Genomic DNA, 55,964 nt, shown 5'->3' with positions numbered 1-55,964 from the left:
CCGGCGCCAGCGGATCGTGAAGCGGAGCCGACGACGATGCAGCGCAAGACAGATGGTGGCCTGACCGCACTTTTCGTTCGCCGCCCCGTGCTGGCGTTCGTGATGAACATGCTGATCGTGGTTGCCGGCCTCGCGGCCGCCTTCGGCGTCGAGATCCGCGAGCTGCCCGACGTCGACCGCCCGGTCATCACGGTAAGCACCGATTACACGGGTGCGGCGGCCGAGACCATCGACCGCGAGCTGACCGGTGTCATCGAGGGGGCGGTGTCGCGTGTCTCCGGCGTCAAGTCGATCTCCTCGACCTCGTCCTTCGGCCGCAGCCGCGTGACCGTCGAATTCTCCGATGATGTCGACATCGACACCGCGGCCTCGGACATGCGTGACGCGCTGGGGAGGATTACCAACGACCTTCCCGAGGACGCGGACCCCTCGCGCATCATCAAGGCGGACGCCAACTCGCAGCCCGTGGTGCGTCTCGCGGTCACCTCGGACACCATGTCGGTCGAGGACATGACCGTGCTTGTCGAGGACGAGATCGCCGACCAGCTCGCCGCCGTTCCGGGCGTCGCGGACGTGCAGGTCTACGGCGACCGGGAGAAGATCTTCCGCATCGACATCGACCAGGCCAAAATGGCCAGCCTCAACCTGACGGTCGGCGACGTCGCCACCGCCCTGTCGTCGATGGCCTTCGACACGCCGGCCGGGTCGCTCACCAGTCGCGACCAGGACCTGATCGTGCGCGCGATCGCCTCGCTCGACACGCCCGAGGCCTTCGAGAACATCATCTTCGACCGGCGCGTCCGGCTGCGGGACTTCGCCACCGTGACGCTGGGTCCGGATATCGGCCAGTCGCAGTTGCGCGCCAACGGTGAATCCGGCATCGGCCTGGGCATCGTGCGCTCGGCCCAGTCGAACACGCTGGAGATTTCCGAGGGCGTGCGGGCGGCTGCCGCCCGCATCCAGGAAACCCTGCCCGAGGGCATGAAGATCGAGGTCACCAGCGACGACGCGACCTTCATCAACGGCGCCATCCACGAGGTGGAGATCGCGCTCGTCATCTCGGTGAGCGTCGTCCTGCTCATCATCTACATCTTCCTGTGGGACTGGCGCGCCACCATCATTCCGGGCGTCTCCATGCCCGTGGCGCTGATCGGAACGCTGGCGGCGATTTACCTGGCCGGCTTCTCGATCAACATTCTCACGCTGCTTGCACTGGTGCTTGCGACCGGTCTCGTGGTCGACGACGCCATCGTGGTGCTGGAAAACATCGTGCGCCGCCGCAACGAGGGCATCGGCCCGCGCGCGGCCGCCGTCCTGGCGACGGAGGAGGTGTTCTTCGCCGTCGTCGCCACCACGGCGACGCTGGCGGCGGTCTTCGTGCCCCTGTCGTTCCTGCCCGGTCAGACGGGCGGGCTGTTCCGCGAGTTCGGCTTCGTGCTGGCGATCGCGGTGCTGCTGTCGTCGGTCGTCGCCCTGTCGCTGTGCCCGATGCTCGCCTCGCGCATCCTCAAGGGCGGTGCGGACCATGATGGCCACGGCGGCGGCGCGACCGGCCGGCTCGGAAACGCCCTGTCCGGCCTCTACCGTCGCAGCCTGCGCGCCTGTCTCGACGCGCCGCTGGTGGTCGTGGTGGTGTCGATCCTTTTCGCCGCCACCGCCGGCGTTCTGTTTCCCTCCGTCAAGTCCGAGCTCACCCCGTCGGAAGACCGCTCCATCGCCTTCATGCGCATTTCCGCGCCGCAGGGCGTGAGCCTCGACTACCTCTCGGACCAGATGCAGCGCATCGAACGGCTGCTGCAGCCGTTCCGCGATGCCGGCGAGGTCACCAGCACCTTCTCGGTCGTCGGTTCGGGCGGCTCGTCCAACAGCGGCTTCATGGTGATGCGGCTTGCCCCCTGGGATGACCGCGAGCGCCCGCAGCAGGCGATCATGGCCGACATCTCGCGGGTCGTGCGCGAGGTTCCCGGCGTGCGGGCCTTCGCCTTCCAGCCCAACAGCCTGGGCATTCGCGGCGCCGGGTCCGGTCTCCAGTTCGCCGTTGCCGGCAGCGCCGACTACGCGGTCCTGGGCGAGGCGGCCGACAAGATCGTCGCTGCCCTGCAGCAAGACCCCAGGTTCCGGCAGGCGCGCCTGTCCAGCGAGGCGACGCAGCCGCAGCTTTCCATCTCGATCGACCGCGAGCGGGCCTCGGATCTGGGCATCGACATCAACGGGCTGGGCGCGGCCATGCAGGCCATGCTCGACGGCCGCAAGATCGGCCAGGTGTTCGTCGCCGACCGTGCCTTCGACGTGAAGTTCGTGTCCACGACCAACCCGGTCAACGATCCGACCGACCTGGAAAACATCTTCCTGAGGACCGGGGACGGGCGCTTCGTGCCGGTCTCGACCATCGCGAGCCTGACGGAGAAGGCCGTGCCGCCGTCGCTTGCCCGCGAGCAGCAGTTGCGCTCGGTCGCCATCACCTCCGCGCTTGCACCGGACTTCGCGCTGGGAGAGGCCTACGAGGTGGCGCAGCAACTGGCCGAGCCCCTTCTGCCGCCGGGCGCGCGGATCATTCCGCTGGCGGAAACGGCGACGCTCGGGGAGCAGTCGTCCGGCATGGTGCGGACCTTCGGCTTCGCCCTCGTCATCATCCTTCTGGTGCTGGCGGCGCAGTTCGAGAGCTTCATCAGCGCGCTCATCATCATGGCGACGGTGCCGCTTGGCCTTGCCTGCGCGATCTTCGCCATGTTGATGACCGGCACGACGCTCAACGTCTACAGCCAGATCGGGCTCGTGATGCTCGTGGGCATCATGGCCAAGAACGGCATCCTGATCGTGGAGTTCGCCAACCAGTTGCGGGACCGGGGCGAGAGCGTGCGCGAGGCGGCCGAGAACGCCGCCAACATCCGCCTGCGTCCGGTCATGATGACGATGATCTGCACCATCGTCGGCGGTCTTCCGCTCATTCTGGCGAGCGGGGCGGGCGCCGAGGCGCGCATCGCGCTCGGCTGGGTCATCGTCGGCGGCCTCGGCCTCTCCACGCTCTCGACCCTGTATCTGACCCCCGTCGCCTATCTCCTGCTCGGACGCTTCATCAAGCCGAAGGCGGAGGAGGAGGCGCGCCTTGCCCGCGAGATCGACGCCGCCCACTCGCCCCGGCCTGAGGCCGGCGAATAGGTGCGCGGAACGGGTTCAAAACCCGCTGCGTTTGGGGTAGCACCACGCGACGCCACGCCAATCACGCAGCGGGACCGCTCCACATGACATCGCCCGAGACGCCAAAGACCCTCGAGGACAGGGTCATCGACCTGGAAAGCCATCTCGCCCACCAGGCGCGGGTGGTGGAGGATCTCAACGCCGTGGTCACGGCCCAGGCGAAGCTGATCGACCGGCTGACGTCCCGCATGGAGGCGCTGGCCGGGGAGATCGAGGATCTGGGCGAGGCCATCGAGCAGCACCCGGTGGCAAGGCCGCCGCATTATTGAACCCTGCGCCCCGTCCTGGCGCGGCGCATGTCGGCACTGGCCGGACGGGATTGATCTGATAGGCTGACCGTCGTCCTTGTCCGGGACCCGGAAGGGGACCGGGTGCAGCCCTGGATCATCGAGCGAGTATCCGTTCCCGTCATGACGCATATTCTTCCTATCGCCGCCCTGCTTGCCGGATCGGCGCTGCTCCTCATGGCGGGCGGCCTGCACGGCCTCTTGCTGCCGTTGCGGGGCTCCATCGAGGGGTTCAGCGACGCGAGCCTCGGCCTGTTGGGAACGGGCTGGGCGATCGGCTACATCGCCGGCTGCCTGCTGATTCCGCCGATCGTGTCGCGGGTCGGGCACATCCGCACCTTCGGCGTGCTGTGTTCGCTCGCGGGCATCGTCGTGCTGCTCAACCTGATTCTCATGCACCCCGCGTTCTGGGTGCCCTTGCGCGCCTTGTCGGGCTTCTGTTTCGCCGGCGGCGCGATGGTGGTGGAGAGCTGGCTGAGCGAGCGGGCCTCGCCGGAAAACCGGGGCCGCATCTTCGGCATCTACACGATGATCAACCTCGGTGCGACGACCATCGGTCAGATGCTTCTGACCCTGGGGGATCCGGCCGGCTACCTGTTCTTCGTCATCGGGTCGATCATCTATTCGCTGGCGTTGCTGCCCACGGCCCTTTCGACAGCCGCCCAGCCCGTGCCGCTCGCCCGCGTGCGCCTCGATGTCCGCGCGCTGTGGCGCCAGTCGCCGGTCGCGGTGATCGGCGTCATGCTGATCGGCATTTCGAACAGTGCGTTCGGCACGCTCGGCGCGGTCTACGGACGCAAGATCGGCCTCAGCGTCACCGATATCGCCACCATGATGTCGGTGGCGCTTCTCGCCGGATCGCTGATCCAGGTTCCGGTCGGCCTTCTGTCAGACCGCATGGACCGCCGCGTGGTGCTGATCGGCCTCGCCGGGGCCGGATCTGCGATCGGTATTGCGCTCGGGTTCGGTGCGGGCTTCGCCCCCCTGGTGGTGATCGCGCTGATCGGTGCCTTCGGCGGCACGATCTATTCCATGTATCCGGTGATCGTTGCCCATGCCAACGATCACGCGCCCGCCGGCGAGTTCCTCAAGACGAGCGGCGGCCTGCTTCTGCTGTTCGGCGTGGGGTCGGTGGTGGGGCCCCTGCTGGCCGCCGGCATGATGACCCTGACCACCCCCGCCGGCCTGTTCCAGGTGACGACGCTGGCCCACGCCAGCATCATCGGTTTTGCCCTGTGGCGCATCTCCAGGCGCAAGGCCATGCCCACCGCCGACAAGGAGGATTTCGTGGCCATGTCGTCCGGCGTGCGCTTCTCCACGCCCGAGACGCTGACCATGGATCCGCGCGCCGAGGAGGAGGAGATCGAGGAGGTTCGCGAGGAACCGGAGACGCCGGACGAAAACGCGGAAACCGTTCCCGACGACCTGCCGGGCGGGGAGGGCGACCAGGGAGGGCCGGAGCGCGTTTCCTGACCTCTCCCCTTGCGTCCGGCCGTGGTGCGTGGCATAGAGATCCCATCATCAAGAGAAGGGCTGGCGCCCTCGCCAACCTGCCCGACCGGGCAAGGTGGTTTCCCTGATCCGGGTCCCGTAGGGGCCCGACCTTGGGGATGGGGCCGCGAAAGCGGCAACCAAGCGGTCGAAGATTTCCGTCTCGCACCTGCGCCAGTCCTCCTCGGGAAACCGATGGAGGATTTTTTAATGTCGCACGCGTCCCGTACCGCCCGCCTGCCGGTCGACCCCCTCCGTCCCGGGCATGGGGCTCCGGTTGCCGGCCGTAGCCCGGCCGAAGCCGCCCCCCTGCAGGAGGCCGGTCGCACGCATCGTATCACGCTGGTCGAACTGAGGGTTCTCGCCGCCGGTGCCGGTCTTGCCGCGCCGGGCGCGACGCGCGGGGCGGCCGGTCGCGCGCTTCTTGACGAGAATGAACGCCAGACCCGCCTCGAACAGCTCGTTCTGCTGTGGCAGGGCGGGTGCCGGCGCCTCGTCGACGAGACGCTGTATCTGGATATTGCCGCGCGCCACCCGGACCTTGCGCGCAGGGTACGTCGTCGCCTGCGCCGAAGCCGGGCTGGCTGAGCCGCATCACCGTCGCTGCAGGGCTGGTCTCAAGATGATCGGTTATCGACGATATGCGGATCATTCGGGCAGCGCGGGCTGTTCCGGCGGAACCGGCACAGGCCGGCCCTCGTCATCGACGGCCACGAAGGTGAAGGTCGCCTCCGTCACCTTGACCCGGCCGCCGACCCGCTGGCGACGGGCCCAGGCCTCGATCCACACCTTCATGGACGTGCGGCCCACCCCGAGCAGCTTGCAGTAGACGCACAGTACGTCGCCGACCCGCACCGGCCGGATGAAGGTCATGCGGTCGACCGAGATGGTCACCACCCGCCCGCCGGAGCGTTCTCCGCAGGCGATGCCGCCGGCGAGATCCATCTGGGAAAGAACCCAGCCGCCGAAGATGTCGCCCGAGGCATTCGTGTCGCCCGGCATGGCCATGGTGCGCAGCGTCAGTTCGCCTTCCGGGGTCTCGTTGTCGACGTGCTCGCTCACTCGATCTTCTCCATCGTGATCCGTGTTCGTGCCGAGCGTACAGGCGGGAAGTGGACTTGCACAGATGCAGCGACGCGTGAAACGGGCGGCTCCCACAGATGACGCTTTCTCTTGGCAATCAGACAACCGCATGAAACACTTGGCATCCTTCCCTTATTCGGTCGCCGCCGCGCGCCCGTTCCATCCCGCAGGTTCCACGAGCCGGCCCCGCAGCTTGCACGAGTAGGTGTCATGACCCGGTCTTCCCACGCCTCGCTTGAGGGCCCCTTGCACGAACAGTCGGCCCTGGCCCTGTCCCGCGCCATTCATTCCCGCGAGATTTCCGCCCGCGAGCTGATGGAGGCCACGCTGGCCCGCATCGAGGCGGTCAATCCTTCCGTCAACGCGGTGATCTCGCTGCGCGACACGCAGGAGCTGCTCGGCGAGGCGGAGGCCGCCGACGCCGATCTGGCCAAGGGACGCTCGCGCGGGGTGCTGCATGGCTTTCCGCATGCGGTGAAGGATCTGGCGATGACGGCCGGCATTCCCACCACGATGGGCTCGCCGGTCTTCGCAAGGCAGGTGCCCGCCGAGGACGGCATCGCCGTCGCGCGCCTTCGCGAGGCGGGCGCGATCTTCATCGGCAAGACCAACACGCCGGAGTTCGGCCTGGGATCGCATACCTACAACCCGGTCTTCGGCGCGACGCGCAACCCCTACAACCGCTCCCGCTCGGCCGGCGGCTCCAGCGGCGGCTCCGCCGTGGCCCTGGCCGCGCGAATGCTTCCGCTCGCGGACGGATCCGACATGATGGGCTCGCTGCGCAACCCGGCCGGCTTCTGCAACGTCTACGGCTTTCGTCCGAGCTATGGTCGGGTGCCGTCCGGTCCCGGGCCGGAGTGCTTCATGGACAGCATGGCCACCGAAGGCCCCATGGCGCGCACGGTCGCCGACATGGCGCTGCTGCTGTCGCTTCAGGCGGGCTACGATCCGCGCGCGCCGCAGTCCCTTCCAGGTGACGGCTCGGAGTTCGCCGCGCTTGCGGAAGCGCCGCCTCCCGCCGACCTCAAGGGGCTGCGCATCGGCTGGCTCGGAGACTTCGGCGGCCATATGGCGATGGAAGACGGCATTCTCGACCTGAACCGGCAGGCGCTCTCCGTCCTGTCCGATCTCGGGGCCGAGGTCGAGGTGGCCTCGCTCGGCTTCGATGCGGAGCGCATCTGGAAAAGCTGGACCGACCTGCGGAGCTGGCGCATGGCCGCCAAGCTCGGCGCGATTCTCGATGCGCCGGAAACGCGTGACTCGCTCAAGCCCGCCGCCGTGTGGGAGGTGGAGCGCGGCCGCGCGCTGTCGCTTTCCGAGATCGAGGCGGCCAGCCAGACCCGGAGCGCCTGGTACCGGGCGGCGCAGCGGCTGTTCTCGAACTTCGACCTCCTGGCCGCGCCCGTCGCCCAGCTTTTCCCCTTCTACGTCACGCTCGACTGGCCGAAGGAGATCGCGGGCCGGTCCATGGACACTTATCACCGCTGGATGGAATGCGTGGTTCCGGCGAGCCTGCTCGGGTTGCCTTCGGTCTCGGTGCCCGCCGGGTTCGGCGAGGGAGGCCTGCCGACGGGGCTGCAGCTCATTGGCCGTCCGCGTGACGATCTCGGCGTCCTGCGCACCGCAAGCGCCTACGAGCAGGCGACCGACTGGGTCTCCCGCATGCCCGATCTCGGCAAGGCCTGACGGGCGGCAAAACGAAATGGAGACCGCTTCCGGGGGAAGAAGCGGTCTCCGATGCGGGGCCGGATCGGGTGGGCCCCGTTGGCGGGGCGCCGGGTTTGACAAACCGCGTCGCCTGAAACGTCTACGCCGGGGACAACCGGGTGGATCACATGCGGAGGCGGTGCAGGCGCCGGTCGCCGTCGCCACCGCGCGAGACGGGCAATCTCGCGCAATTTCGACTCAATTCTTGCAAGTTTTCTTTTCTAGATTGCCGCGACTTGCGCTGTTCGCCCCTCAATCGCGCCGGTCGGCGTAGCGCGATTCCTCTTCGTAGTAGGCATCGAAGCCGACGTGCCGGCGCAACTCGGCGAAGTCGAGGAGCAGGTCGTCGGGATGCTGGCCGGCCCGGATCACGGCCAGTGCGTCGCGCATGGCCCTGGTCATCGCCGAAAGCAGCGTCAGCGGGTAGGCGCCAAGCCGGAACCCGATACGCTCGAGCTCGGCGTGAGGCAGCAGCGGCGTCGCGCCTCCCTCCACCAGATTGGCCATGTGCCAGCCCGGAACCTCGCGGCAGATCGTCTCCATTTCCTCAATGCTTTGAGGCGCTTCCACGAAGAGAATGTCGGCCCCGGCCTGCGCGAACAGGCGCGCGCGTTCCAGCGCCTCGTCCAGTCCGTGACCATGTCGGGCGTCGGTGCGCGCCAGGATGAGAATGTCGTCGCCTTCCTCGCGCGCGTCGACGGCCGCCTTGATGCGGTTGACGGCCTCCACCCTGTCCACCACCAGCTTGCCCTTGGTGTGGCCGCAGCGCTTGGGCGCCACCTGGTCCTCGATCATCACGCAGGCAAGTCCGGCCCGGGCATATCCCTTCACCGTGCGTTTCACGTTGAGCGCGTTTCCGTAGCCGGTGTCGCCGTCGCCGATGACCAGTGCGGAGGTGGCCGCCGCCACGTTGCGGGCCGTGTCGACCATCTCTCCATAGGAGATGAGGCCGGTGTCCGGCTCGCCGATGCGGGTCGCCGAAACGGCGAAACCGGACATGAACGTGACGGGAAAGCCCGCTTCTCCGATCATGCGGGCCGACAGTCCGTCGAAGCAGCAGGGCATGGGCGTGAAGGGCGTTGCCTCGAGATGGGCGCGCAGGCGGGCGGCTGGTGAGGTCATCGTCGCTCTCGTCTCGGGGGTCGGTGCGGGCGCAAGGGGCCCGTCACAGGTGGAAGGGAATATAGAGGACAAGGTCGGTCCAGAAGAAGATCAGCAGCACCGACAGCAGCATGATGAGCAGGAACGGCCACACGCCTGCCGACACCTCGCCCATGGAGGCTTTCCCCACCGCCTGTATCACATAGAGGTTGAGCCCCACCGGCGGCGTGATGAGCGCGCATTCCACCATGATGACGAAGAAGACGCCGAACCAGATCGGGTCGATGCCAAGCCCCATCAGTGCGCCGGACAGCACCGGAACCATGATGAGCATCATCGAAAGGGCTTCCAGGAACAGGCCCATCACCAGCAGGACCAGCCCGACAACGAGAATGAAAAGTCCCGCCGTTTCAATGTGCTGTGACAGGAACATGGAGATGTCCTGCGGGATGCGGTAGAGCGTGATCGCCTTGCCGAACACCTTGGCGCCGGCCACGATCAGCAGGATCGCGACGGTCGTGGTCATGGACTCCACGACCGCGTCGCGGAACTTCGGCCAGTCCAGGGTTCGCAGCACCACGGTGACGATGAAGAGGGCGCCGAGAAAGCCCACGGCGGAGGCTTCCGTCGGCGTCACCGCGCCGGCATATATCCCCGCGATGACGGTTCCCGCCAGCAGGATCGTCGGCAGGGCGCGCAGCGCGGTGGCGCGCCGCTCCGCCCAGCTCGCGCGCGGGCTCGGCTGATAGTCCGAGGCAAGGCTCGCGTAGAGCACCGACCAGCCGATGAACAGCGCCATCAGCAGCAGGCCCGGCCCGATGCCGGCGAGAAACAGCGCGATGATCGATTCCTCGGTGATCGCGCCATAGACGATCATCGGGATCGACGGGGGGATAAGGATGCCGAGCGTGCCGCCGGCGGCGAGCAGGCCGAGCACGAAGCGGCGGGGATAGCCGCGGCTCGTCATCTCCGGAATCGCGACGGTTCCGATCGTCGCGGCCGTCGCGACCGAGGATCCCGAGATCGCGGCGAAGATACCGCAGGAGAGGATTGTCGCGATGCCGAGGCCGCCGGGCCAGTGACCGACCCAGGCCTGAACGGCGGCGAAGAGGTCGCGCCCGACGCCGCCCTTGAGCAGCACGTTCGACATGAGCAGGAACAGCGGCACGGCGATCAGCACGAAGCTGTCGGCGGCCGAAAGCAGGCCCTGCGGCACCATCAGTGGCGAGAAGCCGCCGATCGCAAGCAGACCGAAGCCGAGCCCGGCGAGCGCGAAGGCAACCGGTATCCCCGAAAGCAGCAGTGCGAACAGGGCGGCGAGAATGAGGATCGTCACCATGCGGGATCAGTGCTCCGGACGGGAGGGCGGCGGCGTGGTGCCCGCCGGCGCCAGCGCGACGCGGGCGGCCTCGACGAGGGATTGCAGGCACAGCAGCAGGAAACAGGCGGGCAGCGATGCCTGGGCCCACCACGCCGGCATGTCCAGCATGGAGCCGGTCGTGCGGCCGCGCGAAAAGGAATCATAGGCGATCCCGCTGCCGTCCTTCACCACCAAGGCGGCAAGGGCCGCGACGAACAGCAGCGCGAAGACCTCCTGCCATCGCCGCGCGCGCGGCCCCAGCATGTCGGTCACCAGCGTGATGGTGATGTGCTGTCGGCGATGCACCAGGATCGCGGCACCCCCGAAGGTCGCCCAGACGAGCAGGAGCCTGGACAGCTCTTCCGCCCATATTGTCGGAGCGGTGAACGCGTAGCGCATGAGCACCTCGTAACCGAGCATGAGCGCGATCACGAAATAGGCCCATCCGGCCAGCGTCCCCAGGTACCGGGACAGCCGGTCGATGACGTTGAACATGGCGGGATCCGTCGCGAAGCGGCCGGGCCGGATGCAGGGGCACCCGGCCCGGCTCGTGTGAACTCGTCAGTTCCTGAGCGCGCGGGCGGCGGCAAGCACCTTCTCGCCGAGCGCGCCGGAATCGGCCAGATACTGGTCGTAGACCGGCTGCGCGGCCGCGAGCCATGCCTCCACTTCCGCATCGGAGAGTTCGTAGACGGTCATGCCGTTGGAGCGCGCCGCGTCATAGGCCTCCGTCTCGATGGCCGTCATGCGGTCGCGCACGTCCTTCTCGGCAAAGAGTGCGGCCTCGGTGATCCAGTCGCGGTGCTGCTCGGGAAGGCCGTTCCAGAAGTCCTCGTTGACCACGACGATGAACTCGATGTCGGCGTTGTTGGTGACGGTGATGGTGTCCATCACCTCCCACAGGCGCCGACTCTTGACGCCGGATACACCGGTCATGCCCACGTCGACGGTGCCGCGCTGATAGGCGATATACTGTTCGGAGCCGGAGATCAGCGTCGGCGCGCCGCCGGCCGCCTTGATCCATTCGCCGAGCGTCTTGCCGAAGACGCGCACCTTCTTGCCTTCCAGGTCGGCGGGCGTGCGGATCGGTCCGCCGTTCGACAGCAGCACGGAGCCGCCGTAGGCCTGCCACCACAGCACCTTGGCGCCGGTCTCCGCGATTGCCTCGTCAAGCGGCGCGCGCACCGGGCTGCCCGGCGCCACGGCCTTGCGCACGAGGTCCTCGCTGTTGAGCAGGAAGGGCAGGTAGAACAGGTCCACCGCCGGAACATCGCCCACATAGCGCGTCAGCGAGGCGACGCCCATCTCGATGGAGCCCGAACCGACGGCCTCGGGAACCTCGTTGTCCTTGTAGAGCTGGGCGGAATCGTAGATCTCGACGGCGATGTCGCCCTTGGAGATCTCCTCGACCTTCGACTTGAAGACCGAGAGATTCTCGCCGAGATGGCTTTTCAGCGGCAACTGAAGGGTGATGCGCAGCGTCGTGGTCTCGGCCATGGCCGCCGACACGGTGAGCGCGAGACCGGCGGCAACGCCGGCGGCAAGGCGAAAGAGCTTCATTCCTGTTCCTCCCTGGCACGCCCTTCGCGCGGAATTTGGACCCCACGCACAAGGACGCAATCATGCGGCTCCCCGGATTGCGGGGACCACGATCACGACCCACCGCCGGCGTCGGTGCCCGCTGGCACCGGACTCGCCCGTCCTCCACGGGCAACCGTCGGTCAATCGTGTCTTCCGGCTCACCTTTGCGGATGGCCGGCCTCCTCCCGCGACGCTCGCGTTTTGTCGCGATGCATCGCACCCGCACGCCTGATCCCGGCGACGCGGACCCCTGGACGGTAAACGAAGGCTCGCCGACTATGCAACTCCTTCAACGGGCGTTTTACGCAGGGGAGACACCGCGGCCGGGGCGCTTGAACGCGTCGCGCGCGGCTTCCACCTCCTCGCGCACGCAGCAGCCTTCCAGGTGGTCGTTGACCAGTCCCATGGCCTGCATGAAGGCATAGACCGTGGTCGGACCGACAAAGGACCAGCCGCGTCGCTTGAGGTCCTTGGAAATCATCTTCGAGACGGGCGTCTGGGCAAGCACGGAGAGGCTTGCATGGTCGCAGCGTTCGGGCCGTTCCTGCGGTCCGGGCTCAAAGGACCAGAAATAGGCCGCGAGCGATCCGAACTCCGCGACGAGCTCTCGGGCGCGTTTCGCGTTGTTGATCGTCGAGACGATCTTGCCGCGATGGCGCACGATGCCCGCGTCGGCGAGCAGCCGTTCCACGTCGGCCTCGCCGAAGCCGGCGACCACATCGAAATCGAATCCCGCGAAGGCGGCACGGAAGTTCTCCCGCTTGCGCAGGATGGTCAGCCACGAAAGGCCCGACTGGAAGCCTTCCAGGCAGATCTTTTCGAACAGGCGCCGGTCGCTGTCCACCGGGCGGCCCCACTCGGCATCGTGATATGCGAGGTAGTCCGGTCTGTTGCCGTGCCAGGCGCAGCGGACCCGTCCGTCCTCGCCGCGCAGCAGCCCCCGGGGCAGCGTCTCGTCGCTCGGGTTGACGGAGGTATCGGCGGTCTCGCTCACGCAATGTCCTTTCGTGGCCGCGCGCAATCGCGCGAAACGGCAATTTATGTTCCTGATATGTTCATGGTAGCGTCCAAGCGTTTCGCCCGCAAGCTGTGTGCATCGGTCGAGACATGCGGCCTGCGAAATGCGCTGTGGAGCGTGCGGGTCAGTCCGCCGTCGATTGCGTGACGGAGAAGGGAAGGGAGAGCGTTGCGCTCTTGTCGCCGGCCCGGTCATGCAGGGCGATGGCGAGCGTATACTCCCCGGCGCGCAGCCCCTCGAAGGCGAAGCTGAGCGTCGTGTGGAACTCGTGCACGCGGCTGCGGGCCGTCATGCCGAGATCCGCGAAACCCGTCTGGCTGGCGAGAACCTGCCCGGAGGCGTTGAGGATCTCGAAGTCGGCCACGAGGTCGACCTTGTAGCCGTCCTCGACCCTGTCGTAGCCGAAGCCGACCGGCTCGGCATAGACCACCATGGTTTCTCCGGGAGCGAAGCGGGCATCCTCGCGGGGCGTGTAGCGGCCGAAGCCTTCCACCTTGCCCTTGACGAATGTCGCCGTGGCGAAGGCGAGCGGGGCGGCATCCCAGGCCGTGTCGAGCGCCGACCAGGCATCGGCGAGCGGAGCGGGGAGGGCCGTTGTCGTCTCGGCACGCAGAGCCGTCTGGGCGGTCAGGAACACAAGGCTTGCGCCCGCCAGGGCGGCGGTTGCACGGCCCGTGAACCGCAGGCCGGTGGTGCGTGCTGGTCTCGTCATGTCTGCCCCCGCAGATGGTCGGACCGCGCCGGGGCGCGGCCGCGCGATTTCGCAGCGCACCGTATAGCCCCGACGGGAAACCGCCACAAGATTATCCGGCAAAACCGGTAAAGTCCGCGCTCCCCTCGCCACGTCCGCTCCAGGACTGGCGTTTGCGGTAGATGGTGGACGGGCTGATCTCCAGCGCCGCCGCCGCCTTGGCGATGTTGCCGTCGAAGGCATCGAGCGCGCTTTCGATGATCCGCTTTTCCTGCGCCCACAGCGGTTCGATCTCGACGGCGCGGCGCGGGCCGCGTTCGCGCATCGGCTCGAGCCGGGTGGAAAGTCCCTGGCCGGTCAGGAAGGAGGGCAGCATGTCGGCAAGAAGCCGGGTGCCCTCGTGCATCACAACGGCCTGGCGGATGGCATTCTCGAGCTGGCGAACGTTGCCGGGCCACCCGTGGGTGAGCAGCCGTTCGCCGGCACATGGAGCGATCTCGGAGAAGGCGCGTCCCTCTTCCTCGGCGAAGCGGGCAAGGAAGCTCGTCGCCAGGGGCAGGATGTCCTCCCGCCGGTCACGCAGCGCCGGCATCCGGATCGGCAGCACATGCAGCCGGTAGAAGAGATCCTCGCGGAACCGGCCGCCGGCGATCTCCACATGGGGATCGCGGTTCGTCGCGCAGACGATGCGGACATCCACCGACCGCGTGCGGGTGTCGCCGATGCGCTGCACAAGGCCGGTCTGCACGAACCGCAGAAGCTTGGACTGCAGGGCGAGATCCATCTCGCCGATCTCGTCGAGGAACAGCGTGCCCCCGTCGGCAAGTTCCGCCGCCCCGGTGCGCGCGTCCGCGGCGCCGGCGAAGGCCCCGCGCACGTGGCCGAAAATCTCGCTCTCCATCAGTTCGCCGGGAATCGCAGCACAGTTGATGGCGATGAAGGGAGCATTCTTGCGTGGCGAACGGGCGTGAATGGCGGCGGCGCAAAGGTCCTTGCCGCTGCCGGATTCGCCGGTGACGAAGACGGGCGCGTTTGACGGCGCGATGCGGCGGATCTGGTCGTAGACCTCCCGCATCCGCTGGGAGCCGCCGACGAAGCGCTCGAACCTGAAGGGAGCTGTCGCCTCGGGAAGCGCGTGGGTGTTTTCGGTTCCGCTTCTTTCGCCGGTCGGGAGCCGGCCTCGTCCCTCTCGCAGGTGGCGAGGAGCTGCCGTGTCGCGCAGGGAACGCGTGTTCTGGATCAGGAAGCGGTCGATCTTCTCGGCCACGGCCCTGGGGTTGGCGGGGAAGGAGATCACGTCGTGGGCGCCGGCTTCCATCGCCGCCAGGCTTCGCGTGAGCGATTCCCGCGCGCTCACGGCCATCAGCATGGCTTGCGGCTGCGCGGCGGCGAGGCGCGAAAGGAAGCCGTCCTGGCCGAGCGTCTCCAGATCCACGATCATCACGTCCGGCTGCACCTGGGTGCTGGCGGCATAGAACGGTTCGAAACTGTGATAGGTCAGCGGTGCCGCGCAGGCATGGTCCATCGCATCCGCGACCGACCCCGCCAGACGGCGTGTTTCACCCTCGCCGTCGAGAACGGCGAGCCTGATCTGCCCCTGATCGCCAGGCATGGATTCCATGCAGTGGCGTCCCCCTTGCTCTTGTGCCGCATCAGGCGGCATCGGATTGATTTGCCGACCGGAATCTTCTGCCGACATGGTAAACAAAGTGTTGCCAAGTCGGGGTGCCTTGCCGCTCGCGCCGCATCAACGCGTCACATGGCAGGTGGAATCGGCCGCCCGTTCTGCCGGAGGGGCGGAAAAGTCGTTCAAGGACAAATGGTTGTTTGAAGCGACCGTCGGTCGTGATGGCCGTGGGAGGCCGCGTGCCGGTCGTTGGCGAGGGAGAAAAAATCGGAGGACGCTGACGGTGGCGCACACCTCACCCAAGGGCAGGTGTTAACGCCCTGGAGGAAAGGTCCCCGGCCGTCCGCCTGGGGCTGGCGACGGCCGGGGCGGGTGGCAAGGGTCACCCGGTGACGTCGAACCCCGCGCCCTCGATGGCGGAGACGACCCCGTCGCGCGCGAGCGTGGTTCCAACGTCCGCCCGGCCCGTGGCGAGGTCGATGGAGACCTCCGCCTTCGGATCCTGCTTGCGGATCGCGTTCTCTACCGAGCGTACGCAACCCTGGCAGTCCATGCCCTCGATCATGAGGGTCATCCTGCCGGCTTCGTCCGTGGTGGTGGTCTGGTCCATGGCAACATCTCCTGAATTGGGGAGGCGGGACGCCGCAGCATCCTGTCTTTCTCCACATGCACCTTCCAGCAAGAGGAAGGTCAAGCGCCGAGGATGGCCGTTGCCGCGACATCGTGCCGCCGCCGGAATGGGCAGACAGTGCCGGAATGCTGGCGAATCTCGAGAATCGTTCTATTCATGGGCTATTCGCGGTAGGGTGGATTCGGCTTCGGCAAGTCCCTTGAGTATGGCCGGATGGGTATGGCACGGGCGACCAGCATCTTCATTTTCCTCTGCATGGGGGTGATTGCCGCTTCGGTGACGGCGATCATGCTGTTCCAGTTCGCCCGTCCTCCGGGCGAGGCGATCTCGCTCGGCCTGGCGCTGATGTGTGCCATGGTGGTGTCCCATCTCGTCTTCACCCGCCAGCGCGAGCGGTCCGAGGTGACCCGCAAGGTCGCCGAACTCGAGGAGCGTGTGCTCGAGGTCGACGAGGACATCGGCAACCTGGAAGGCCGTCTGACCGGCATGGAGGGCAATCTGCCCCGCCGCACCCGTGAGGAGATCGATCCGCTCTTTGCCGAGGTCGAGGTGCTTGGCAGCCTCATCAAGCAGATGGCCGAGGCCATGGCCGGCATGGAAGAGCGCATCGACGAGCAGGACAGCCGCCAGCTCGAACCGCCTCCGCCGCCCGAGCGCTATGCGCGCTACGAGGAAACGCCGCGCGCGCTCGGCTACGCCCAGCCCGACGCCCCACGTCAGCCCGTTTCGCACCAGCCGCAGCATCGCGCGTCGGCGGAGCCTGCTCCCGCGCCCGCCTCGGGTTTCCGCGAACCGCGCGCGCCAATGTACGACGAGCGGGAGCGGTTTCACGACGAGCGGGACCGCATTCCCGTGAACCATGCCCCGGCCCGTGAGCCGGAGGCGCCGCCCGTTCGCCCCGTCTCGCCGCAGGATGCCGCCTTCCACCGGGGCGGCGAGACGTCCTTTGGCGGGAGCGGAGCCGGCAACGAGGAGGCTGCCGTGCGTCCGGGACGGGCCGCCGCCAGCCGCAGCCAGTCGTCCGACCCGGAGATGCGCGCCCTCATTCAGGAGGCGCTCGACGCGAGCCGTGTCGACCTCTACCTGCAGCCGCTCGTGACCCTGCCTCAGCGCCAGGTGCGTGAATACGAGGCGCTCACCCGCATTCGCGACCGCAACGATGGCGTCCTCGAGCCGGTCGACTTCATCGACGAGGCGATGCGCGCCCATCTGATGCCGGCCATCGACAACCTGATGCTTCTGCGCTCGATCCAGGTGCTGCGCCGCCTGTCGAGCCGCAATCGCAAGTCCGGCCTCTTCGTGAACCTTTCGGTCCAGACGCTGGCCGACGAGCGCTTCTTCCCGGGCTTCCTCGATTTCCTGCGGGCCAACGAAGGGTTCTCGGGGATGATGACCTTCGAGTTCTCCCAGGCCGATGTGGCCGAGATGGGCGCGCTGGAGCACGAGAGCCTGGCCGCCCTGTTCGAGCTCGGATACCGCTTTTCCATCGATCGGGTCGATGACCTGCGCATGGACTTCAAGGCCCTGTCGGAACGCGGGTTCCGATTCCTCAAGCTGCGCGCCGCGCGTCTTCTGGGCAGCGAGCGGATGCACGCGAGCCACATCCACCCCGCCGACCTGGGCGATCTTCTGCGCCGCTACGCCATGGAGCTGATCGTCGATCACGTGGAAACCGAGGCGCAGGTGCTGGAACTGCTCGACCTCGACGTGCGCATCGCCCAGGGTTACCTGTTCTCTCCCCCGCGCCCGGTGCGCCCGGAGGTGCTCCAGTCGGCAGGCGGGCGCACGGGCGCCCCTGCAAGGGGGCCGACGCGCCGCGCCGCCGAGTAGCGTCGCGAAGCGAAAGACGCGAAACGGGAAAGCAAGCCGAAATGAAAAGGGCCGGAAGCGGATCGCTTCCGGCCCTTCGTGTTGTTTGAAGCGGAGGCTTGCGTCGCCGCTTACTGCGCCACCGCCGGTGCCTGCGGGCCGACCGTCACCACCAGTGGGGCCGCGCCGTCCAGCAGGCGCTTGCGCACCCGGGCGATGTCCTCCAGCGTCACCGCCTCGATCAGGTCGTTGCGCTCCTCGATGTACTCCTTGCCGATGCCCTGCACCTGCAGGCCGAGAAGTTGGCCGGCGATCTTGTCCGACGTGTCGAAACGCAGTGCGTAGGATCCGGTCAGATAGGCCTTGGCCTTGGCCAGTTCCTCGGCGCTCGGCCCGTCCTTGGCCATGCGGGCCACCTGTTCGTCGATGATCGAAAGCGTCTCGCCTGCCCGGTCGGCGCGGGTCGCGGTCGCCACGGCCAGCATTCCCGAATGGGCGTAGTCGATGAGATAGGACCCGACCGAATAGGCGAGCCCGCGCTTCTCGCGCACTTCCTCGTAGAGCCAGGAAGAGAAGCTGCCGCCGCCCAGGATGTGGTTCATGACGAAGGCGGGAATGAAGTCCGGGTCGTCGCGCTTCAGTCCGGGAAGGCCGAGGCGGATCGAGGTCTGGGGCACGTCGAGCGACACGGTCTCGGTGATGTCCGTCCGCGGGGTGATGTCGGCGACCGGGGTGAGGTCACCCGTCTCAGGCAGTCCGGCGAACACCTTGTCGAGCTCCGTTGCCAGCTTGTCGGCATCGATCGCGCCGACGACGGCGATCTTGAGCCCGTCACGTGCAAAGAGACGCTGGCGCAGGCCCGCGAGATCCTCCGACGTCAGGCCCGTCACCGTCTCGATCGTGCCGTCGCGCGGCTTGCCGTAGGGATGATCGGGGAAGGCGAGTTCCGCAAAGCGGCGCCCGCCGATGGCGTTCGGGTCGGTCTCCTCGTTGCGCAGCCCGGCCACGATCTGCCGCTTCATGCGTTCCACCGCCTCGGAGTCGAAACGCGGCTCGTTGATCGCCAGCCGCAGCATCTCGAAGGCCTCGTCCGTGGTCGGAGACAGCGTGCGCAGCGAACCGTAGAAATTGTCGCGGCCCGAGTTGAAGCTCAGGCGCACCGACAGGTCCTGAAGCCGGGCCTGGAAGGCCTGGGAATCGAGATCGCCCGCGCCTTCGTCAAGGGTCGCGGACAGAAGGTTGGCAAGCCCCTCCTTACCGTCCGGGTTCTGGCTGTCCCCCCCCTCGAAGGCGAAGTTCACGGCCACGATCGGCACGGAGTCATCCTCGACAAGCCAGGCGGTGAGTCCGCCGGGCGTGGTGATGGTCTGGATCTCCATGGCCTCGGCCGGGCGCGGCGCGGCGACAACGAGAAGCATCAGCGACAGGGTGAGCGCGGCGGCGAAGGCGCGCCGGAAACGGCCCGCGGTGCGGTTGGCGGCACGGGCGGGGGCGTCGGTGGGTCCCATGAACAGGGTCTCCGGATTATGGATCATCGAAAGGGCCTGCCGAGCGGCCGGAATGGGAGCCGGGACGGTCACCGGGTCACCGTATCGGACATCGGCTGAACGGCGGGAGCGCCAGCCGCATCGGCCGGATCGTCGCTCGTGCCTTCCTGCGGGCGCAGATAGGCGGTGACGGGAGCGTCCGCGAGATAGCTTGCCGCTGCTTCGCGCACGTCGTCGGCGGTGATGGAGGCGACCAGCGCCGGCCAGGCCTGCACGGATTCCACCGTGGCGCCGGTCGTGAGCGCGACGCCGAAGATGCGCGCGAGGCTCGCCTGGTTGTCCTGGGCGTAGAGGGCTCCGGCCAGCAGGGAGCGGCGGGCACGCTCCAGCTCCTCGTCGCTGACACCGTCGCGGGCGATGTCCGCCACGACCTCGAGGGTCGCCTTGCCGACGTCCTCCATGGCGACGCCGTCGGCGGGAACCGCATAGAGCATGAACTGGGAGGCATCGAGCGCGTTGCCCTGGTACCAGCCGCCGGCGGAGGTCGCGACCTGCCTGTCGATCACCAGCTCACGATAAAGCCGGCTGGTGCTGCCGCCACCCAGGATCTCCGACAGGACGTCGAGCGATGCGGCGACGCGCGGCCCCTTCTCCGCATCTTCCCGTGCGGCGGAGGTGTAGCTCGGCACGACCCAGGCCTGGCGCAGGCTCGGCTGCTTGACCCGTTCGTCGGACAGGCTCACCTCGAGCGCGCCGCGAAGGTGCTGGGTTTCGGGGCGCACGCGCGGCCCCGGCTCGGCCCGGCGGGCGACCTTGCCATAGGTCTCCTCGGCGAGCTTGCGCACCTCGTCCGGCGTCACGTCACCGGCAACGACCAGGATTGCGTTGTTGGGCGTGTAGTAGCGATCGTAGAAGGCGATGGCGTCCTCGCGGTCGAGCTTCTCCATCTCGTCCTGCCAGCCGATCACCGGCGTTGCGTAGGGATGGTTGACGAAGAGCATGGCCGACAGCGTTTCGCCAAGCTGCGAGGAGGGATCGCCGTCGATCCGCATCCGGCGCTCCTCGAGGATCACGTCACGCTCGGGAAGGACGACCTCGTCCGTCAGCACGAGGTTCTCCATCCGGTCGGCCTCGAACTCCATCATCTCGGCGAGGTGCTCGCGCGCGACGCGCTGGAAATACGCCGTGTAGTCGCTGGAGGTGAAGGCGTTCTCCTGGCCGCCGATCTCCGCGACCCGGGCGGAAAAGGCGCCGTCGGGGTGCTTCTTCGTGCCCTTGAACATCAGGTGCTCGAGGAAATGGGCGATACCGGAGGTGCCTGCTTCCTCGTCGGCGGCGCCGACCCTGTACCAGATCATGTGCGTCACGACCGGCGCGCGATGATCCTCGATCACCAGAACCTGGAGCCCGTTGTCGAGGGTGAAGCGGCTCACTTCTCCGCCGATGCGGATGTCGGAAAAGGCGGCGGTATCGCTTGCGGATGCGGTCTCGGCAATCGCCGGCGGTGCGAGAACGAGCGCCGCGGCCAGGGGCAGTGCCGCAAGGATCGTTGCGCGAATGCCGGGCCGGGAGCGGCGCATGGCATGGGCGGGAAGGGTCGGTCGGGGCAAGAATACTCTCCGTTTGGCGGTGCCCTTCGGGCTGGCGGAAGCTGGCTCCGGGCGAAAGTCGGACACGGGCGCGCGGCCCGCCGGGCAGGTGACGCGCGTTCGCGCGCGGCGCGCATGCGACGCATCACCTTGAGACCAGATATAGGCGGTGGGGCGGCGAAAGCCCGTGAACTTTTCGTAAGGTTCGCGGGGCGATCCGGCACGGTGCGGCCAGGGGCCCATGCAAATGCGCCGCGCCAAGGTGGCGCGGCGTTGCGATGTCGTTAGGGCAGCGGTGGTCCGGACGTGGTCCGTCAGCGCAGCGTGCGCGCGGACTTGCCGTCCATAAGCTGCTCGGTCGTGCTGATGCGGGGCTGATCCTGCTCCACCTTTTCCGGCGCGCGCATGGGGGCGTCGGGCGATGGCTTGGAATAGGCCGTCGGCGGCTCGATCAGGTAGCGGCGGACCGGATTGCCGTTCTCGTCCACAACGCGCGTGTCGGCCTTGGCGACACCGACGCGCTGGCCGAGTTCGTTCGGCTTCAGGCGCGCGTCCTCGAGACGGTTTTCCTTGCGGATTTCCTCGGAGATATTTCGGTTCGCGCCACCGGAAGCGAGCTGCTTGATGCCACGCGACTGCAGCGGGCTGCTCGGCCCGGCATCCTCGAGCTGATCCGGGTTCTTGTTGCGATAGATGTCCTGGATCTTCTTCAGGTCCCCGTCATTGGCCTCGGGCCAGTTGGCGACGACCTCGCGCTCTTCCGGCGGCGGCAGGGTGTCGACCTTGCTCGGCATCGCCAGCGGCGCACGCGGGGTGTATTCGATCTTCTTGTCGGTTTTCGCGTCGACCGCGCCAAGCCCTTCCATCAGCGAGCGAACCATCGCCACGTCCGGGGCTTCGTCGTTGGTGGAGCCGTCACTGAACCCGTCGGACCCGGACTGGCAGCCGCCGAGCGCCAGCGCGCCGACGGCGGCGGCGGCAAGCAGGCCGCGCCGGGTTCCCGGGCGGGAGGAGCGGGTCAGGAAGGATAGGCGACGCGGCACAGCAGAAATCCTTGTCCGGTGATCGATCCGGTGTCGTTTCGGGTCGAGTTGACCGTCTTGCGGGAATGCGCTTTCCACCCACACCCACAGCCAGTCTACTCAGACCGTCCTTTTGCGGCATCATTAGGGCTGCCGCGGAAACTGTCATACATGAGAGCCGCCACACCGGCAACGATCCACACGTCGGCAAGATTGAAGACGTACCAGGAGAAGTCGCCGACGTGGAAGTGGAAGAAGTCCGCGACCGCGCCCCACACGACCCGGTCGATGCCGTTGCCGATGGCGCCCGAGATCACCAGGGCGAAGCCCCATGCGGCCAGCCGCCGGTCCGCGCGCGCTCCCCACAGCCAGAACAGCACGGTGACGACGAGCGTTACCGCCACGAGCAGCCACCGCCCCGTGTCCGCCTCCTGCTGGAAGAGGCCGTATGAGATGCCGTAGTTCCACACCATCACCAAATCCAGGAACGGCGTGACGGCGACCCGGCCGCGCGAGGCGATATCGAAACCCTCCAGCATCCAGAGCTTGAAGCCCTGGTCGGCGATGAGGCCGAGGCCCGCGACCACCAGGATCAGGAAGCTGTAGGGCCCCCAGACACGGAACGAGGATCGGCCCCGGGAGGACGGCGAAGTCATGGATGAAGGATCTCCTTCGGATGGCGCCCGGCGCCGGCAGCGGATATCCCGCGCAACATGGGAAGCCCGCCCCTTTCCGTCAATTGCAATGCGCGCCGAGGGCAAGGCGGCAAGGGCGTGCGCGAGATGAGGGGCGAGTGCTTAGTCCGGCGGGCCCGTCGGGGCGATGCGTGCGGCCAGTTCCGTCTGCCGGCGCCGGTTCTCGCGGTTGGCGATGTAGATGCCGCTGCAGACGATGAGCGCGATGCCGAACCACGTCGGGCCGTCGGGGAAGTCGCCGAAGACGAGAAAGCCGAACAGCGTGGCGCTGACGATTTCCAGGTAGTTGAACGGTGCCAGCACCGATGCCGGCGCATTGGCGAAGGCCTTCACGATGAGCCCGTGCGCGAAGAACGACATGCCGCCCACCACCGCCAGGAGCGCCCAGCCGGGCAGGTCCGGCATGACGGCCTCGGCCGGCTCGTAGCCGACGATGTTGGCGGCGATGAAGGCACTGCCGAGCAGGGCCGTGCCGGCCAGGCCCGCCGTGAACTGAACGCACAGCATTCCGCCCGAGCCCGAAAGCTGTCGGGTGATCATGAGGTAGAGGGCGAAGAGAAAGGCGGTGGCCAGCGGCAGAAGCGCCGTTGCGCCGAAATTGGCGAAGCCGGGCCGGATGATGATGATCGCCCCGACGAGCCCGACCGCCACGGCCGCCCAGCGGCGCGGGCCAACACGCTCGCGCAGCACCAGCGCCGACAGCGCGGTGAGGATCATCGGCTCGATGAAGAAGATGGCGATCGCATCGGCGACCGGCATCGTCGCGATGGCCGTGAAGAAGCAAAGGGAGGCGCTTGAAAGGAAGACGCCACGCAACAGGTGCGGCCAGATGTTGGGTGCGCGCAGGACGGCAAGTCCCGGACCGATCGCTGCAACGGCCAGCGCGAAGATCATCTGGAACGCGAACCGGCCGAGCGTAACCTGAAGCGAGGACATGTAGGCGGAGAGATATTTCGCCGTCACGTCCATGATCGGGATGATCAGCATCGCGACCGTCATCAGGATGATGCCGCGCATGACGTCGCCGGGTGCGACGCCGGAGTCCTTGGGTGCGCTCATTGGTCCGGCCAGGCGTTGAGGGCGAGGTCGAGATCGCCGAGTGGCGTGAGGGAGGCGAGCAGCGCGCGCGCCTCGGCGGAGTCGCGGTTCATCTGGTCGACGAGGGCCTCGGCGCTGTCGAAACGCTCCTCGGGACGCAGATGGCCCGCGAGCATGACCTCCATGCGGCGGCCGTAGAGATCGCCGGTGAAATCGAACAGATGGACTTCGAAGAGGGGGGCGCCGTTGTCGAAGGTCGGACGCCGGCCGAAGCTCGCGACTCCGTCGTGCACCCGGCCGTCGACCCGCACCCGCACCGCATAGATGCCGTGGGCGAGGGCGGTTTCCTCCGCCAGCGCGAGGTTGGCGGTGGGGTAGCCCAGTTCACGTCCGCGCTTGTCGCCATGGGCGACCTCGGCGGAGAAGAACCAGCGGTAGCCCAGCAGCGCGTTGGCGAGCGTGACATCGCCTTCGGCCAGTGCCGCGCGGATCCGGCTGGAGGAGACGGCCTCGCCGGCCTCGTCCGTCTCCGCCGTGACGATGGTGACCCCGAAGCCGTCGGCGGCACCCGCCTCGACGAGGAATTCCGGCGTGCCGCGCCGCGCGCGTCCGAAGTGGAAGTCGTAGCCGGTGACAGCGTGAACGATGCCCATGCGCTGGCGCAGGATGTCCTCCACGAAGGCTTCCGCCTCGATGGACGCGAAGGCGCGGGTGAAGGGGGCGGTGACGATGCCGTCGAAGCCGTAGGCGGCCACGATTTTTGCCCTCTCCTCGGCCGGTGTCAGCCGGAACACGGGCCTGTCGGGGGCGAACACCGTGCGCGGATGCGGCTCGAAGGTCAGCACGAAGGCCGGAACCTCACGCCCGTGCGCCACGGCCAGCGCCGCGTCGAGAACCGCCCGGTGACCCCGGTGCACGCCGTCGAAATTGCCGATTGCCACCACGGCGCCGCGCAGGTGGTCGGGAAACTCCGCAAGATCGGTGACGGACGTGAAGCGGAGGGCGGGCAGGTGGGTCATGGACGTGGACGGACCGGATGAAGCGTGAACCGGAGCGCCGGCACCTGGAGCCGGAGACCGGTCGAGCCGGTGCCGAAGTGTGCCGATGCCTGTGTGCCAGCGGACCCTGCCCATTCGCCCTGAAAAGGTCAAGCACGCGGCCCGCCGGCCCCGTCCCGTTTGAGGGGCCTCGGTCTAACCGTCTTCCGGCTCGCGTCCCGCCGTCTCGGCCATTTCGGAGCGGCTGGGAACCTTGACCGTGGCCTCGCCTTCCAGAACCACCGTGTCGCCGACCTTGCACAGGCAGTCGAGACGGGCGCGATGACCACGCTCGATCAGTTCCGCGATGGTCACCGAAACGACCACCTCGTCGCCGATTCGCACGGGCGCGCGGAATTTCAGCGTCTGGGAAAGATAAATCGCGCCGGGCCCCGGCAGTCGGGTTCCCAGCAGCGCGGAGATGAGGCTGGCGGTGTAAAGGCCGTGCGCGATGCGGGTGCGGAACGGCGTTCTCGCGGCGAAGTGCTCGGAGAGGTGGATCGGATTGCGGTCCCCCGAAACCTCAGCAAAACCGACAACATCGGAGGCGCTCACGATCTTGGTCAGGCTCTCGGTCTGTCCGAGCGAGAGATCTTCGTAGAACAGTGTCTGCAAGGAAAGCACGATGACTTTTTCACCCCGTCGTCTGCCGCATTCCGATGAGCCTATTGGGCGGGGGCAAGGGGCGCAACACGCCTTTGGAAGAAGAAGTCGTGGGCATTAACGGAGTTTTCAGGGGCGGTTCGTAAAGTGAGGCTACATGGGAGGCAGGAGCGCGCAAGCGCCATCCCTCCGAAGTGACAGGAAGCATCAAGCGCCCGTTCACAACGGGTCGGGCAGATTGACAGTATGGAGTAGACAATGGCCCTCGATGTTCAGATGCCGGTCCTCGTGGTGGACGATTACAAGACGATGATCCGCATCATTCGGAACCTGCTCAAGCAGCTCGGGTTCGAGGATATCGACGATGCCGCCGACGGCACCGAGGCGCTGGAGAAGATGAAGCAGCGCCGCTACGGCCTGGTGATTTCCGACTGGAACATGGAGCCGATGACCGGCTACGAACTGCTCAAGCAGGTGCGGGCCGATGCCGGCCTCTGCAAGACGCCGTTCATCATGGTGACGGCGGAATCCAAGACCGAGAACGTGATTGCCGCCAAGAAGGCAGGTGTCAACAACTACATCGTGAAGCCGTTCAACGCGCAGACGCTGAAGGGCAAGATCGAGGCGGTGTTCTCGGAGTAATCCGCGCAAGCGGTACCCCGGACAGTCGACGCAGGCGCCCGGCGCCACGTGTCGGTCAGGCGACGAGCGCCTGCCCGTGCGGGTGACGTGTGTCGCGACGGACAAGGAGACCGGCCAACGGTCGAGGGGGCAGCCAAGGGGCAGTCATGGGTGCACTTACGAAAGACGACGTGGCGGGGCTGATCTCCTTCCTGGAGCAGAACCGCGAGAAGGACGTGACGCTGAACGACGTGATTCATCTCGCGGAGATGATGACCGGTTCCATGCGTGAGTTTCTCTCCGCGATCCAGCCCACCATCACGTCCGAGCTCATGGCCATTGCCGATGAGATCGGCCGCCTCAAGGTCGAGATCCAGCAGCTTCGCCCGCACGACATGAAGGCGAACCAGATTCCGGAGGCCGGACGCGAGCTCGACGCCATCGTCGAGGCGACCGAATCCGCGACCGTCACCATCATGGAGGCGGCCGAGACGATCATGGGCGCGGACGACATGAGCGAGTCCGACTATCGCGCCCTGGTCAACGACAAGATGATCGAGGTCTTCGAGGCCTGCTCCTTCCAGGACATCACGGGCCAGCGCATTTCCAAGGTCGTCGGCACGCTGAATGCGATCGACCGCCGCGTGTCGGGTTTCGTCGAGCGCCTGCGCATCGCCGAGACCGATGAGTCTCCCGAGGAGGAGACGGAGGAGGAGCGCCGCAAGCGCGAGCTGATCCTGCACGGCCCCCAGCACGAGGGCGAGGGCGTCTCCCAGGCCGATATCGACAGCATGATGGCCGGCGAGAGCCAGGCCGACATCGACAAGCTCTTCGACTGAACGCACGGGCCCGGTCGCTGCGGCCGGGATTGCCGGCAAGCGTTCCAGGGTCACGAGATCGGCGTCCGCCCTTGCGGTCGCCCGACGGTTCCGGGCCAGCCCCCGCGAGTGGCCGGAAAAACCGAAGAAGGCCGGACCCGTCGTCACGGGCCCGGCCTTTTTCGTTTCTCTCCCTCGCTGTGCCCTTACCAGCGAAGCTCGGGGATGGCGGCGCGGGCACGAAGCCCTTCCTCCGCCAGCCGCTTGCGCACCAGATCCTCCTCCGGCGCTCCGGCGGGACCGAAATCCGCGCCGTGAATGCCTCCGGTGATGAACAGCACGTCGAGGCTGTTGGCATAGGCGCCGCGAATGTCGGTCGGCAGGCCGTCGCCGATGGCGAGGATGGACGATCGCTCCAGGGGCGCGCCGGCGGCGGCCTCGGCGCGGGCAATGGCAAGGTTGTAGATCGGCGTGTGCGGCTTGCCGACGATGGTCACCTTGCCGCCCATGTCCTCGTAAAGCCGTGCCAGTGCCCCGGCGCACCACACCAGCTTGTCGCCGCGTTCCACGACGATGTCCGGATTGGCGCAGATGAAGGTCAGGCCGCGCTCGATCATCCGCTCGAAGGCCGGGCGATAGCTTTCCGGCGTCTCGTTCTCGTCGTCCACGAGACCGGTGCACACGACCGCTTGTGCGTCCTCCTCGCCCACGAGCGGGTTGGCGAAGCCCTCGAACAGCGTCAGGTCGCGCTCCGGCCCGATGTGCTGGATCGGCGCGCCGTCGAGCGCGGTGATCGCGTCGCGTGTCACGTCGCCGGAGGTGACCACCTCGTCGAAGGCGTCGCGCGGCACTCCAAGGCTTGCGAGCTGCGCCTTCACCGGCGGGTTGGGGCGCGGCGCGTTGGTGATGAGAACGACAGGAGCACCGGTTTCGCGGCGGAACGCGGCAAGTGCCTCGCAGGCCGGAGCGAAGGCGGCGACGCCGTTGTGCAGCACGCCCCACACATCACACAGGATCGCGCGGTAGGAGGGGGCGAGGACCGAAAGGCCCGGGATCAGGAGCGGCGTGGTCGCGGTCATGGAATGCCTCGTGCGGATGGAAAGGGGCGAAGGGCGGGGCGCGCGGCCCGGAGGTGCGTGACGCGGCGCGACGATACCCGATCGCCCGGCACCGGGAAATGGGCGGCGGCTACATCAGCGCCGCGATCGAGAAACCGGAAGCGACAAAGTCGATCAGCAGCTTCGCGTTCAGCGCCAGGATGATCGCGGCGATGATCGACGCGAACAGGACCAGCCAGACCGGCGCGACCAGCGGACCCATGCGCGATCTGCTGGCGGTGAACTGGACAAGGGGCACGACGGCGAAGGAAAGCTGGAGGCTCAGAACGACTTGGGTGAGGATCAGCAGCCGGCCCGTGCCCGCTTCACCATAGGCAAGCGTGACCGCTGCCGCCGGAATGATCGCTATCACCCGGGTCACGAGCCGCCGCAACCACGGGGCAATCCGTATGTTCAGGAAGCCCTCCATCACCACTTGTCCGGCGAGGGTAGCCGTGACGGTCGAGTTGAGTCCGCTTGCCAGCAGCGCCACGCCGAAGAGCACGGGGGCCGCGACCGTGCCGAGCAGAGGTGCCAGAAGCGCTTCCGCTTCGGCTATGTCGGTCACATCGATTCGGCCCGAGGCGTGAAAGACGGCGGCGGCGAGGATGAGGATCGAGGCATTGATCGCGAGAGCGAACATGAGCGCGATGCCGGCATCCAGGGTGGAAAACCGCAAGGCCTCGCGCCGTGACGGCAGATCCGCTTCATAGGCCCGCGTCTGCACGATCGCCGAATGCAGATAGAGATTGTGGGGCATGACCGTCGCGCCGAGAATGCCAAGGGCGAGATAGAGCATGTCCGGGTCCCGGACGATGTCCGTCGTCGGCGCGAATCCTCGGATGACCGCGCCCCAGTCGGGGTCGGCGAGTGCGATTTCCGCAGCGAAACAGGCGGCGATGATCATGATAAGGGCGATGACGGCGGCCTCGAGATAGCGGAAGCCGAGACGCTGCAGTGCCAGGATCGCGAAGACGTCCAGCGCTGTCAGGAGGACGCCGAGTTCGAGCGGGATGCCGAAGACGAGGTTGAGGCCGATGGCCGTGCCCACGACCTCGGCAATGTCGGTTGCGATGATTGCGATCTCCGCCAGAAGCCACAGCGGAACCGCAGCCCATCGCGGATAGGCGTCACGGCAGGCCTGGGCGAGGTCGCGGCCCGTGGCGATGGCAAGCCTTGCACAAAGCGCCTGAAGCACGATCGCCATGATGTTGGAGATCAGGGCGACGACGAGCAGCTTGTATCCGAAAGCGGAACCACCGGCGATGGAGGTCGCCCAGTTTCCCGGGTCCATGTAGCCCACGGCGACGAGATACCCCGGGCCGACAAAGGCGGCAAAGCGGCGAAGCGGATTGCGCGCGGCCGACACCGAAACGGAGCGGTGAACGTCGGCCAGTGCCGCCTCGCCGCGTGACCGGCGCCAGCGGGGTTGCTCCGGTGAAGTGGCATCCGGACCCTGCATGTCGTTTGACTTGCGGGCAGACGGCAAACCGGTTGCGCCTTGGCGCATGGACGGTCCTCTTGCGGTTTGCTGGCCGGGTCCGGGACGGGAAGGTCGTCGCGGATTGTTGACTGGCTAATGCGAATGAATTGCAATAGCAATATTGCAGTGCAACGCGTTCGTCAACAGATCCGTGCGGCGGTGCGCGTGCCGTGCTTGACGGCGCGCGCCGCGCGGTGCAGTCCGGCGGGAGTGGCGTCGTGCTTTCAAAGCGCGGATGCTGGTGCAGCGGATGATGACGATTCGGAGTGGCAGCCCCCATGGCGATCCGGCAGTTGAGCGACCACGCGATCAACCAGATCGCGGCCGGAGAGGTGATCGAGCGGCCCGCCAGCGTCATCAAGGAGCTGGTGGAGAATGCCGTTGATGCCGGAGCCGGCCGGATCTCGGTCGTGACGGCCGCCGGTGGCAAGACGTTGATGCGGGTGGAGGACGACGGCGGCGGGATGAGTGCCGCCGACCTGGCGCTCGCGGTCGAGCGCCATTGCACCTCGAAGCTCTCCGAGGAAGATCTTTTCGACATTCGCAGCCTCGGGTTCCGGGGTGAGGCGCTGCCCTCCATCGGTGCCGTGTCGCGTCTGTCCATCACGTCGCGCCACGGCGCGGAGTCCCATGCCTGGACGCTGGACGTGGAAGGCGGCGCAAAGGGGGAACCGCGCCCGGCGAGCCGGCCGAAGGGCACCCGTGTGGAGGTTCGCGACCTCTTCTTCGCGACGCCGGCCCGGCTCAAGTTCCTGAAATCCGACCGCGCCGAGGCGGGCGCCATCACCGATGTGGTGAGACGTCTTGCCCTGGCGCATCCGCATGTGCGGTTCGAACTGTCGGGAACCGACCGGCAGACGCTGACGTTCGCCTCCGCGACCGGGGAGCGTGCCCTGTCCGCGCGCATCGCCCAGGTTCTCGGTGAGGAATTCGTCGAGAACGCCTGCGAGATCGACGCGATGCGCGAGGGCGTCCGGCTGTTCGGGCTGGCGGGCCTGCCCACCTATCACCGGGCGAACTCCCTCTCCCAGTTCTTTTTCGTCAACGGCAGGCCGGTGCGCGACAAGCTGCTGATGTCGGCGCTGCGCGGCGCCTATGCGGATGTGCTCGCCCGCGACCGGCACGCGGTCGTGGCACTGTTCATCGAGCTCGATCCGCGTCAGGTGGACGTCAACGTGCATCCGGCAAAGGCCGACGTGCGCTTCCGCGATGCCCAGCTCGTGCGCGGCCTCGTGGTCGGCGCCCTGAAGCAGGCGTTCGCCGCCTCGGGGCACATGTCGTCGTCCCACAACGCGACGGCCGCTCTTGCCGCCTTTGCGGGCGGCGGTGTCGAAGCCCGCGGCACTTCAGTCTATCCGGGGCGACCGGCAACACCGTCCTGGTCCGACTGGCAAGCCTCGCCCCAGCGTCCGCTCGGCACATCGCAAGGGGATGCCGGAGCCGCGTTCGGTGCGCTGCGGGAGGGCGGCGAGGAGACCACCGGCCTGGCCGGGTTCCAGATGCCCTCGGCGGATGCGCGCGCACATCTGGAGGAGGCGAGCGAGGAGCGGATGGCCCGGCCGCTCGGTGCGGCGCGTGCCCAGATCCACGAGACCTATGTAATCGCCCAGACGGAGACGGGCCTCGTCATCGTCGACCAGCATGCCGCGCACGAACGCCTCGTCTACGAGCGGCTCAAGACGGCGCTCGCCACAAGGGGCGTCACGACACAGGGGCTCCTGATCCCGGAGATCGTGGAACTGCCGGAAGAGGATGTTGCCCGTCTGGCCGAGCGGGCGGAGGAACTTGCCACGGTCGGGCTGGTGCTCGAGCCCTTCGGGCCGGGCGCGATCGCCGTGCGTGAGACGCCGGCCATGCTCGGCCAGATCGACATTCGCGGGCTGGTGCGCGATCTTGCCGATGATCTCGCCGAATGGGACACGGCGACACGCGTGCGCGAACGACTCGATCACGTTGCGGCGACCATGGCGTGTCACGGCTCGGTGCGTGCAGGACGCAGGCTGAGGCCGCAGGAGATGGACGCATTGCTGCGCGAGATGGAGGACACGCCGAACTCGGGCCAGTGCAATCACGGCCGCCCGACGTGGATCGAGCTCAAGCTCTCCGACATCGAGCGGCTGTTCGGACGCAAGTGACCCCGCGCGGGCAATATAAGCCACGGGTGTCACCGATCTGTCGCCGGTCTCGTGGTGTAATCGCGCCTTGAACGCGACGGGCTTCAAGGAAACTGGCGTCGATGAAGGTGATTGTCTGGTCGGCTGCGGGAGTGCTGATCCTGCTCGGCCTTCTGACCGTGTGGATGCCCATTCCCACCGGGGTTCCGCTGCTTGCGGCAGGCGCCGTTCTCATTCTTGGTTCAAGCCGTCAGGCGGCGCGCTGGTTGCGCGGACACCGGCGCTCCTGGCATCCGCTCGATGTCGCCATGACCTGGGTCGAGGACCGTGCGCCGCGCACGCTCGCCTCGGTGCTGCGCCGCAGCCGTCCGCGACGCAAGGTGCCTCCGCTTTCCGTGCTTCCTCCCGCCCGGAGGCGGGATCCGCACCCCGGAGCGTGAAGCAAACCGCGCGTCAGTCGCGCGTCGAGAGCCCGAGAAAGAGCACCTGGCTGTCGCCGACGATGCGCCGGTCGAGTTCCTCGTAGCCGTCCGGGATCTCGACCTCCGTTTTCGCGTCCTCTTCCAGAAGGACCAGCGCGTCGGCCTTCAGCCAGCCGCCGGCGAGTGCGGAGGACAGCGCCTTTTCGCCAAGCCCCTTGCGGTAGGGAGGATCGGCGAAGACGAGGTCGAAGGGCTCGATGGTTCCCACGGGGCCGAGTTGCGTGGCGTCGCGGCGAAAGAGCTTGGTCGCGCCGTTCAGGCCTAGGGCTTCCACATTGGAGCGGATTGCCGCGCGCGCACCGGCGGCCTCTTCGATGAAGAGACAATGGCGCGCGCCACGGCTCATGGCCTCCAGTCCGAGCGCACCGGTTCCCGCGAAAAGGTCGAGCACGCGGGTCCCGTCGAGCTTGTCGGCATGCGCATGGGCGAGAACGTTGAACACGGTCTCCCGCAGCCGGTCGCTGGTCGGACGGGTGCCGTCTCCGCGCGGAGCCTCGATGGCCGTGCCGCGATAGCGCCCGGCAACGATCCTCAACGCTTGCCTCCCTTGGGACCAGCACGCCCCGGACCACCGCGAGCGGGGCCGCCGCGCGACGGACCACCACGTCCCGGACCGCCTCGGCCGGAGCCGTCGCGATCAGGCCCGCCGCGCTTGCCGTCACCCTTCGCGAAAGGCTTGCCGCCAGGTTTGCCGGGGCCCTTGCCGAAGCCCTTGCCGGCACCACGGTCGGGACCGCCGCGCCTGGGGCGGTCGTCGCCCGCATCGTCGCGCTGGCGCTTGGGGGCGCCAAGGCCGTAGGAGCGGATAGGCTGGTCGTCGCGGTCTCGTCGGCGTGCGCCGCGCTCCTGCGCCGGAGCGGTTTCCTCGATCAGCTTGCCGTCTTCGTCCCAGACCCGCCGCCGCCGGGTCTCGTCCTGGGCCGCCTGGCGTTCCTTCGGCATCAGGTCCGGCGTGAAGCGGAAGCGCGAGCGCGGCGAGACATAGGTGCTCCTGGTCTCCGGCTCCTTGCGGCCCGCGCCGCGATCATCGCCCTTGCGGCCCGAACCGCGCTCGCCGCGCGACTTGCGTGCCGCGCGTCCGTCGGCCGCCGCCTCGCCCTCGCGCTTGGAAAGGTAGCGTCCCTCGCCTTGCGTCTGCCGGCCGCGCTGCGGCTTTTCGGCCGGCTTCGCCTTGGCCGGGGCATTCTCGCCGGTCTGGGCGAGCAGAGGTGCCTCGAAGTCGGCGTTGGCCTCGGTGGCGAGGCGCTCGCCAAGCTGTTCGCGCAGCACGCGGCCACGGATCTCGCGCACCTCGCCCTCGCCGAGCTCCGCGAGCTGGAAGGGGCCGAAGGAAACGCGGATCAGCCGGTTGACCGACAGGCCGAGGTGCTCGAGAACGCGCTTGATCTCGCGGTTCTTGCCCTCGCGCAGAGCGATCGTGAGCCAGACGTTGTCGCCCTGCTCCTTGTCGAGGCTGGCCTCGATGGAGCCATAGAGCACGCCGTCGACCGAAACGCCGTCGGCCAGCTTGTCGAGATCGGCCTGGGTGATGCGGCCATAGGCGCGCACGCGGTAGCGGCGCAGCCAGCCCGTCGCCGGAAGCTCCAGGACGCGCGACAGCCCGCCGTCGTTGGTGAGCAGCAGCAGGCCCTCGGTGTTGATGTCGAGACGGCCGACGCTGAGCACGCGCGGCAGGTCCTTCGGCAGACGGTCGAAGACCGTCGGCCGGCCTTCCGGATCGCTGTTCGTCGTCACCAGCCCGCGCGGCTTGTGGTAGAGCCAAAGGCGGGTGCGCTCGCGCTCGGGCAGCGGCTCGCCATCGACCGTGATCGTGTCGGACGGGCGCACGGTGGTCGCCGGGGTCTTCAGGACGGTGCCGTTGACGGCGACGCGGCCATCCACCACCCAGCTCTCGGCCTGGCGGCGCGAGCACAGGCCGGCGCGCGCGATCACCTTGGCGACGCGCTCCGCCTCGGGCGCCTCTCCCCCCGCGGTCTCCCTGGCCGCGACCTTCGGCGCACGCACGGGCTTGCCCGCGCGCGGCGGCTTGCCGCCCTTCGACGGGCCGGCGAACTTCTGGCGGCCGCCCTCGCTCTTGGAAAAGGCGGGCTTGTCGCCGGTACGGCCCGGGGCGGCCGGACGTGCCGGACGGCCTGAGGGCTTGCCGGAGCGCCCGGCGGGGCGTCCGGAGGGTTTTCGGGGGCGGGTATCCTTGGTCATGGCGCGCGTCATACCAGAGCAGCGGGAGGCGGGGAAGCGCGCTTTTCGCAGGGCTCAGCGCTTGCCGGCATGATGGGTGACGGGGCGGGGATTGACAAGGCGCGCCCGCACCCGATGATCCGCCCGATGACCGACCGAACACGCCCTGATCCACCGCCCCCCGAAGGCCCTCCGCCACCGTCTCCGACGCAGCGCCAGGGCGGCTTCATGGATCTTGCCCTGTCCGAGGCGCGAAAGGCCGCTGAACGCGGCGAGGTTCCCGTCGGCGCCGTTCTTGTGCGGGATGGAAAAGTGCTGGCCGCCGATGGCAACCGTACCCTGGAACTCGCGGATCCGACGGCCCATGCCGAGATGCTCGTGCTGCGCGCTGCCTGCCGGACGCTTGCAAGCCAGCGGCTTCCGGATTGCGACCTCTATGTAACGCTTGAGCCCTGTCCCATGTGCGCGGCGGCGATTTCCTTCGCGCGGATCCGCAGGCTCTACTTCGGCGCGGGCGACGAAAAGGGGGGCGCGGTGGAGCACGGCGTTCGGTTCTACGCGCAGCCGACCTGTCATCATGCGCCGGAGGTCTATTCCGGTCTCGCGGAGGTCGACGCGGCGGACCTGCTCAAAGGGTTTTTCCGTCAGAGGCGGGAGGAGGAGACGAAATGATTGCGGTGATCTTCGAGGTCTGGCCGAAAGAGGGCCACAAGGGGGCCTATCTGGACATTGCCGGCGAACTCAAGCCGCTGCTTGCCGAGGCGGACGGCTTCATCTCCGTCGAACGCTTCGAGAGCCTGATGGAGCCCGGCAAGCTCCTGTCGCTCTCCTTCTGGCGCGACGAGGAGGCGGTGGCCGCATGGCGCAGGACGTCGGAACACCGCCTCGCCCAGGCGGCGGGAAGAAACGCGCATTTCGCCAACTACCGGCTCAGGGTCGCGGGCGTTCTGCGTGACTATGGCATGGACGAACGGGCGCAGGTGCCGGCCGACAGTCTCGACGCTCACAAGGGGTAGGAGACTATCGTTCCGGCAGCACAAGGACGGTTGGCGTGACAGGCAGGCCGGTGCGACGCGCGACGAAGCGGGGGCTGTCGGAGGTCTCGACCGCATAGCCTTCGCCACTCATGCGTGCCACGAAGCTCTCGCGCGAGCCGTAGGTATAGGCGTGCATGGGAATGACGATGCGGGGGCTGAGCGCGGCAAGCACGTCGACGAGCGTGTCGAGCTTCAGCGTCGAGGCGTTGTCCACCGGCGCCATGACGATGTCGATGGTGCCGAGCACGGCAAGGTCTTCTTCCGTCAGGCGGTGATGCAGGTGACCCAGGTGGGCGATGCAGAGATCCGCCACCTCGAAGACGAAGATGGAGTTACCCAGCAGCCGGGTCGTCCCGTCCCATCCGCGCGTGTTGGTCTGCAGGTTGCGGATGCGCGCGTCACGGATCGAAAGATCGTGGGTCATCTCGCCGCCTTGCGGATTCCAGCCCAGAAGCACGTGCTCGATGCCGGGATCCGGGTTGAGCGTGAAATGGGTGCCATGGGCCCCGTTCATGGTCACCACATGGGGCAGGCGCTCGGGGCGATGCACCGCGTTGTAGTCGGTTGCGATGCGAAGCCCGTCCGGCGTCTCGATCTCGAAGGTGGCGTGACCGACATAGGTGATCGCGACCTGGTCGGGCGCGAGCGCCGCCATGACCACCGGAAGCCGCCCCTGCAACGGGTCCGTGCCGGCCAGCATCTGGCAGGTGGCGCGTGCCGGAAGCGGCGCGAGCAGCAGCGCCAGGGCAAGCAGCAGCAGTCCGTGAACGTGTGGGGAGAGGATCGGCAGGGGACGCGCGCGAAGGCGCGGGCAGACGAGGTGAAGGGCAAACGGCATGGGCGCGCTCCGGCTGTGCCGGAACCACGGGAGAGGGGGAAGGCGCCGGCGGAAACCTGTCCTTGTGAAACAAGGGTAGCGCCGAGGCGCCGCTCATCAAGGGCCGGACTGCCCGTCAGCCGGCGGCAGCGGATTTGAGGTGGGCCTCGATGACCTCGCCGAGTTGGCGTTTCACGGTTTCGCGCAAGGGCTCCGCGCCAGCCAGGATCTCCTCGGTCTTGAGGAAGTCCAGAACCCGGTAGCCGGGAAGATCCGGCTTCACCAGCACGTTGGGCTGGCGGCTCTTGAGCTTCTCCAGGGTGATCGACTGCATGAGGATCTGGATCGAGCCGAACAGGGCGTCGCCCGTGCCGGGAACCGTCTTGCCCTTGCGCGGTATCGGGGATCCGACCACGTCGCTTCCCACGACGATGTCGATGTTGTCGGGCAGGGCGTCGAAGGGCAGGGGATTGACGATGCCGCCGTCGACCATGACGCAGCCGTCCACGACCACCGGCCTGAATATGGCCGGGATTGCCATGGAGGCGGCGACCGACCGGTGGAGATCGCCCTCACGCAGGCGGATCTCGCGGCAGGCGAAAAAGTCCGTCGCGATCACCGTCAGTGGAATGCCCAGATCGTCGAACGCGGGCGGGATATGGTTGCCGATGAAGGTCTCAAGCACCCGCGGCGCATCGAACTGCATGATGCCCGGCGATGAGAAGAGTTCGCCGAAACGGCGCGGGCGCAGCTTCCAAAGCCGTGCGGCGACGGCGTTTCGGTCGCGGAAGATCTCCGTGGCCACGGCTCTGAGCTCTTCACCGGGAAGCCCTCCGGCGTAGCCGGCCGCCAGGATCGCTCCGATCGACGTGCCCGCCATGGCGACCGGCTTGATGCCGAGGTCGTCGATCGCCTCAAGAACCGGAACATGCGCCAATCCGCGCGCACCTCCGCCCCCCAGCGCGACGCCGATCCGCGGTCCGCTCATTCGAAATGCCTCCTGCGTCGGAACCTTGCCTGCAACGTTCATGGTGTCGCCGCGAAAAGCGGTAAGATCAAGACAGGATACGGAAGCTGCCTCCCGATGTGAAAGGCGGTCTGGTGTGGCGCGGATGTCGCCCGTCCGCTCCGCCCGGTATAGTGGGCAGGGGAAACGGCGCCTGCGAGATTCGCGAAACGCCTGCCGTTCCCCCTGGCGTTTTTCGCCCGGGCCCCGTGCTCTTCGCACCGGGTGCCGGTGAAGGATGCCTTGTTCCGCATACCCGAGGGAGGCCCATGGCCAGCGAAGCAGCCCCGCCGTTCTTTGTCGAGTCCATGCTCTTTCTCACCGCGACCGTGGTGGCGGTTCCGCTTGCCAAGCGCATCGGGCTTGGATCCGTTGTCGGATTTCTGGCGGCCGGCATCGCGCTCGGACCCTACGGCCTGGACCTCATCGCGGGTGCGGGAGATGTGAGGGGCGTCGCGGAACTTGGCGTGGTGCTGCTGCTTTTCGTGATCGGACTGGAACTCGAACCGGCGCGATTGTGGCAGATGAAGGGGGATATCTTCGGCCTGGGAACATCCCAGGTGCTTGCCTGCGGGGCGGCTTTGGCCGGACTGCTCCTGCTGGTGGGCACGAGCCCCGAAGTCGCCGTCATCGCGGGCATGGGCCTGGCGCTCTCCTCCACGGCCTTTGCGCTGCAGATCCTGCAGGAACGCGGCCAGCTCACGACCGCCTATGGCCAGCGGGCCTTCGGCATCCTGCTTCTGCAGGACATGGCGATCGTGCCGCTTCTGGCCCTGATCCCGATCCTGGCACCGCAATCCGATGCCGATGCGGGACGCGGGGTCCTGGTCGAACTGGGCATTACCATTACCGCCGTGGGCGGCGTCATCGCGGCCGGGCGCTATCTGCTTTCTCCGCTCTTCACGCTTCTTTCGGCGGTGCGCGCGCGCGAGGTCATGCTGGCGGCGGCCCTGCTCGTCGCGCTAGGCAGCGGAGGCATCATGCATGCCGCCGGGCTGTCCATGGCACTTGGTGCCTTCCTTGCGGGTGTGATGCTGGCGGAATCGAGCTTCCGGCACACGCTCGAGGCGGACATCGAGCCGTTTCGCGCGTTGCTCATGGGGCTGTTCTTCATCTCCGTCGGCATGTCGCTCGATCTTGGCCTGGTCCTGTCGAGCTGGCATCGGGTCGCCATTGGCGTCGCGGCGGTGATGGGGGTGAAGGGAGCCCTGATCTGGGGACTGGCGCGCCTCTTCGGGTCGTCGAATTCCGATGCGCTCAAGATTGCCGTCACGCTTCCCCAGGGCGGCGAATTCGCCTTCGTGCTCTTTACCGCCGCCAGCGCCGCGCAGATCCTGGCGCCGGGCCAGATGACGCTGCTTCTCGCGATCGTCGTCGTGACCATGCTGCTGACGCCGGTCGGCTGCGCGATCCACGACATCATCGCTAGGCGCCTGCAAAAGCGCGGTTACGTGTCCGACGCGATCGAGGTCTTCGCCGAGACCCGCCCGGCGGTGATGGTCATCGGGTTCGGCCGGTTCGGCATGATGGTGTCGGAGATGCTGACCGCTGAGGGGGTTCGCATCATCGCGCTCGACAACCGGCCCGACCGTGTCACCTATGCACGCAAGCTCGGCTACAAGGTCTATGTCGGCGACGCGACCCGCGCCGACGTGCTCAAGGCGGCCGGTGGCGACGACGCCGTTCTGATCGCGTTGTGCATCGAGAACGACAAGGTCATGGGGCAGGCGGTCGACCTGATCCGGGAGGAGTTCCCGCACGCCAAGATCTACTGCAGGGCGACCGACCGGTTGCACGCCCTGGATCTCGCGCGCCGGGGGGTGGACTACCACATTCGCGAGACCTTCGAATCGAGCCTCAGCTTCGGGCGCGCGGCTCTCGAGGCGCTGGGCATCAAGGGTGATCGCATCGAGGAGATCGAGGAGGATGTGCGTCGCCGGGACCTGGAACGACTCGAGCTTCAGCTTCGCGACGGACCGAGTGCCGGAGCGGACCGCATCAACCGCATGACGCCGCGCCGGGCTTCCGCCACGCCGAAGGATGCGGACGGCACCGGGGATGACGCGACAGGGCCGTGAGCGGCAGGCGATCGGCGGTGGTCAACGCGTGACCGGGCCGCTATGTAGGGCGTGAGATCATGAGACGAAACGGCAGGGGCGGGCGATATGCGCCGCAGGGGCGAGGTCCTCGCGCCGCCGGAGGCAGGAACGGCATGAACAGACTGGACATTCCGCGCGCGGAGGGCGAGGCCCGCATCCGCTATCTCGACGCCGACTATCAGCTCCTGTCGCCGGGCACATTCGTGCTGTGCGCGGTCACCGGGCAGCAGATTCCGCTCGATGAGCTGAAGTACTGGAGCGTCTCGCGCCAGGAGGCCTACGTCGACGCCCATGCGGCGCTCGCCCGCTACCGCGAGAGTGGCAATCAGGCCTGACCGCGCGCGCGACCGAGCCGCGCGTCAAGCAACGCGGCGAGCGCGGGCGCGTCGTCGGCCACCATGCGCACCTTCAGCACCTGACAGCTCGCGAGCAGTCTGGCAACCGCCGGGTCCTCGCGCGTTGCGCCATGCGCCATGCGCACGAAATCCTTCTCCGTCGTGACCGGAACGAGATCCCGCGCCTCCGCCCGCGCCATCAGGCGGGCCGCATCCGCGACCGAATAGGCCCGGTGATCGCCGAAAACGTGTCGCTCGACGATCCGGGCACCTTCCCGCTCCAGTGTTTCGAAGAATTTCTCCGGCCGCCCGATGCCGGCGAAGGCGAGAACGCGGCGGCCCGAAAGCCCGTGACCGGGAATAGGCGCAAGCCGGGCCGAGAGAACCTGCCGGTGGGAGACCCGGGCGCGGGCGCGCAACGCGTCTCCGGCGGCGGCCTCGCGGCCCACGAGCACCACGGCATCGGCACGTGGAAGCTGGACCTCGAGCGGTGCGCGCAAGGGACCGGCGGGAATGACGCACCCGTTGCCGATGCCGGTGGCGGTATCCGCGAGAACCAGCGACAGGCTTTTGGCAAGCGTCGGGTTCTGAAAGCCGTCGTCCATGACGATCACCGATCCCAGCGTCTCGGCCAACCGGGCGCCTGCCGCCCGGTCGGCGCTGACGATGGTCGGCGCTTCGGCGGCCAGCAGCAGCGCCTCGTCTCCGACCTCGTGCGCTCCGTGCAGGGGCGCCTCCACGACGACCGGCTTGTCGCGCCCGAACGTGCCGCCGTACCCCCGCGTCAGAAATACGGGCGCCTCTCCCATCTCCCGAAGCATCGAGGCCAGCAGGAGCGCCATGGGGGTTTTTCCCGTGCCTCCGGCGACGAAGTTGCCGACGCAGATGACGGGCAGCGGGGATGTGAAAGCGGGTGCGCGCTCCATGCGCCTCGACGAGAGGAAGCCGTAGACAAGCGAGAACGGCAAAAGCAGATGGGCGGCGAGCGTGATGCGCGGTCGCCACCAGAAACCGGGAGCGCCAAGCCCAACCATCACGCGCCGCCCTGTCGTGCGGAGATCGGGAGCCAGGAGGAAAGCGCGTCCAGTGTTGCCGCAAGGGCGCCGCTTCCGGCGTCCGTGACGTCCCCTGCAAGGACCGCGACATGCCGTGCGGCATCGGGGTCGCGAAGCAGCCTTTCTACCTGGTCGGTGAGCCCGGCCTCATCCTCCACGACCAGTGCGCCGCCCGCGTCGATCAGCGGCGTGTAGATGTCCTGGAGATTGAACACATGCGGCCCCGTCAGGATCGCGGTGGACAGTCTGGCCGCCTCGAGAGGGTTCTGGCCGCCTTCAGGCACCAGTGACTTGCCGATGAAGGCGACGGGAGCGAGCCTGTAGAACAGCCCGAGTTCACCGATCGTATCGGCCAGATAGATCTGGGTGCCCGCGTCCGGGATCTCGCCCGCGCTGCGGCGTGCAACGCGAAGGCCGCGCGCGGAAAGGTCGTTCGCGATGATCTCGCCGCGCTCGGGATGGCGCGGAACGACAATGCTCAGAAGGTCCGCAAGGCCCCTTGCCTCGAGGGCCTCGTGTACGCTGGCAGCAATCGTCTCCTCGCCCTCGTGCGTGCTGGCGGCAAGCCAGCGCGGACGTGAGCCGAGAGCGGACCGCAGACCCTCGAGGGCGTGCGGATCGGCGGCAAGCTTCTGGCTGTCGTACTTGAGGTTTCCGCTGACCTCGACGCGTGGCACGCCGAAGCCGGCAAGGCGCTCCGCGTCGGCCTGCGTCTGGGCAAGGCAAAGCGTGAGGCGTGAAAAGATCCGGCGTGCCACGAAGGGCACCTTGTTCCAGCCCGCGCGCGTGCGTTCCGACATGGTCGCGCTGGCGATGACAAGCGGAATGCCGCGCGCATGAAGCCGGTGGATCGTTGTCGGCCAGATTTCTGATTCCAGCGTGATAGCCAGGTCGGGGCGCCAGTGGTCGAGGAAACGGGAGATGTTTCCCGGCGTGTCGTAGGGCACGAACTGGTGCAGAACGCCGGGCCGTCGCTGGCTGGCGGCAATGCGGGCCGACGTCACCGTTCCGGTCGTGAGAAGCACGGTGACACCGGTTTCTGCCAGCGAGGCGATGAGCGCCTGCGCGGCGTTCATCTCACCGACACTCGCCGCATGCAGCCAGACAAGCGGCCCGTCCGGACGCGCCAGGGAGGCACGGCCGAACCGTTCGCCGCGGCGGGCCGGGTCCTCCTTGCCGCGGCGCATCCGCCGCGCGTGCAGCAGGGGAAGCAGCGGCGTCACGAGGCGCCCGAAAAGACGGTATCCGGCAAGAAGCGTCTCGCCGGCGATCCGCGAAAGAGTGCTTTCGTTCGTGGGACGGGCGCCGCTCATGAGGGAGCCGTTTCGAGCGCTCCGGGAAGCGGCTCGCCGTCCGCGAGGGCACGGGCGCGTTCCGTTGCCCGGTCGAGACTGCGCTGCAGGGCCTGCCGGGCCTCTTCCATTGCCGCCTCGTCGGCATCGCGCGGTACGTGGACGAGTTCGCCGAGCGACAGCGCCATGCGGCTGAACGGCAGGTTGATCGTCGCCCTGTCCCAGGTGGAAAGGTCGATACGCCGGCTCGTGGTCATGGCAAGAGGCATGATCGGGCGACCGGAATAGCGCGCGAGCTGGATGATGCCCGATCCGACGACACGCCCGACCTTGGGAACGTCGGCGGTCATGGAGGCGCTCGCGCCTTGCTTCAGGACACGCAGCAGTTCGATGAAGCCGCGCGCCCCGCCGCGCTTGGCGATCTGGTGTGCACGGTGAGCGCCGGAGGCGCGGACGATGCCCATGCCCAGCTTGCGGGCCGCAATGGCGTTGATTTCGCCGTCCGCGGACTTGGAGATCATCACCCGGACATCGTGGGTCTCGGGCCGTGCGAAAGGCACGAGAAAATGCTGCCCGTGCCACATGGTCACGATGGCCGGCAGGTCGGGGAGAACCCGCTCACCGAAGTCGGGCGGATCGAGAACGAGCGTGCTCGTTGCGCGAACCGTCTTCAGATACGCGGCGAGTCCGTTCCCGATCAGCTTCTGGACGATAGGGCTGCGTCCGGCGCGCTTCAGCATGGCCGGCCCCGGCGCGGGGGCGCGGCGAGCCGCGGAGCCCGGAAATCAGACGGGTCAGTTATCGTCGCTCTCCGGGTCCAGGAGCCGGTGCATGTGGACGATGAAGTAGCGCATCCGGGCGTTGTCGACCGACTGCTGCGCCTTCTGCTTCCACACCTTGTAGGCGCTGGCGTAGTTCGGGTAGATGCCGACGATGTCGAGGGCGTCGAGATCGGCAAACGTATTGCCGTCGATCTTCTCGAGTTCACCGCCGAACACGAGGTGGAGCAACTGCTTGCCGGGTGCTGCATCGGTCATGGTCTGTCTCCGGGTGTGCCTGCGCGCACGTCGCTTGTACCAGGCCGGCCAGTGGTCGGCGCATTCTCTTGCCTGTGACCGCCGACCCGAACGAGGGTCGTCCGGCGGCCTCAGCCGGGATCGGCCAGAAGAACGCGCAACGGATCGACCAGCGCGGGCGGTCCGGCGAGAAGGGCCGGATGGCGGACGCTTGGCCGGTTGTAGGCGAGCGGCGTGCCGCTCATGTCCTCCAGCCGTCCGCCCGCTTCCTGCACCAAAAGATCGGCCGCCGCAAGATCCCAGTCGCACGCATTCTCGCGGGCGACGGCGACATCCACGCGGCCTGCCGCGACCATGGCCAGCCTCAGCGCCAGGGAGGGCACATATCCGATGCGCGCCAGTCCGTGGCCTTCAAGCTTCGTCCCGTCGCTCAGGGTTCGCGGACCGGCCAGACTGGACCCCTGAAGCGCCGTGCGCCGCGAGATGGCGGCGGATTGGCCGTTGAGGGTCGTGCCCGCGCCAAGCGTCGCGCGGTAGAGGTCGCCGTTGACGGGACGGTAGACGACCGCCGAAACCGGCCTGCCATCCTCCACCACCGCGAGCGCGACCGTCCATTCGTCGGAGCCGGCGAGAAAGCCGCGCGTGCCATCGATCGGATCGACCACGAAGCTGCGCCTCTTTTCCAGCCGGATGCGATCGTCGGCGGTTTCCTCCGACAGCCAGCCATAGCCGGGGCGCGCGGCGCGCAGTAGCTCTTCAAGATGCCGGTCCACGGCAATGTCGGCCTCCGAGACGGGAGAGTCGTTCTCCTTGGTCCAGCGGCGCGGATCCTTGCGGAAGAAGGTGAGGGCGATTTCGCCCGCCGCCCGCGCGGCTTCGGTCAGAAGATCGGTATCGTCCCGGTCGGTCTGTGTGTCACGAACCGGCAATGGCCATGTCCTTCACCAGAACGCTCGGCACGCGGAGCGCGGAACGCGTGTCGAGATCGTTCGCCGGCTCCAGCGAGGCGAACATGTCGACCAGATTGCCGGCCAGTGTGATCTCGCTCACCGGATAGGCGATTGCGCCGTCCTCGATCCAGAACCCCGAGGCGCCGCGCGAATAGTCGCCGGTCACGCCGTTGACGCCGTGGCCGATCAGGTCGGTGACGAGCAGACCGGTCCCGATCTCCGCCAGCATCTCTTCGCGCGAGCGCGCGCCCGGACGCAGGGTGAGATTGGTGGGCGAGGGACTGGTGCCCGCTCCGCTGCGTGCCGCGCGTCCGTTGGAGGTCAGGCCCAGCTCGCGCGCGCAGGCGCCATCGAGAAGCCACTGCGTCAGACGCCCTTCCTCGACAAGCCGCAGCGGCCAGGCCGCACGGCCCTCGCCATCGAAGGGCCGGCTCGCGGGACCGCGCCGGATGGTCGGGTCGTCGTCGATGGTGATCGTGGGGGAAAAGACCGCTTCCCCGAGCCGGTCCTTCAGGAAGCTGGTGCCGCGTGCGATGCCCGCGCCGTTGATCGCCCCGGCGAAATGTCCAAGCAATGTGCGCGCGGTGCGCGGCTCGTAGACGACGTGCGCCCGCTGGCTGGAGAGCTTGCGCGGGTTGACGCGCGCCGCGGCCCGTTCTCCCGCGCGCCTGCCGATGGCGTCCGCCGCCTCGAGATCCTCCAGGAACGCCCGCCCGTCGTGATCGTAGTCGCGTTCCATCGCGGTGCCCTCGCCGGCGATCGCCGTGGCCGAGACACCGTGTCGGGAGGCAAGATAGCCACCGGAAAAGCCGTTGCTGGTCACGAGGACCAGTCCGCTGATGCTCCAGGACGCATGCGCGCCGCCGGACTTGCTTACGCCGGAAACGCCAAGGGCCGCCGCTTCCGCCGTCCGCGCCCGCTCCACAAGCGCCTCGGCTGCCACGACGGTCGTGTCGAGCAGCTCCAGGTCGGGAAATGCGTCCTTGAGAAGGTCTTCCTCCGGCGCGAGCCCCGCGTAGGGATCCTCCGGTGCGGCCCTTGCCATGGCGACCGCGCGCTCGGCGAGGCGTTCCCCATCGCCGAAGGCATTGGCGGACACCGAGGCAACGCGCTTGCCGACGAAGACACGCAAGGTGACGTCGTCTCCTTCCGAGCGGTCGGTCTCTTCCACCGCGCCGTCGCGCACGTCGGCACCCAGCGACAGGCCGGTCGCTGCGACGACCTCGGCCTCGGACGCGCCTGCGCGCCGGGCAAGATCAACGAGGCGGGCCGCGTTTTCGGCAAGACGGGACTGATCGATCGGCAAGGTCATCTGGCGGGAGATCCGGGTTGGGAGAATGTGCGCTGAAACTAGTCGTCGCCGGCGCCCCCGGCAAGGAAGGCGTTCGTGGCCGGTCACCATTTGTTTGCCCTGTCCGGTGACCAATCACTAACCCTGGTTGCAGACACCAAAACTTAACCGCGTTCGTTAAGCGGATCGGGACGCCTGACTGCTAGTCTCGAAACCATCAGAGGCCGACAACAAACAGGCCCGATGGAGAGCGAATTGAAGCGTCAAACAGCCTATCAGGATGCCGTCGCACACGGATCGGGCCGCGCCACGCGGCTCGATCCGGCCGAGATGCCGCATCGCTTCGCCGCCCGGGGCCCTGGCCTCGGGGAGGCGGGGGAGGCCGCATCCCTCGACGTCTACATCGACCGGGTCCAGGTCATCGTGAAACGCCGCCTCGGCGGGCTTCCCCTGACCATGGCCCAACCCGTCAGCGCCTATCTCGGCGTCTTCGCCGAGGTGTCTCCCGGTGCCGAACCGGGCACTTTCGCCGCCCGCATAGGCCTGCTTCACCGCGACCGCGACCAGTCCATCGAACTGGCACGGGGTGATGCACTGGAAACCCTGGCCGCCGACTGGCGGGCCTGGGCGGATGCCCTGGAACTGCCGCTGCTGCTTCTGGAAGCAGACGGTCACGTGACCCGTCTGGACGGTCCCTCGACGATGCCGCGCAAGCGCATGACGACCCGTCCGACCGGCGTGACGACCCGCCGCCGGGTTGCCGCGCTGACCGCGCGCCGTCCCCGCTTCCTCAACCGCCGCAAGGCGGGGCGCGCCTCCGGGACGGCCACCGTCCACGGCGGCGAACGCGAGATCATCGCCCGGCACTGAAACGCGGATGTGCCGGGCCGCGGCCCGCACTCCTGCGCCTGCACTCCTGCGTCAGAGCAGGGCCTGGATAAGCGCGTCGGCGACGAGGCCGGCGAACAGGATCCATCCGAATCCTTCGTTCGAGCGGAAGAGCTTCAGGCACTGGTCGTTGTCGTCGATGTCGAGCACGACGATCTGGCGTGCGAGATGGCCGAAGCCAAGGGCCAGGCCGACGAAGGCGGCCGGACCCGCATCCACTCCGAATAGTGCCGCTCCGACGAGCACCGTCGCCCCGCCATAGAGCAGGGTGAGCGCCGGTTTCGTGTGGCTTCCGAACAGGCGCGCGGTGGAATGGACGCCGACGATGGCGTCGTCCTCCTTGTCCTGGTGGGCATAGATCGTGTCATACCCGATCGTCCACAGGATGCCGCCGGCGTAGAGCGCGAAGGCGGGCCAGGAAAGGCTTCCGAAGGCTGCCGCCCAGCCCATGAGGGCCCCCCACGAGAAGGCCAGCCCCAGGAAGAGCTGCGGCCAGTTGGTCACCCGCTTCATGAACGGATAGATCGCGACCACCGCAAGCGAGGCAATGCCGAGCAGCACCGTGAAGCGGTTGAACTGGAGCAACACGACAAGACCGACGAGCGCCTGCGCGACCAGGAAGAGCTTGGCCTGGAAGGGTGTCACCTGGCCGGACGGCAGTGGGCGCGAGCGGGTACGGGCCACCTTGTCGTCGATATCCTGGTCGACGAGGTCGTTGTAGGTGCAACCCGCACCGCGCATGGCGATCGCGCCGATCATGAACAAGACGAGATGCCAGATGTTCGGCACCGCGTGGCCACCGGCGATTGCCGCCACTGCGGCCGACCACCAGCAGGGCCACCGCAGAAGCTGCCAGCCGATTGGCCGTTCCCAACGCGCGAGCCTGGCATAGGGCCTCAGCCATTCGGGAGCATGATTGTCGACCCAATGGCCGCGCACCGCGTCCGCGACCTGTCCCCTGATCGTGCCGTCGTTCATCACTGTTCCAAGCCGGTTTGAAGCATGTGAACGTGATAGCGGCTTTGCACGTCCGATGAAAGGGTGGGCGCAAGGCAAGGGCGGGGCTTGTCTCCCGCTCGCTTGCGCTGTACGACCCGCGCGACGGTCGTCCGCGCTGGGTCGCGGGCTGGCCGCGGATGAGCAACGGGCGCGCCTTTTCGGCCCGCCGCACACGAGCACGGGGCGCGCGAAAGCCATGAACATTCTCCTGATCGGTTCCGGCGGACGCGAACATGCCCTTGCCTGGGCCCTGGCGCGCTCGCCGCGTACGAAAACCCTGTATGTCGCGCCCGGCAATGCCGGCATCGCCGTCGAGGCGACCTGCATCGCGCTTGATGTGTCCGATCATTCGGCGGTCATTACCTTCTGTCGCGATCATGACGTTGAGCTGGTCGTGGTCGGTCCCGAGGCCCCGCTTGTGGATGGCCTCGCCGACAGCCTGAAAGCGGCGGGCATCAAGGTGTTCGGCCCGAGCGCCGCCGCCGCCCGGCTGGAAGGCTCCAAGGGCTTCACCAAGGATCTCTGCGCGCGCGCGGGAATTCCCACGGCCGCCTACGGGCGTTTTGCCGATGCCGCCAGCGCGCGGGCGCATGTGGAGGCCAATGGCGCGCCCATCGTCGTGAAGGCGGACGGCCTTGCCGCCGGCAAGGGCGTCGTCGTCGCGATGACCCGGGACGAGGCTTTCGAGGCCATCGATGCGTGCTTCGAGGGCGAGTTCGGCGCCGCCGGTGCCGAAGTGGTCGTGGAAGCCTTCCTTCAGGGCGAGGAGGCGAGCCTCTTCGTGATCTGCGACGGCAGGACCGGTCTCGCGCTTGCCACGGCCCAGGACCACAAGCGGGTCGGCGATGGCGACACCGGTCCCAACACAGGCGGCATGGGGGCCTATTCTCCAGCACCCGTCATGACGGACGAACTGACCCGGCAGGCCATGGACGAGATCATCCGTCCCACCATCGACACACTGGCCGCCGACGGCACGCCTTTCGTCGGGGTGCTCTATGCCGGGCTGATGATCACCGACAAGGGTCCCGAGCTCATCGAGTACAATGTCCGCTTCGGCGACCCCGAGTGCCAGGTTCTGATGATGCGGCTGGAGAGCGATCTCGTGGATCTGCTGGAGGCCGCCTGCGACGGGCATCTCGACGAGGCGAAGGCGGTCTGGCGTGACGAGGTGGCCCTGACGGTCGTTCTCGCCGCCAGGGGCTATCCGGGAACCTATGAGAAGGGCACCGAAATCCGGGGGCTCGCGGACCTCGAGGACGATCCGCTTCTCAAGGTGTTTCACGCGGGCACCCGCTCGCAGGAAGGCAGGATCCTTGCGAACGGCGGTCGCGTCCTCAATGTCACCGCTCTCGGAAGCAGCGTCGCGGAGGCACAGGCCCGCGCTTATGCGGCGGTTGGCCGCATCGACTGGCCGGAAGGATTTTGCCGGACCGATATCGGCTGGCGTGCCCTGAAACGCTGATCCCGCCGTGTGTTTCGCAGCGTTTTCCGACGGGCCGGGGCAGTGCCGGTGGTGCCTGCCCTTGTGGCTATTGTCACCTTGAGAAACAACGCATAATCCAGCATTCTTCGCGACGTGTTGCTCCCCCCGACGATGCAAGAGCGCGCGATTCCGCGGCACGGGGAGGCGCGCGGGGGGAAGCGTGGGATGCTGAAGGCAGAGCGGGACTTGTTTCCGGGGTTCGAGGAACGGACCCTGGCCGGGGACGGGGTGGAGATCCATTGCCGTATCGGGGGCAGCGGTCCCCCGCTTCTGCTGCTGCACGGTTACCCGCAAACACACGCCATGTGGCATCCGGTCGCCGGCGATCTCGCCCGGTGTTTCACGGTCGTCATCGCCGACCTTCGCGGCTACGGCCGTTCCGGTGCCCCGGAAGGGGACACGGACCACATGCTTTACTCAAAGCGGCAGATGGCGCGCGACATGATCGTGGTGATGCGCGCGCTCGGTCATGAGCGTTTCGCGGTTGCCGGGCATGACAGGGGAGGCCGCGTGGCCTACCGGATGGCGTTCGACCATCCCGACAGCGTTACCCGCCTCGCGGTCCTGGATATCCTGCCGACCTACGACTACTGGCAGAACATGGACTGGCGCTATGCCATGGCGATCTACCACTGGCTCTTCCTGGCCCAGCCGAAGCCCCTGCCCGAACGCCTGATCGCCGGCGCGCCGGACTTCTATCTCGACTACACGCTGGCGAGCTGGACGGCGACGAAGGATCTCTCGGCTTTCGATCCGGATGCGCTCGCCGAGTATCGGGCCTCCTTCCGGCAGGAAGCCCGCCAGCACGCCGCCTGCGAGGACTACCGCGCGGGGGCGACCATCGACATGGATCTGGACACCCGCGACCGCGAGGCCGGGCGTCGCATTGCCTGTCCGCTTCTGGTGATCTATGGCGCGGCCGGTCTTGCCGGCAAGACGGCGACGCCGCTCGACACCTGGTCGACATGGGGCGACGACGTGAGTGGCGCGCCCGTCGATGCGGGGCATTTCATGGTCGAGGAAAATCCGGCCGAGACGCTGCGCGTGTTGCTCTCGTTCCTGTGCGAGGGCGTCTGCTGAAACCTGCCGGAGGGCAGGGAGCCGCGATGGGGCCACACCCTAAAGAGCGGTGCCGCCGATGGTCATGCCATCGATGCGCAGGGTCGGCTGCCCCACGCCCACCGGAACGCCCTGACCCTGCTTTCCGCAGGTGCCGATGCCCGGATCGAGCGCCATGTCGTTGCCGATGGCACTGACACGCGTGAGCGCGTCGGGGCCGTTTCCGATCAGCATCGCGCCCTTGATCGGAGCGCCGACCTTGCCGTTTTCGACCCTGTAGGCCTCGGTGCAGGAGAAGACGAACTTGCCGCTGGTGATGTCGACCTGTCCGCCGCCGAAGGAAACGGCATAGATGCCGTCCTTCACGCCCTCCAGGATCTCCGCCGGATCCCTGTCTCCCGCCATCATGATGGTGTTGGTCATGCGGGGCATGGGGATATGGGCGAAGGACTGGCGCCGTCCGTTCCCCGTCGGCTTCACGCCCATCAGCCTCGCGTTCTGCCGGTCCTGCATGTAGCCGGTCAGGATGCCGTCCTCGATGAGGACCGTGCGTCCCGTCGGCGTGCCTTCGTCGTCGATTGTGAGCGAGCCGCGCCGGCCGACGATGGTGCCGTCATCCACGATCGTCACGCCCCTCGAGGCGACGCGCTGGCCCATGAGACCGGCGAAGGCCGAGGTCTTCTTGCGGTTGAAGTCGCCCTCGAGTCCGTGGCCGACGGCCTCGTGCAGCAGGATTCCCGGCCAGCCCGACCCGAGAACAACGTCGAAACTGCCGGCGGGAGCGGGTACCGCCTCCAGGTTCACCAGCGCCTGGCGGAGGGCCTCGTCGACCGCGTGCTTCCAGCTTGCCTCGGTGAGATAGGTCTCGAGCGGTTCGCGCCCGCCGAAGCCATGCGAGCCGCTTTCCTGCCGGTCCCCGGATCCCGCGACGAGGGAAACGCCGAAGCGCACCAGGGGGCGGATGTCGCGCACCCGGTGGCCATCGGCGCGAAGGATGTCGACCACCTGCCAGGATGTGGCGAGCGAGACGCTGACCTGGCGCACGCGCGGATCGCGGGCCCTGGCGAAGGCGTCGACCTCGGCGAGGAGCCGGGCCTTTTCGGAAAAGTCCGGCCGGGCGCTCGGGTTGAGATCGCCGTAGAGCCTTTCGTTGGTGCCCGCCGGCGCAGCGTCATACCGGCCCGAGTGGCCGGCCGCGACGGCGGACGCCGCATCGGCGGCGCGCTTGAGGGCCGCCATCGAGATCTCGCCGGACTGGGCATAGCCCGCGGCCTCGCCCGCCACGGCACGCAGGCCGAAACCCTGGGAGGTGTCGAAATTCGCTCCCTTGAGCCGACCGTTGTCGAAGACGAGGCTCTCGGCTTCCCGGTATTCCAGAAACAGCTCGCCGTCATCCGCCCCGGCGAGTGCGTCCGCAACGACGCGGCGCACGTCGGCCTCGTCGAGACCGGTATCGGCGAGCAGATCGGGAACGGAGAGGGTCACGGGCGGGGTCCTGACGTGTTGTGGCGCGGAACCCTCGGGTTTCCGCGCCGGTGCTTTTGGGCGTCGCGGCGATGATGACAAGGATTGCGCGCGCAAGCGCCCGGTCAAGGGGCGTGTTCGAGCGCGACGCTCGGCTTGTCCTAGGGAAGCGCGTCGAAGCCTTCGGAGAAGCCGTTCAGCGAGATCGGAATGCCGATGCCCTCTTCCGGCGTCTGGAAGATCACGAAGGTGGCCGCGTTGCCGGTCTTCATCTTCTCGATCAGGTCGTCCTGCATCACCACCTCGACGATGCAGCCGTTGGGCAGGCAACGCACGAAACCGGCCCGGCCAACGTCCGCGTCGTCGACCCGCAGGCCAAGTCCCATGGGAAGCAGGACACCGAGCGGGGCAAGCACCCGCAACAGGCGGGAGTTCTTGTCGGCGGTCTTCAGGACGATCACGGACAGGCCGACGTTCTCGCGGTCGTCGGCGGTCACGTTCTGGATCAGGGCGCACTGTTCTTCCTGCGCACCGGCCGGGGTGTCACAGCGCATCTGCCAGTCGCCGTGAACCGAGCGCACGGCGCCCTGGGCGCTGGCGGTTGTCACGGTCGCACCGAGATGCGCGAGAACGAGAGCCGCCACGGCAAGGAGGCGCGTCAGGGGCTTTGTGGCAAGGGACACAGGCGAAACTCCGTTGGTTCGCGGCGCGGGACCAGTCGCCGGCTCCGGTCCGGCGGCCGACCGGATGATTGTCTCGGGGCCGCTCATCCGTGACTTGATTCGCCGGAAACGGCACCCTTGAGCTTTTTCTCCGCTGGAAAGGTCGATTTCAAGGCGAAACACTTCCGCCGTCCTCTTGCGTGGCCACCAAACGTCATGCCGGGCCGCGACGCGCGGCTGCCCATGATACGCGAGGTCGGAATTGGCCGGAATTTGGGCACTTCCGAAACTACTGCATTGCGAAACGGGGCGGCTTGTGGTTTTTCATCCCCGCTTTGATCTCGATCATGCGCGGTTGCGGCGTTTTGACGCTCCTTCCCGCGATCTCGAGTTAAGCTACACTTTGGCAACACGAGTGTGGCCGAAAAGAGCCTTGCGGCGTAAGGCCGACCGCGCTCTTTTGGCGCAGCGACGACCCGGGCCCGGGGGCACCGGCAGGTAGGCAAAGGGCCTTGCAGCGGGTCCCTGGTCCGGCCCGACCGGTCGCGCGACGCTTGGATTTATGAGACAAGGACCCATGATGCCCGTCGGGGCTGGGTCAGGAAGGGAGCACGGACGTGACACAGATGGTCGAACTGGCGCGGAAGGTCAGGCGTCTGACGAACATGGCATTGGTCTCCGCGACGGCGCTTCTTGGTGGCGCGGGCGCCGCGATGGCGGCGCAGCCCGAGCCTTGGCACATCACGCTGCAGCCGGCGGTCACCGAGATCATGCGTGACATCACCTGGTTCAACAGCTTCACGCTGACGATCATCACGGTGATCGTTCTCTTCGTGCTGGCGTTGCTGCTGTGGTGCATCTTCCGCTTCAATTCGAAGGCCAATCCGACGCCTTCGCGCACGTCGCACAACACCATGATCGAGGTCGTTTGGACAATCGCTCCGATCCTGATTCTCGTTGTGATCGCGATCCCCTCGTTCCGCCTTCTCTACAAGGAGGTGAACGTGCCGGCCTATGACATGACGCTCAAGGTGACCGGCTACCAGTGGTACTGGGGCTACCAGTATGCGGACGAGGGCATGGAGGATGTCTATTTCGACAGCCTGCTTATCCGCGACGAAGCGGAGCGCAAGGCGAGGGCCGCGGCCTTCAAGCGCCCCGAGAGCGAATACCCGCGTCTTCTGGCGGTCGATACCGAGGTCATCGTTCCGGTCGACAAGGTCGTTCGCGTTCAGGTGACGGCAGCCGACGTGATCCACTCCTTCGCCATGCCGGCCTTCGGCGTGAAGATCGACGCGATCCCGGGCCGCCTCAACGAGACCTGGTTCAAGGCCGAGAAGACCGGCATCTACTACGGCCAGTGCTCTGAGCTTTGCGGCAGGGACCATGCCTTCATGCCGATCGCCATCCGCGTGGTGGAGCAGGACCAGTATGACGCCTGGGCCGAGGCAGCCAAGACGGATGTCGAGGAAGCCACGAACGAGCTGATGGCCGCGATCGCCGCCGGCAATTCGACGGCCGATGCGGGCGCTTCGATGGCCGTCGCGACCCGCTGAACGAACGGCACAACTTACGGAATCGCCGCGGACGGACTGTCGCCCGCGGCCCACGACGGGCCGGGCCCGTTACCCGGAATCGACAACGAGGGAGCTGGAAGATGGCCTATGCAGCGCACGCGCAAGGCGACCATGACCATCCGACCGGATGGACGCGCTGGGTCTATTCGACCAACCACAAGGACATCGGTGTCCTCTATCTGATCTTCGCGATCATCGCGGGTATCGTCGGCGGCGCGCTGAGCGTCGGCATCCGTATGGAGCTCCAGGAGCCCGGGATGCAGATCTTCAGCAATCCGCATACGTTCAACGTGTTCACGACCTCGCATGGTCTCATCATGATCTTCTTCATGGTGATGCCGGCGCTGATCGGTGGCTTCGCCAACTACTTCGTGCCGATCATGATCGGTGCGCCGGACATGGCGTTCCCGCGGATGAACAACATCTCGTTCTGGCTGCTTCCGCCTGCTTTCCTGCTGCTGCTGCTTTCGCTGTTCGTCGAAGGACCCACGGGCGGCTACGGCTTCGGCGGTGGCTGGACGGCCTATCCGCCGCTCTCCTCGGCAGCTCCGGGCGGGCATCCGGGGCCGGCAATGGATCTCGCGATCCTTGCGCTGCACGTGTCGGGTGCCTCGTCGATCCTGGGCGCGATCAACTTCATCACCACGATCTTCAACATGCGCGCCCCGGGCATGACGCTGCACAAGATGCCGCTCTTCGCCTGGTCGGTGCTGGTGACGGCGTTCCTGCTGCTGCTCTCGCTCCCGGTTCTCGCCGGTGGCATCACCATGCTGCTCACGGACCGCAACTTCGGCACCACGTTCTTCGATCCGGCCGGTGGCGGTGATCCGATCCTGTTCCAGCACCTGTTCTGGTTCTTCGGTCACCCCGAGGTGTACATCCTGATCCTGCCGGCCTTCGGCATTGTCAGCCACATCATCTCGACCTTCGCCCGCAAGCCGATCTTCGGCTACCTGGGCATGGCCTATGCCATGGTCGCGATCGGCGTCGTCGGCTTCATCGTGTGGGCCCACCACATGTACACCGTCGGTCTCGACGTGGACACGCAGGCCTACTTCGTCGCGGCGACGATGGTCATCGCGGTTCCGACGGGCGTGAAGATCTTCTCCTGGATCGCGACGATGTGGGACGGTTCGATCTCGTTCCGCACGCCGATGCTCTGGGCGATCGGCTTCATCTTCCTGTTCACCGTCGGTGGCGTCACGGGCGTCCAGCTCGCCAACGCCGGCCTCGACCGCTCGATGCATGACACCTACTACGTGGTGGCGCACTTCCACTACGTCCTGTCGCTGGGTGCCGTGTTCGGCATCTTCGGAGCCTGGTACTACTGGTTTCCCAAGATGTTCGGCTACATGTACAACGAGACCATCGGCAAGGCGCATTTCTGGATCACGTTCATTGGCGTGAACCTGGTCTTCTTCCCGCAGCACTTCCTGGGTCTGCAGGCCATGCCGCGCCGTTACGTGGACTATCCGGACGCGATGGCCGGCTGGAACTTCGTCTCCTCGATCGGTTCGTACATCTCGGCCTTCGCCGTGCTGGTGTTCCTGGCGGGCATTGCCGAGGCCTTCGCGAAGAAGCGCAAGGCCGGTGACAATCCGTGGGGCGAAGGTGCGACGACGCTGGAGTGGACCCTGTCCTCGCCGCCGCCGTACCACCAGTTCGAGACTCTGCCGCGCATCAAGTAAGCGGCCTCGACGAAACGCTTCCCCGCACATGTCACGAGCTGTGCGGGGAAGCCGCCTGCCCGGGATGACTTTCCGCGTCCGGACAGGAGCACTGACCTGACCCCGGCCAAGCATGGTTGCCGGGAACCCATGGGACGAAGAACCGATCATGTCGTTTGCAGAACTTCGGGACGGACCGCTCGACGACGCCGCCGCATTCGGCGGACAGGGAGAGGTCGGCGACTATCTCGCCCTCTTGAAGCCGCGCGTCATGTCGCTCGTCGTCTTCACGGCACTGGTCGGGACCCTGATCGCGCCGAGCGGCATCCATCCGGTTCTCGCGCTCGTTGCCATCCTGTGCATCGCCATCGGCGCGGGAGCGTCGGGTGCGCTGAACATGTGGTATGACGCCGATATCGACGCGGTGATGTCGCGCACCCGGTCACGGCCTGTGCCCTCGGGCCGCGTCGCGCCTGGCGAAGCGCTGACCTTCGGTCTGACGCTTTCAGCCTTCTCGGTCGGCATTCTCGGGCTGGCCACAAATTGGCTTGCCGCCGGTCTTCTCGCCTTCACCATCTTCTTCTATGCCGTCGTCTACACGATGTGGCTCAAGCGCTCGACGCCGCAGAACATCGTCATCGGTGGTGCTTCCGGCGCGTTCCCTCCGATGATCGGATGGGCGGCCGTGACCGGTTCGGTCAGTGTTGAGAGCGTGACGCTCTTTCTCATTATCTTCATGTGGACGCCGCCGCATTTCTGGGCGCTGTCGCTGTTCAAGCGCGGCGACTATGAGGACGCGAAAATTCCGATGCTTCCCGTCGTCGCCGGCGAGGATGTCACCCGCAATCACATTCTCGCCTATTCGGTGCTGCTCGCACCCATCGGTGTCGCCCCCTGGCTGCTTGGCTTTGCCTCGCCGATCTATGGGGCGGTCGCCATCGTCCTGGGGCTGGTGTTCGTCATGCATGCGATCACGGTCTGGCGTCGCCGCGAGGGTGAGGAGGCCCGCAAGGCGGCCGTGTCCCTGTTCAAGTTCTCGCTCGTCTACCTGTTCCTCGTTTTCGCGCTGCTGCTTGCCGACAGCACGCTTGCGCCGCTTGTGTCCGCGCTGCTTCCGGGAGGCATGGCATGAGCGAGAACGGGATCCGGATGAGCGAAGAGCAGAAGCGCCGTCAGCGGAACCGGTCGATTGCCATCGGTCTGGTTCTCGCCGGCCTCGTGGTGCTGTTTTACGTCATCACCCTGGTCAAGATGGGACCGGGTGTCTTTGATCGCTCGCTGTAGGGCATCGGGCTGGGGGATGAGGAGGACTGCATGACGCGGAAACCTGAAAATACGACGCCCGAGACCGCCGCGGACGAGGCGGCGCGCCGTCGCGGGCGTGCCAACCGGCGTGTCGCGATCAGCGCTTTCAGC

Annotated in this window: 54 protein-coding genes and 1 riboswitch (2 of these 55 cut by a window edge); of the genes, 23 read left to right on the top strand and 31 right to left on the bottom strand. The window is 67.3% G+C overall.

All coding sequences use genetic code 11. From position 1 onward, the window contains the following. From ACYX4S_RS14030 to ACYX4S_RS14010, 5 genes are all read left to right on the top strand, one after another. Positions 1-20, top strand: the final stretch of a protein-coding gene (locus tag ACYX4S_RS14030) for an efflux RND transporter periplasmic adaptor subunit (protein ID WP_422067978.1). The gene continues 1,153 nt to the left of window position 1, outside the view; 20 of the gene's 1,173 nt are visible here — the last part of the coding sequence; its start codon lies beyond the left edge, outside the window; it ends in the stop codon at positions 18-20. Positions 21-36: 16 nt separating this feature from the next. Further along, a complete protein-coding gene (locus ACYX4S_RS14025) occupies positions 37-3,159 on the top strand; it encodes an efflux RND transporter permease subunit (RefSeq protein ID WP_476360631.1) in 3,123 nt (1,040 codons plus the stop codon). An 83-nt stretch (positions 3,160-3,242) separates the two neighbouring features. After that, the gene (locus ACYX4S_RS14020) at positions 3,243-3,467 is read left to right on the top strand and encodes a SlyX family protein (RefSeq protein ID WP_293721829.1); all 225 of its coding nucleotides are present in this window, start codon (positions 3,243-3,245) and stop codon (positions 3,465-3,467) included. Between the two features lie 141 nt (positions 3,468-3,608). Continuing rightward, the gene (locus ACYX4S_RS14015) at positions 3,609-4,958 is read left to right on the top strand and encodes an MFS transporter (RefSeq protein WP_476360630.1); all 1,350 of its coding nucleotides are present in this window, start codon (positions 3,609-3,611) and stop codon (positions 4,956-4,958) included. Between the two features lie 40 nt (positions 4,959-4,998). Then, positions 4,999-5,130: riboswitch (SAM-I-IV-variant riboswitch) on the top strand. Positions 5,131-5,186: 56 nt separating this feature from the next. Next, on the top strand, positions 5,187-5,564 hold the full coding sequence (locus ACYX4S_RS14010) for a hypothetical protein (RefSeq protein WP_476360629.1): 378 nt from the start codon (positions 5,187-5,189) through the stop codon (positions 5,562-5,564). 60 nt (positions 5,565-5,624) lie between these two features. Here the strand turns inward: ACYX4S_RS14010 and ACYX4S_RS14005 are convergent, their stop codons facing one another. Beyond that, positions 5,625-5,984, bottom strand: a complete 360-nt coding sequence (locus ACYX4S_RS14005; protein ID WP_476362874.1) for an acyl-CoA thioesterase — start codon at positions 5,982-5,984, stop codon at positions 5,625-5,627. A 285-nt stretch (positions 5,985-6,269) separates the two neighbouring features. Between ACYX4S_RS14005 and ACYX4S_RS14000 the strand changes: the two genes are divergently transcribed. Further along, a complete protein-coding gene (locus tag ACYX4S_RS14000) occupies positions 6,270-7,745 on the top strand; it encodes an amidase (RefSeq protein ID WP_476360628.1) in 1,476 nt (491 codons plus the stop codon). 273 nt (positions 7,746-8,018) lie between these two features. On the opposite strand, the gene ACYX4S_RS13995 is transcribed toward ACYX4S_RS14000, so the two are convergent. The 8 genes from ACYX4S_RS13995 to ACYX4S_RS13960 form a co-directional block, all read right to left on the bottom strand. Further along, positions 8,019-8,888 (bottom strand): isocitrate lyase/PEP mutase family protein, encoded by an 870-nt coding sequence (locus ACYX4S_RS13995; protein ID WP_293721837.1) that lies wholly within the window; start codon positions 8,886-8,888, stop codon positions 8,019-8,021. Between the two features lie 43 nt (positions 8,889-8,931). Next, positions 8,932-10,206: a TRAP transporter large permease gene (locus ACYX4S_RS13990; RefSeq protein WP_293721838.1), complete on the bottom strand. Its 1,275-nt coding sequence runs from the start codon at positions 10,204-10,206 to the stop codon at positions 8,932-8,934. Between the two features lie 6 nt (positions 10,207-10,212). Next, positions 10,213-10,722 (bottom strand): TRAP transporter small permease, encoded by a 510-nt coding sequence (locus tag ACYX4S_RS13985; protein ID WP_476360627.1) that lies wholly within the window; start codon positions 10,720-10,722, stop codon positions 10,213-10,215. Positions 10,723-10,788: 66 nt separating this feature from the next. Then, complete coding sequence (locus ACYX4S_RS13980) at positions 10,789-11,787, bottom strand: TRAP transporter substrate-binding protein (protein ID WP_293721840.1); 999 nt, start codon at positions 11,785-11,787, stop codon at positions 10,789-10,791. A 322-nt stretch (positions 11,788-12,109) separates the two neighbouring features. After that, entirely contained in the window at positions 12,110-12,802 is a 693-nt protein-coding gene (locus ACYX4S_RS13975; RefSeq protein WP_475010974.1) for a DNA-3-methyladenine glycosylase I, read from the bottom strand. 148 nt (positions 12,803-12,950) lie between these two features. Then, complete coding sequence (locus ACYX4S_RS13970; RefSeq protein ID WP_475010976.1) at positions 12,951-13,538, bottom strand: hypothetical protein; 588 nt, start codon at positions 13,536-13,538, stop codon at positions 12,951-12,953. Between the two features lie 91 nt (positions 13,539-13,629). Continuing rightward, positions 13,630-15,138 carry a sigma-54 interaction domain-containing protein gene (locus ACYX4S_RS13965; RefSeq protein ID WP_476360626.1) on the bottom strand — a complete coding sequence of 503 codons (1,509 nt, stop codon included), beginning with the start codon at positions 15,136-15,138 and terminating at the stop codon, positions 13,630-13,632. A 388-nt stretch (positions 15,139-15,526) separates the two neighbouring features. Next, positions 15,527-15,754 carry a heavy-metal-associated domain-containing protein gene (locus tag ACYX4S_RS13960; RefSeq protein WP_476360625.1) on the bottom strand — a complete coding sequence of 76 codons (228 nt, stop codon included), beginning with the start codon at positions 15,752-15,754 and terminating at the stop codon, positions 15,527-15,529. Between the two features lie 234 nt (positions 15,755-15,988). Here ACYX4S_RS13960 and ACYX4S_RS13955 point away from each other — a divergent pair, with 234 nt between their 5' ends. Then, complete coding sequence (locus tag ACYX4S_RS13955) at positions 15,989-17,605, top strand: EAL domain-containing protein (RefSeq protein ID WP_476360624.1); 1,617 nt, start codon at positions 15,989-15,991, stop codon at positions 17,603-17,605. A gap of 110 nt (positions 17,606-17,715) precedes the next feature. Here the strand turns inward: ACYX4S_RS13955 and ACYX4S_RS13950 are convergent, their stop codons facing one another. From ACYX4S_RS13950 to ACYX4S_RS13920, 7 genes are all read right to left on the bottom strand, one after another. Next, positions 17,716-19,092 carry a M16 family metallopeptidase gene (locus ACYX4S_RS13950; protein WP_476360623.1) on the bottom strand — a complete coding sequence of 459 codons (1,377 nt, stop codon included), beginning with the start codon at positions 19,090-19,092 and terminating at the stop codon, positions 17,716-17,718. A gap of 68 nt (positions 19,093-19,160) precedes the next feature. Beyond that, entirely contained in the window at positions 19,161-20,651 is a 1,491-nt protein-coding gene (locus ACYX4S_RS13945; RefSeq protein WP_476362873.1) for a M16 family metallopeptidase, read from the bottom strand. Between the two features lie 323 nt (positions 20,652-20,974). Then, positions 20,975-21,703 carry a hypothetical protein gene (locus ACYX4S_RS13940; RefSeq protein WP_293721853.1) on the bottom strand — a complete coding sequence of 243 codons (729 nt, stop codon included), beginning with the start codon at positions 21,701-21,703 and terminating at the stop codon, positions 20,975-20,977. Positions 21,704-21,798: 95 nt separating this feature from the next. Next, entirely contained in the window at positions 21,799-22,338 is a 540-nt protein-coding gene (gene lspA / locus ACYX4S_RS13935; protein WP_293721855.1) for a signal peptidase II, read from the bottom strand. Positions 22,339-22,479: 141 nt separating this feature from the next. Continuing rightward, entirely contained in the window at positions 22,480-23,436 is a 957-nt protein-coding gene (locus ACYX4S_RS13930; RefSeq protein WP_476360622.1) for a DMT family transporter, read from the bottom strand. After that, positions 23,433-24,434 (bottom strand): bifunctional riboflavin kinase/FAD synthetase, encoded by a 1,002-nt coding sequence (locus tag ACYX4S_RS13925; protein ID WP_476360621.1) that lies wholly within the window; start codon positions 24,432-24,434, stop codon positions 23,433-23,435. Before ACYX4S_RS13925 ends, ACYX4S_RS13930 begins: the two co-directional genes overlap by 4 nt. A gap of 174 nt (positions 24,435-24,608) precedes the next feature. Beyond that, positions 24,609-25,076: a MaoC family dehydratase gene (locus tag ACYX4S_RS13920; protein WP_422067993.1), complete on the bottom strand. Its 468-nt coding sequence runs from the start codon at positions 25,074-25,076 to the stop codon at positions 24,609-24,611. Between the two features lie 237 nt (positions 25,077-25,313). Here ACYX4S_RS13920 and ACYX4S_RS13915 point away from each other — a divergent pair, with 237 nt between their 5' ends. Together ACYX4S_RS13915 and ACYX4S_RS13910 are read left to right on the top strand one after the other, a co-directional pair. Further along, positions 25,314-25,697, top strand: a complete 384-nt coding sequence (locus ACYX4S_RS13915; RefSeq protein WP_293721861.1) for a response regulator — start codon at positions 25,314-25,316, stop codon at positions 25,695-25,697. Between the two features lie 146 nt (positions 25,698-25,843). Beyond that, positions 25,844-26,515 carry a protein phosphatase CheZ gene (locus ACYX4S_RS13910; RefSeq protein WP_293721863.1) on the top strand — a complete coding sequence of 224 codons (672 nt, stop codon included), beginning with the start codon at positions 25,844-25,846 and terminating at the stop codon, positions 26,513-26,515. Between the two features lie 185 nt (positions 26,516-26,700). Here ACYX4S_RS13910 and ACYX4S_RS13905 read toward each other — a convergent pair whose 3' ends face one another. Continuing rightward, entirely contained in the window at positions 26,701-27,573 is an 873-nt protein-coding gene (locus ACYX4S_RS13905) for a TIGR01459 family HAD-type hydrolase (protein ID WP_476360620.1), read from the bottom strand. 109 nt (positions 27,574-27,682) lie between these two features. Continuing rightward, positions 27,683-29,053, bottom strand: coding sequence for an Nramp family divalent metal transporter (locus tag ACYX4S_RS13900; RefSeq protein WP_476362872.1), 1,371 nt, complete (start codon positions 29,051-29,053; stop codon positions 27,683-27,685). A gap of 299 nt (positions 29,054-29,352) precedes the next feature. Here ACYX4S_RS13900 and mutL point away from each other — a divergent pair, with 299 nt between their 5' ends. After that, on the top strand, positions 29,353-31,209 hold the full coding sequence (mutL, locus tag ACYX4S_RS13895) for a DNA mismatch repair endonuclease MutL (protein WP_476360619.1): 1,857 nt from the start codon (positions 29,353-29,355) through the stop codon (positions 31,207-31,209). A 101-nt stretch (positions 31,210-31,310) separates the two neighbouring features. Then, positions 31,311-31,628, top strand: coding sequence for a hypothetical protein (locus ACYX4S_RS13890; protein ID WP_476360618.1), 318 nt, complete (start codon positions 31,311-31,313; stop codon positions 31,626-31,628). 13 nt (positions 31,629-31,641) lie between these two features. Here the strand turns inward: ACYX4S_RS13890 and rsmD are convergent, their stop codons facing one another. Both rsmD and ACYX4S_RS13880 read right to left on the bottom strand, forming a co-directional pair. Further along, positions 31,642-32,205, bottom strand: a complete 564-nt coding sequence (rsmD, locus tag ACYX4S_RS13885; RefSeq protein ID WP_476360617.1) for a 16S rRNA (guanine(966)-N(2))-methyltransferase RsmD — start codon at positions 32,203-32,205, stop codon at positions 31,642-31,644. After that, positions 32,202-33,869 carry a pseudouridine synthase gene (locus tag ACYX4S_RS13880; protein ID WP_476360616.1) on the bottom strand — a complete coding sequence of 556 codons (1,668 nt, stop codon included), beginning with the start codon at positions 33,867-33,869 and terminating at the stop codon, positions 32,202-32,204. Before ACYX4S_RS13880 ends, rsmD begins: the two co-directional genes overlap by 4 nt. 207 nt (positions 33,870-34,076) lie before the next feature. On the opposite strand from ACYX4S_RS13880, the gene ACYX4S_RS13875 reads away from it, so the two are divergent. After that, positions 34,077-34,520, top strand: coding sequence for a nucleoside deaminase (locus ACYX4S_RS13875; RefSeq protein ID WP_476360615.1), 444 nt, complete (start codon positions 34,077-34,079; stop codon positions 34,518-34,520). Next, on the top strand, positions 34,517-34,864 hold the full coding sequence (locus tag ACYX4S_RS13870; RefSeq protein ID WP_293721879.1) for an antibiotic biosynthesis monooxygenase family protein: 348 nt from the start codon (positions 34,517-34,519) through the stop codon (positions 34,862-34,864). The genes ACYX4S_RS13875 and ACYX4S_RS13870 overlap by 4 nt, the downstream gene beginning before the upstream one ends. A gap of 4 nt (positions 34,865-34,868) precedes the next feature. On the opposite strand, the gene ACYX4S_RS13865 is transcribed toward ACYX4S_RS13870, so the two are convergent. Together ACYX4S_RS13865 and ACYX4S_RS13860 are read right to left on the bottom strand one after the other, a co-directional pair. Further along, complete coding sequence (locus ACYX4S_RS13865) at positions 34,869-35,723, bottom strand: MBL fold metallo-hydrolase (RefSeq protein WP_476360614.1); 855 nt, start codon at positions 35,721-35,723, stop codon at positions 34,869-34,871. Between the two features lie 115 nt (positions 35,724-35,838). Next, positions 35,839-36,690 carry a patatin-like phospholipase family protein gene (locus tag ACYX4S_RS13860; protein ID WP_476360613.1) on the bottom strand — a complete coding sequence of 284 codons (852 nt, stop codon included), beginning with the start codon at positions 36,688-36,690 and terminating at the stop codon, positions 35,839-35,841. Between the two features lie 287 nt (positions 36,691-36,977). Here ACYX4S_RS13860 and ACYX4S_RS13855 point away from each other — a divergent pair, with 287 nt between their 5' ends. Continuing rightward, on the top strand, positions 36,978-38,786 hold the full coding sequence (locus ACYX4S_RS13855; protein ID WP_476360612.1) for a monovalent cation:proton antiporter-2 (CPA2) family protein: 1,809 nt from the start codon (positions 36,978-36,980) through the stop codon (positions 38,784-38,786). 134 nt (positions 38,787-38,920) lie between these two features. Further along, positions 38,921-39,142 carry a DUF2093 domain-containing protein gene (locus ACYX4S_RS13850; protein ID WP_293721887.1) on the top strand — a complete coding sequence of 74 codons (222 nt, stop codon included), beginning with the start codon at positions 38,921-38,923 and terminating at the stop codon, positions 39,140-39,142. Here ACYX4S_RS13850 and lpxK read toward each other — a convergent pair. The 6 genes from lpxK to ACYX4S_RS13820 all read right to left on the bottom strand — a co-directional run bounded on the left by lpxK (position 39,133) and on the right by ACYX4S_RS13820 (position 44,767). Next, positions 39,133-40,176: a tetraacyldisaccharide 4'-kinase gene (gene lpxK, locus ACYX4S_RS13845; protein ID WP_476360611.1), complete on the bottom strand. Its 1,044-nt coding sequence runs from the start codon at positions 40,174-40,176 to the stop codon at positions 39,133-39,135. The two genes, ACYX4S_RS13850 and lpxK, sit on opposite strands and share 10 nt — an antisense overlap. Beyond that, positions 40,176-41,510 carry a 3-deoxy-D-manno-octulosonic acid transferase gene (locus ACYX4S_RS13840; protein WP_476360610.1) on the bottom strand — a complete coding sequence of 445 codons (1,335 nt, stop codon included), beginning with the start codon at positions 41,508-41,510 and terminating at the stop codon, positions 40,176-40,178. The genes lpxK and ACYX4S_RS13840 overlap by 1 nt, the downstream gene beginning before the upstream one ends. Further along, positions 41,507-42,229: a lysophospholipid acyltransferase family protein gene (locus ACYX4S_RS13835; protein WP_476360609.1), complete on the bottom strand. Its 723-nt coding sequence runs from the start codon at positions 42,227-42,229 to the stop codon at positions 41,507-41,509. The genes ACYX4S_RS13840 and ACYX4S_RS13835 overlap by 4 nt, the downstream gene beginning before the upstream one ends. A gap of 54 nt (positions 42,230-42,283) precedes the next feature. Beyond that, a complete protein-coding gene (locus ACYX4S_RS13830) occupies positions 42,284-42,526 on the bottom strand; it encodes a DUF4170 domain-containing protein (protein WP_293721895.1) in 243 nt (80 codons plus the stop codon). 110 nt (positions 42,527-42,636) lie between these two features. Further along, a complete protein-coding gene (locus tag ACYX4S_RS13825) occupies positions 42,637-43,434 on the bottom strand; it encodes a 3'(2'),5'-bisphosphate nucleotidase CysQ (protein WP_476360608.1) in 798 nt (265 codons plus the stop codon). Further along, entirely contained in the window at positions 43,421-44,767 is a 1,347-nt protein-coding gene (locus ACYX4S_RS13820) for a TldD/PmbA family protein (RefSeq protein ID WP_476360607.1), read from the bottom strand. Before ACYX4S_RS13820 ends, ACYX4S_RS13825 begins: the two co-directional genes overlap by 14 nt. Before the next feature lie 234 nt (positions 44,768-45,001). On the opposite strand from ACYX4S_RS13820, the gene ACYX4S_RS13815 reads away from it, so the two are divergent. Beyond that, positions 45,002-45,616 carry a DUF6101 family protein gene (locus tag ACYX4S_RS13815; protein ID WP_476360606.1) on the top strand — a complete coding sequence of 205 codons (615 nt, stop codon included), beginning with the start codon at positions 45,002-45,004 and terminating at the stop codon, positions 45,614-45,616. Between the two features lie 51 nt (positions 45,617-45,667). Here ACYX4S_RS13815 and ubiA read toward each other — a convergent pair whose 3' ends face one another. Next, positions 45,668-46,612 (bottom strand): 4-hydroxybenzoate octaprenyltransferase, encoded by a 945-nt coding sequence (gene ubiA / locus ACYX4S_RS13810; protein WP_476360605.1) that lies wholly within the window; start codon positions 46,610-46,612, stop codon positions 45,668-45,670. 217 nt (positions 46,613-46,829) lie between these two features. Between ubiA and purD the strand changes: the two genes are divergently transcribed. Together purD and ACYX4S_RS13800 are read left to right on the top strand one after the other, a co-directional pair. Next, positions 46,830-48,098 (top strand): phosphoribosylamine--glycine ligase, encoded by a 1,269-nt coding sequence (gene purD, locus ACYX4S_RS13805; protein ID WP_476360604.1) that lies wholly within the window; start codon positions 46,830-46,832, stop codon positions 48,096-48,098. A 186-nt stretch (positions 48,099-48,284) separates the two neighbouring features. Next, on the top strand, positions 48,285-49,199 hold the full coding sequence (locus ACYX4S_RS13800; RefSeq protein ID WP_476360603.1) for an alpha/beta fold hydrolase: 915 nt from the start codon (positions 48,285-48,287) through the stop codon (positions 49,197-49,199). 39 nt (positions 49,200-49,238) lie between these two features. Here ACYX4S_RS13800 and tldD read toward each other — a convergent pair whose 3' ends face one another. Together tldD and ACYX4S_RS13790 are read right to left on the bottom strand one after the other, a co-directional pair. Then, on the bottom strand, positions 49,239-50,663 hold the full coding sequence (gene tldD / locus ACYX4S_RS13795; RefSeq protein WP_476360602.1) for a metalloprotease TldD: 1,425 nt from the start codon (positions 50,661-50,663) through the stop codon (positions 49,239-49,241). Positions 50,664-50,803: 140 nt separating this feature from the next. Continuing rightward, positions 50,804-51,286 carry an invasion associated locus B family protein gene (locus ACYX4S_RS13790; RefSeq protein WP_293721985.1) on the bottom strand — a complete coding sequence of 161 codons (483 nt, stop codon included), beginning with the start codon at positions 51,284-51,286 and terminating at the stop codon, positions 50,804-50,806. Positions 51,287-51,930: 644 nt separating this feature from the next. Here ACYX4S_RS13790 and coxB point away from each other — a divergent pair. The 5 genes from coxB to ACYX4S_RS13765 all read left to right on the top strand — a co-directional run. Further along, positions 51,931-52,860, top strand: coding sequence for a cytochrome c oxidase subunit II (gene coxB, locus ACYX4S_RS13785; RefSeq protein ID WP_476362871.1), 930 nt, complete (start codon positions 51,931-51,933; stop codon positions 52,858-52,860). 101 nt (positions 52,861-52,961) lie between these two features. Then, positions 52,962-54,569 carry a cytochrome c oxidase subunit I gene (gene ctaD, locus ACYX4S_RS13780; RefSeq protein ID WP_476360601.1) on the top strand — a complete coding sequence of 536 codons (1,608 nt, stop codon included), beginning with the start codon at positions 52,962-52,964 and terminating at the stop codon, positions 54,567-54,569. A gap of 148 nt (positions 54,570-54,717) precedes the next feature. Beyond that, complete coding sequence (locus tag ACYX4S_RS13775) at positions 54,718-55,680, top strand: heme o synthase (RefSeq protein WP_476360600.1); 963 nt, start codon at positions 54,718-54,720, stop codon at positions 55,678-55,680. After that, a complete protein-coding gene (locus ACYX4S_RS13770; protein ID WP_293721915.1) occupies positions 55,677-55,832 on the top strand; it encodes a hypothetical protein in 156 nt (51 codons plus the stop codon). The genes ACYX4S_RS13775 and ACYX4S_RS13770 overlap by 4 nt, the downstream gene beginning before the upstream one ends. Positions 55,833-55,862: 30 nt before the next feature. Then, positions 55,863-55,964, top strand: partial view of a cytochrome c oxidase assembly protein gene (locus ACYX4S_RS13765; protein ID WP_476360599.1) — the 5' end (the start) only. 540 nt of this gene lie beyond the right edge of the window; the window shows 102 of its 642 coding nt (coding positions 1-102); it begins with the start codon at positions 55,863-55,865; its stop codon lies off the right edge, out of view.

The sequence above is a fragment of the Stappia sp. ABD4_338 genome (assembly GCF_056312175.1).
This window is presented reverse-complemented; position numbering and strand designations above follow the sequence as displayed.

Bases quoted from the DNA above. Each gene is read 5' to 3' on its own strand.
- ACYX4S_RS13985 (WP_476360627.1), bottom strand. From the start codon at position 10,722: ATGTTCAACGTCATCGACCGGCTGTCCCGGTACCTGGGGACGCTGGCC.
- purD (WP_476360604.1), top strand. From the start codon at position 46,830: ATGAACATTCTCCTGATCGGTTCCGGCGGACGCGAACATGCCCTTGCC.
- mutL (WP_476360619.1), top strand. From the start codon at position 29,353: ATGGCGATCCGGCAGTTGAGCGACCACGCGATCAACCAGATCGCGGCC.
- ACYX4S_RS13850 (WP_293721887.1), top strand. From the start codon at position 38,921: ATGAACAGACTGGACATTCCGCGCGCGGAGGGCGAGGCCCGCATCCGC.
- ACYX4S_RS13800 (WP_476360603.1), top strand. From the start codon at position 48,285: ATGCTGAAGGCAGAGCGGGACTTGTTTCCGGGGTTCGAGGAACGGACC.
- ACYX4S_RS13910 (WP_293721863.1), top strand. From the start codon at position 25,844: ATGGGTGCACTTACGAAAGACGACGTGGCGGGGCTGATCTCCTTCCTG.
- lpxK (WP_476360611.1), bottom strand. From the start codon at position 40,176: ATGGTTGGGCTTGGCGCTCCCGGTTTCTGGTGGCGACCGCGCATCACG.
- ACYX4S_RS13830 (WP_293721895.1), bottom strand. From the start codon at position 42,526: ATGACCGATGCAGCACCCGGCAAGCAGTTGCTCCACCTCGTGTTCGGC.
- ACYX4S_RS13980 (WP_293721840.1), bottom strand. From the start codon at position 11,787: ATGAAGCTCTTTCGCCTTGCCGCCGGCGTTGCCGCCGGTCTCGCGCTC.
- ACYX4S_RS13860 (WP_476360613.1), bottom strand. From the start codon at position 36,690: ATGAGCGGACCGCGGATCGGCGTCGCGCTGGGGGGCGGAGGTGCGCGC.
- ACYX4S_RS13840 (WP_476360610.1), bottom strand. From the start codon at position 41,510: ATGAGCGGCGCCCGTCCCACGAACGAAAGCACTCTTTCGCGGATCGCC.
- ACYX4S_RS13880 (WP_476360616.1), bottom strand. From the start codon at position 33,869: ATGACCAAGGATACCCGCCCCCGAAAACCCTCCGGACGCCCCGCCGGG.
- ACYX4S_RS13930 (WP_476360622.1), bottom strand. From the start codon at position 23,436: ATGAGCGCACCCAAGGACTCCGGCGTCGCACCCGGCGACGTCATGCGC.
- ACYX4S_RS13905 (WP_476360620.1), bottom strand. From the start codon at position 27,573: ATGACCGCGACCACGCCGCTCCTGATCCCGGGCCTTTCGGTCCTCGCC.
- ACYX4S_RS14015 (WP_476360630.1), top strand. From the start codon at position 3,609: ATGACGCATATTCTTCCTATCGCCGCCCTGCTTGCCGGATCGGCGCTG.
- ctaD (WP_476360601.1), top strand. From the start codon at position 52,962: ATGGCCTATGCAGCGCACGCGCAAGGCGACCATGACCATCCGACCGGA.
- ACYX4S_RS14005 (WP_476362874.1), bottom strand. From the start codon at position 5,984: ATGGCCATGCCGGGCGACACGAATGCCTCGGGCGACATCTTCGGCGGC.
- ACYX4S_RS13925 (WP_476360621.1), bottom strand. From the start codon at position 24,434: ATGACCCACCTGCCCGCCCTCCGCTTCACGTCCGTCACCGATCTTGCG.
- ACYX4S_RS13865 (WP_476360614.1), bottom strand. From the start codon at position 35,723: ATGCCGTTTGCCCTTCACCTCGTCTGCCCGCGCCTTCGCGCGCGTCCC.
- ACYX4S_RS13835 (WP_476360609.1), bottom strand. From the start codon at position 42,229: ATGCTGAAGCGCGCCGGACGCAGCCCTATCGTCCAGAAGCTGATCGGG.
- ACYX4S_RS13945 (WP_476362873.1), bottom strand. From the start codon at position 20,651: ATGCGCCGCTCCCGGCCCGGCATTCGCGCAACGATCCTTGCGGCACTG.
- ACYX4S_RS14000 (WP_476360628.1), top strand. From the start codon at position 6,270: ATGACCCGGTCTTCCCACGCCTCGCTTGAGGGCCCCTTGCACGAACAG.
- ACYX4S_RS13890 (WP_476360618.1), top strand. From the start codon at position 31,311: ATGAAGGTGATTGTCTGGTCGGCTGCGGGAGTGCTGATCCTGCTCGGC.
- ubiA (WP_476360605.1), bottom strand. From the start codon at position 46,612: ATGAACGACGGCACGATCAGGGGACAGGTCGCGGACGCGGTGCGCGGC.
- ACYX4S_RS13875 (WP_476360615.1), top strand. From the start codon at position 34,077: ATGGATCTTGCCCTGTCCGAGGCGCGAAAGGCCGCTGAACGCGGCGAG.
- ACYX4S_RS13960 (WP_476360625.1), bottom strand. From the start codon at position 15,754: ATGGACCAGACCACCACCACGGACGAAGCCGGCAGGATGACCCTCATG.
- ACYX4S_RS13820 (WP_476360607.1), bottom strand. From the start codon at position 44,767: ATGACCTTGCCGATCGATCAGTCCCGTCTTGCCGAAAACGCGGCCCGC.
- ACYX4S_RS13870 (WP_293721879.1), top strand. From the start codon at position 34,517: ATGATTGCGGTGATCTTCGAGGTCTGGCCGAAAGAGGGCCACAAGGGG.
- ACYX4S_RS13950 (WP_476360623.1), bottom strand. From the start codon at position 19,092: ATGGGACCCACCGACGCCCCCGCCCGTGCCGCCAACCGCACCGCGGGC.
- ACYX4S_RS13970 (WP_475010976.1), bottom strand. From the start codon at position 13,538: ATGACGAGACCAGCACGCACCACCGGCCTGCGGTTCACGGGCCGTGCA.
- coxB (WP_476362871.1), top strand. From the start codon at position 51,931: ATGGTCGAACTGGCGCGGAAGGTCAGGCGTCTGACGAACATGGCATTG.
- ACYX4S_RS13855 (WP_476360612.1), top strand. From the start codon at position 36,978: ATGGCCAGCGAAGCAGCCCCGCCGTTCTTTGTCGAGTCCATGCTCTTT.
- ACYX4S_RS14025 (WP_476360631.1), top strand. From the start codon at position 37: ATGCAGCGCAAGACAGATGGTGGCCTGACCGCACTTTTCGTTCGCCGC.
- ACYX4S_RS13955 (WP_476360624.1), top strand. From the start codon at position 15,989: ATGGGTATGGCACGGGCGACCAGCATCTTCATTTTCCTCTGCATGGGG.
- ACYX4S_RS14020 (WP_293721829.1), top strand. From the start codon at position 3,243: ATGACATCGCCCGAGACGCCAAAGACCCTCGAGGACAGGGTCATCGAC.
- ACYX4S_RS13770 (WP_293721915.1), top strand. From the start codon at position 55,677: ATGAGCGAGAACGGGATCCGGATGAGCGAAGAGCAGAAGCGCCGTCAG.
- ACYX4S_RS13995 (WP_293721837.1), bottom strand. From the start codon at position 8,888: ATGACCTCACCAGCCGCCCGCCTGCGCGCCCATCTCGAGGCAACGCCC.
- ACYX4S_RS14010 (WP_476360629.1), top strand. From the start codon at position 5,187: ATGTCGCACGCGTCCCGTACCGCCCGCCTGCCGGTCGACCCCCTCCGT.
- ACYX4S_RS13915 (WP_293721861.1), top strand. From the start codon at position 25,314: ATGGCCCTCGATGTTCAGATGCCGGTCCTCGTGGTGGACGATTACAAG.
- lspA (WP_293721855.1), bottom strand. From the start codon at position 22,338: ATGACTTCGCCGTCCTCCCGGGGCCGATCCTCGTTCCGTGTCTGGGGG.
- ACYX4S_RS13900 (WP_476362872.1), bottom strand. From the start codon at position 29,053: ATGCAGGGTCCGGATGCCACTTCACCGGAGCAACCCCGCTGGCGCCGG.
- ACYX4S_RS13775 (WP_476360600.1), top strand. From the start codon at position 54,718: ATGTCGTTTGCAGAACTTCGGGACGGACCGCTCGACGACGCCGCCGCA.
- ACYX4S_RS13990 (WP_293721838.1), bottom strand. From the start codon at position 10,206: ATGGTGACGATCCTCATTCTCGCCGCCCTGTTCGCACTGCTGCTTTCG.
- ACYX4S_RS13965 (WP_476360626.1), bottom strand. From the start codon at position 15,138: ATGGAATCCATGCCTGGCGATCAGGGGCAGATCAGGCTCGCCGTTCTC.